Consider the following 57671-nt stretch of genomic DNA (forward strand, 5'->3'; position numbering starts at 1 on the left):
CAATCCCAAATCGAAAATAGAAAATTCTTCAATCCTTCAATTCCTCAATCTAAAATCTAAAATCTAAAATCTAAAATTCCTCAATGTTTCTAATTTTCAAGCGAAAAATTTTCTAATTTTCAATTCTTCAATCCCAAATCGAAAATAGAAAATTCTTCAATCCTTCAATTCCTCAATCTAAAATCTAAAATCTAAAATCTAAAATCGAATGACTGCACTGCCCATATGTTCGTTAATTATAGTCAACTATAACGGTCTGCGCCACACGAAAGATTGCTTAAAATCTCTACAAAAACTTGCGTATCCCGAATCGCAACTCGATTTAATTGTAATTGATAATTGTTCTCAAGACGATTCCGTTAATTCCCTGCGCGAACTATTTCCCAAAGTTCGGATTTTTGTCAACTCCGCCAACAACTTTGCTAAAGCCCTCAACCTCGGCATCAGCGAAGCAAAAGGGCAATATATCGGCTTTCTAAATAACGATGCTACCCTTGACAGTCGCTGGTTAGAGATTCTTGTAAAACGGCTAGAAACTAATAAAGAAGTAGGTGCGACTAGCGGCAAATTGCTGTTTAAAGACGGGCGAATTAACAGCGCTGGCATTCAGCAATTACCTAATTTTTATTGGCAAGATGTCGGCTTTGGCGAAAAAGATGCGGGACAGTACGATACAGAACGGGAAGTCGAAGGGCTTTGTTGGGCGGCGGTGCTTTTCCGCAGGGAATGTCTGGAAGATGTCGGGCCAATAGATGAAGATTTTGTGATGTATTTTGAGGATGTAGAGTTTGCCAAACGCTGCCACAAACGCGGTTGGAAAATGCTTTATACTCCCGCCGCCATCGCCCATCACGAGTATCGGGGTTCGAGTAAAGGCAGCAAACTTACCGAGTATTTCTGCAACCGCAATCGGTTTTTGTATTTGGCAAAACATGAACCGTTGCAATTAGTCAAAGGAATTCATACTTCGGATTTTTTTACTAACAAGCAGTACGATTTGCTGTTCGAGAGTTTATTTGTAGCGATTAAAAAACTGCTAGATTATCAGAAACCAGAAATCATCGAAACAGTATTGCCACAGTTGTCGGAAAAGTTGGCGGTGATTTACAGTCGCCTGAAGATCGATCGCATTTTGTCTCGATTGCAGGTGGTTCGGGGCGATCGCAAAATGTCGATCGCCATTTACGATCACGGACTGCATTTTATTGGTGGCGGTCAAAAATACGTGGCTACCCTCGCCTCGCTGCTACAAAATGAATTTGACATTACTTTTATCGCCAACAAACCAGTTGCTGTTTCCGACTTAGAATCGTGGTACGGACTCAACCTTTCAGGATGCAAAATTAAAATTATGCCCTTGGCGTTTTACGAGAAACGCGGAATGCAGTGTATCGATTCCAGCATCATCGTGGAAGATATGGAAAATCCCTTTGATGAAATTGCCAGAGAAAGCAAAAACTACGATATTTTCATCAACGCGAACCAACTGGAAAAAGTAAAACCACTGTCGCCGATCTCAGTATTTTTCTGCCACTTTCCCAATACCTTCCGCAACCGTCACTTTGCTGTTGATGATTACACTTTCATTATTGCCAACAGTCAGTTTACCGTCAAGTGGTTGGAGAAACGCTGGAACCTACAGCCCACTTTTCTGCTTTATCCGCCCGTGGAAATGGCAACAGTTAAAGTGCCGAAAGAAAACATCATTTTAGCTGTGGGACAGTTTGAAGCTGGGGGAACAAAAAAGCAAATTGAACTAATTAAAGCTTTCCGTAGTTTGCTAGCAGATTATCCCGAAGATTTTCAAGGATGGCGACTAATTTTGGTTGGCAGCAGCATTCCAAAAAATCCTTATTTAAAGACTGTTCAGAATTTATTGAAGCAAGATTCAAGGGCGATCGAGCTAAAAGTCAATGTTGACTTCGATGAGGTAAAATCGCTTTATGCTAGAGCAAGCATATTTTGGCACGGCTGCGGTTTGGGTGAAGTCAATCCTCAAAGATTTGAGCATTTCGGGATGGCGACTGTGGAAGCAATGCACAACAGTTGTGCTCCGATTGTTTTCAACGGCGGTGGCCAACCGGAAATTGTGGAACATGGGCGATCGGGCTTTGTGTTCAATACCATTGAGGAACTTTGTCAGCATTCACATCAACTAATTGTTAATCCTGATTTGCTAGCAGAACTTCAAGCTGGTGCACAGCAACGCAGTCAGAACTTTAGACTTTCACATTTTGAAAAAAAAGTCAATAGTTTTTTTGATATTATTCATCAAGAGTATGCTACAATTCGGCTGCCAAATCCTGCCGATATAGCTCAAATGCTCGATCGAACTTAAAGGCTAATTCAAGCGTGTCTAACCCACTTTTAATCAATTTATCCTTCTTAAGTCCTGAACCAACGGGAATCGGAACTTATGCAGCTAATCTTTTCCCGCAACTGCAAAAGCTAAAACCAACATTACTGACTTCCCAGCAAATTAACCATTATACTTGCCACCAAATTCCCGAAAGTCTGACACCGAATCGCGGCCCGAAAGGACAAATTAACAGGCTGCTGTGGACTCAATTTGACTTACCTAAAATTTACAAAAAATTGCAGTCAAGCCTGATATTTTCCCCTATTCCCGAAGCACCTTTGTATTCCGGCTGTCGCTACATTGTCACAGTTCACGATTTAATTCCTTTGCGATTTCCCCGACGGTTTTCTCGATTAACAGCTTATTTTCGCTACTACATACCGCAGGTTTTGCGGCAAGCAGAACACATTATTTGCGATTCTCAAGCAACAGCGGCAGATGTTACTAACTTTTTCCAAATTCTTCCTAAAAAGATGACCGCCATTCCCCTAGCTTGCGATAATATTAATTTTAGATATCTCGACTTGCCAACCAAAAATTATTTTCTTTATACGGGTAGACACGATCCTTACAAAAACTTGGAGAGATTAATTGCTGCATTTGCGAGTTTGCCCGATCGCACAAACTACGAATTGTGGCTAGCAGGGCCTCCCAATGCCTACACACCTCAGTTGACAGCACAAGTGGAACAATTAGGTTTACAATCTTTGGTAAAGTTTCTCGGTTACGTTCCCTATTCTCAATTGCCCGTATTGATGAATCAGGCGATCGCCCTAGTTTTTCCTACACTGTGGGAAGGATTCGGCTTACCAATTTTAGAAGCAATGGCTTGCGGCACACCCGTCATCACATCCAACCTGTCATCAATGCCAGAAGTAGCCGGAGATGCCGCATTATTAGTCAATCCTTACAGCGTCGGAGAAATAGCCGAAGCCATGCAAACACTAGCAACAGATTCAAAAGTGCGATCGAACTTAAAAACTGCTAGTTTAGCCAGAACATCTCAGTTTAGTTGGCACAAAACCGGAAAAGCAACCGCCAACATCTTACAACAATACCTTTAAATCTTCCCTCTCTTCCTCTCTGCGCCCTCTGCGCCCTCTGCGGTTAAATAAAAAAAATCCCACCCAAAAACCGCACTCTACATATTATCCCATGCCCAATCCCCAATCCAACCTGCTCATCAACCTCTCCTTCCTAATTTCCAAACCAACCGGCTTAGCCATCTACGCCAAAAACCTATTTCCCCACCTAAAATCCCTCAACCCAACCTTACTAACAGCCGAAAAATTTCCCAATAACAACTGCTACCAAATCCCCGCCAACCTAACACCAGAACAAGGAACCAAAGGACACATCAACCGATTGCTGTGGACACAAACCCAACTCCCCAAAATTTACAAACAGCTAAAATCTAACCTGTTATTTTCCCCAATTCCCGAAGCTCCTCTATTTGCAGGTTGCCGCTATATAATTACAGTACATGACTTGATAGCGCTGCGATTTCCCCGCCGCTTCGATCCTCTGACACCTTACCACCGCTATTACATTCCCCAAGTGCTGCGGCAGGCTGAACACATCATTTGCGACTCGGAAGCAACTGCTAAAGATATCAATAATTTTTGCAATATTCCTACTAATTTAATTACGCCAATTTTCCCCGGATATGATACCAGTTTTTTCCGTTTTTTAGACTTGCCAACAAGCAATTATTTTCTTTATATCGGTCGCCACAATCCTTATAAAAACGTGCAGCGAGTTGTAGCAGCCTTTGCTGCTTTGCATCATAATTCCGAATACGAATTGTGGATAGCAGGTTCGGAAGACAAACGCTATACGCCGCTGCTGAAGGCACAGGTTCAAGAATTGGGATTGGTCGATCGAGTAAAATTCCTAGATTACCTCCCCGCAACCGACTTGCCCAAAGTTATCAACCAAGCGATCGCCCTGGTTTTCCCCAGTCTTTGGGAAGGATTCGGTCTCCCCGTGCTTGAAGGAATGGCCTGTGGCACTCCTGTCATCACCTCTAACCTATCTTCAATGCCCGAAGTGGCGGGGGGTGCAGCAGCATTAATCAATCCCTACAGCGTCGAGGAAATTGCCTCTGCTATGCAAGAGCTGGCAGTCGATGCCAAAGTTCGATCGCACTTGCGGGAGCTCGGTTTGGCCAGAGCAAAACAATTTAGCTGGGAAAAAACCGGTTTGGAAACTGCTGCTATTCTCGATCGATATCTTTAACGAAGGAAGTTCGGCAACGGATTCGGTAACGGATGTAACGGATGTAACGGATGTCGAGAAGAAGGAAGAGGGAAGAGGGAAGAGGGAAAAGGGAAGAAGTCAGTAGGCCGATTTAATGACCAATGCCCCATGCGCCATGCCCAATTCCCAATTCCCAATTCCCAATTCCCCCTCCCCCTGACAGCCTGAGTTAGGGACTGTAGACCCCTTTTACTTATTGATACCCAACTGATCGCCGCGCTTGTACTGCTGATAAGCAGCAAAAAACAGCCCCGCCAGAGTAACAAAGATTAGACCCAGAACAATACCTGAAAGTAGCGGTTCTACCATGAGAGCTCCTCAACGTTAAGATTTAACAACCTATTTTTAATATTACCAGCACTTACACAGATGAATTTTCCGAAAAACCCCCTTCCGGGAGTATTAGATCTTGCTCTCCCCGCTGCGAACGATTAAGCTATGTTATGAGAAATAAATTTTCTTGTAGATACTATTTTTAATTGAACTCCTTTGAATAACCAACTTGCCAGGAATGAAATTAAAAACCCGATCGAGCGACTTGCCATATTTGTGCTAGCGGTGTTGCTTGCCATCATGTTGGCAATTATCACAATACGTCAATTTCAAGTCGCCGATCCTTACGTAAAAAGCGTATTATCCCTCACGGGCAACCCGTTTCAGGGTTCCGCCATCTTTCAAATGAACTGTGCGGGGTGTCACATATCCGTTTCAGACACTCAAGTCGGGCCCAACTTGCACGGAGTGTCCGAGCGCAAATCTGAATTCGATCTGATCCGGCAAGTCACCAGCGGGCAAACCCCACCAATGCCCCAGTTTCAACCGAGTCCGCAAGAAATGGCCGACTTGCTGAAGTATCTCGAACAAATTTGACAAAAGAAGGGGAACGGAATTCGTTCCCCTTCTTTGGCAGAGCCTCGAAACCCATGCTTCGAGGCTCTGCTTTCGGGTAGTCCCTCTGTTGGGACGAGAGGCAATTGTAGGATCGGTTGCAACTGCCGAGTTTTATGTGGGGACTAAACCAGCAAGTTAAAACTCTGAGCCGATAACTGGCTCGGCTGTACGCCCCTCAGTATAGCCAAAATCTGGTCGCTGTTGGCGATTCCGATCGCCGTCGAGCCATTAGTTTCGGTCAATGACAGTTGATTGAAGTCCAAGCCTCCCACCAACCCGATCAAATCAACTCCTGCGGTGAAGTTGAAAATCGTGTCAATTCCTCCGCCCGCTGACAAGACAAAGCCATTACTGCCACTGCCGCCGACGAGGGTATCGCTGCCAATGCCGCCAAAGAGCAAGTCATCGCCGGTGTCAGCAAAAAGCAAATCATCGCCGCTGCCGCCAATTAAGGTATTGTTACCCTCGCCGCCGCAGAGAGTGTCATTGCCTTGATCGCCAAATAGCACGTCGTCGCCCGCGCCTCCCAAAATTACGTCATCGGCTTTGCCCCCGTACAATATGTCATTGCCTTCGTCGCCAGAAAGAGAGTCGTTGCCACGATTGCCATAAATCGTATCGTTACCGCGATCGCCAAAAATCAGGTCAAACCCTTTGCCACCAAAGAGAGTATCGTTATCGATGCCTCCGTAGATAGTATCGTTGGCTATATTGCCATTGATATAGTCACCGCCCCCTCGACCAAAGATCAAATCGTTGCCACCCAACCCGAAGATAGAGTCACTGCCGACACTACCCACGATCGTATCGTCGCCGTTAGGGCCGTTGCTCACACCCGCTGAAGGAGTGCCGGGCTGATTGGGAGTAGCGATCCTGGGGAAGTTCTCAGGGCAAACCAAATCTGTCGTTACAGGTGCAGGTGTCGGCGTCGTTACAGGTGCAGGCGTCGGCGTCGTTACAGGTGCAGGTGTCGGCGTCGTTACAGGTGCAGGCGTCGGCGTCGTTACAGGTGCAGGCGTCGGCGTCGTTACAGGTGCAGGCGTCGGCGTCGGTGTAGGTGGCAGTGGCGGCGTCGGAGTCGGTTCAGGTGTCGGCGTCGGCGTCGGCGCTGGGAAGTTGCCGAAGTTGATGCCGCTGACAATAGCGCCTGAAGTTAGGGTGATGTCGGCGGGTTCGGGTGTGCTTTGGGTGAACCCAGGTTGGTTGACTTCCCTGACGCGGTAGGTTCCCGGCGTTAGGTTCGCGAACAGGTAGTTGCCGCTGTTGTCTGTGGTAGTGGTAACAGGAGCAGGAGCAGTTCCAGCTACAACATTGGTTAACTGAATTTGGAAATTGGGTAAACCCGGTTCTCCAGCATCCTGAGTGGCATTGTTGTTGGTATCTTGGAACTTCAGACCTCGGATCGCCCCGGGTTGTGGCAGGAAGTTGCCGAAGTCAATGCCTGTGAGGTTATCAGAGGGATTAACCGTAACGGGGGCGGGGTTGGGGGTCGTCTGCGTCCAGCCATTTTGCTGGACTTCCCTTACCTGGTAAGTACCTGCGGGTATATCTCGGAGAGTGTAGTTGCCCGCTGCATCAGTGATGGTAGTGGGTTCGCCCTGCTGAAAGATGCCATCGGGATTGATACTGTCGAGGAATATTTGCCAGTTACCTAGCCCCAATTCTCCGGCATCCTTAAGGCCGTTGTTGTTGAGGTCATTGAATTTTTGACCGCTAATAGTGCTCGACTGGAAGTTGCCGAAGTTGATATTAGCGATGTCTTGACCGCTGGTGACAGTGATGTCATCGGGGTTGGGGGTAGTTTGCGTCCAAGTAGGTTGCAAGACTTCCCGCACCTTGTAGGTGCCGGCTGACAAATCGAGGAATTTGTAGGTGCCTGCGGCATCGGTAAGGGTGTTCGGTTCCCCAGTGTCGAGAGTGCCGTTATCGTTGGTATCGAGGAAAAATTGCCAGTTGGCAAGCCCTAGTTCCCCGGTATCTTGTACCCGGTTGTTGTTGAGGTCATTGAACTTCAGACCGCTGATGCTATTGGGCTTGAAGTTGCCGAAGTTGTTATTTTGGGAGTCGGTACCGCTAGTGACGGCGATCGTAAACGCGCCGGAAAGAGTAGGCGTGGCTGCATTGACCGGGGGTACAGTTTGCGTCCAGCCTGTTTGTGGCACTTCCCGCACTGTATAAGTGCCGGCTGGCAAGTTGGTGAACTGGTAGTTACCGGCGACATCGGTGACGGCGGCGTTAGTGCCTGTTTCGGCGGCTACTGCGTCTTGGACGCCGTTGTTGTTGGCATCCAGGTAGATTGTCCAGCCTCCTAGGGGTTCTTCTGCTGGCGCTTCTTGGATGCCATTTTTGTTGAGATCGTTAAATTTAATCCCGCTGATTTTGCCCAACTGGAAGTTGCCGAAGTCTTGAGCCGTAATGTTTGTGCCGCTGACTGGGTTAATTGGATAAAAAGTCGGGCCGGCGGTTTGTGAGAAACCAGTCGGCACGTCTTCTCTCACAAAGTGCCGACCGGAGCCGACGTTGGGAAAGGTATAAGTGCCAGGAGCTGCTGGCGCTGTTCCGGTAACTTGAGAGGCAATTTCCGCATCACCGCTATCTAAAGTGCTGTTATCGTTAGTATCCTTGAACAAGCGAACGGTAGTGCCGTTGAGGGGGGTGTCGTCAGCAGAGAAGCCGTTGCCTGTGATGTCGGTGAATTTGGTGCCACTAACGGTGATGTTTTGGAAAACGCCGAAGTTTTGACCGGTGACGGGAGTACCGCTTTGGGCACTAACGAGAATTGCGGCAGCGGGGAAAGAGATGCTGGAGTTGGCTGGGGCAGTGGCTTGTATCAGGTAATTGCCGGGGCCTATCTCCGAGAATGTGTAATCTCCTGCTCCTGCAGTGGTTTGTGCAGTGCCGACAACAGTATCTGTGCCGACTTCTAGCGTGTTGTTGTTGTTGGTGTCTTTGTATAAGTTAACGGTGATGCCGTTTAATACGGTGTCATCGGGCGTGAAGCCGTTGCCCGCGAGATCGGTGTAGGTTTTGCCTGCGATCGATGTTTTCTGGAAGTTGCCGAAATTGGCACCGGTGACATTAACAATACCCGTATTTGCCGGAGTCGGGCCGAGAGTCTGCACCCAAGCAGTCGCAGGCGTTCCAGCGGGGGGCGCTTCTGTAATCGGAGTATCTGTTTTTACGTCGCGGATGATGTAAGTGCCGTCGGCTGCGGTAGTAGCGCTCTTCGTGCCTACAGAAATCACCCAGCCCGGAAGACCTGGTTCAGTCGCCGCGGCACCTTGCAGGCTATCCCCGTTAAAGTCGTTGAATTTAACCCCTGTGATGATCGGGCCGTACTCGTAGGCGCCGATATCAACAGCAGTGCCGATCGTCCGAGGAAAGCCAGCACCCCGCTGGTCCGTCGCGCCAGCAGCAGCCGCAGCCGTGGCATCCCCAGTATCGATCGCCGGATTAGGAGTCGCAGTGCTGTCAGCCAAAGCATAAGTCACGGGAACGCCTGTAGCCTGGTTCAATCCTGGGGTAAGGGCGATGACATTTGCTAGAGGAACTGTCAGTTGCTGGGCGACAGGTAAATTGCTGCCAGTAACATTCCCGATCAAATTGTTGATACTGGTGGCGGCGAAAGAGGTCCCGAACACGTCAGGATTCGCGCCGCCAACATTACCTGCGACGATCGAATTGAGGACATTCACAGTACCGCCGTTAGTAGCAATGCCCCCGCCCACAGCAAGAGCAGGGGCAGTAGCAGTAGCAGTGTTAGCAGTAATGGTGTTGTTAGTCAGAGTTGCAGTAGCGCCGCTGTTGACAAAAATCGCCGCACCCGCGCCCTGGCCAGGTGTAGCGCCCACACCGCCAGCCGCGCCTCCGGTTGCTGTGTTGTTGAACAAAGTGCTGTTGTTCAGGGTCAAACTGCCACTATTAACAAAAATTGCCCCTCCCAAACCAGCACCGCCGCCCCCACCGGCTGGGCTGCCGGTGCCGCCCGGGGTAAAACCTCCGATAGTCGTGCTGAGTCCGCCTACTGTACCGCTGCCACCACCTCCTCCGAAGCCGCCAGCGCCGCCGTTGCCACCGGTACCGCCGCCACCTCCTCCTCCTCCGAAGCCACCAGCGCCGCCAATCCCGCCAATGCCGGCTGCACCTGCTGTGCCAGTGCCGGCGACGCCACCAGCCCCGCCTGCGCCGCCGCCGCCGCCACCTCCTCCGAAGCCACCAGCCCCGCCTGCGCCACCAGCCCCGCCGGGGCCGCCGTTAGTCCCGCCGGTACCAGCGCCGCCCGTACCGCCAGCGCCGCCGGGGCCGCCGTTAAGACCGGTACCTGGCAATCCGCCGCTGCCAGCGCCACCGTTGCCGCCCGTACCGCCGGTGCCGCCGGGGCCGCCGATGCTTTGCAACCCGGTGAGGCCAGTTTGACCGGGGCCACCTGCGGAAACGAAGGGAAACAGACCTGCAAAATCGGTGTTGCCGCCCGGGCCTGCGACTGCGGGTGCGACGGGGGGCGCGCTGCCCGGGCCGCCCGTCGCGCTGTTGCCACTAAAGGTCACGCTGTTAACTGTGACAGTGCCACTGTTGATAAATAGTGCGCCGCCCATGCCGGCTGCACCACCACCGCCACCTGTGCCGGCAGCGCCTGTAGAGATGCCGCCACTAATTGTCAGGTTGGAAAATATGACTGGGCTACCGGCGCTGTCGATGAAGAAGCCCCGGTTATTGCCGAGATTGAGGGTGAAACCTCCACCCGTAAAGGTGATGGGGGTGGAAATCCTGGGGAGAACCTGTCCGGGCCCGAAGGTGATGTTGCCGGTGATGGGAATCGTGTCTGCATTGGGCAAAGCGTTAGCCAGAGTTATCGCATCTTGCAGTTCGGCAAATGTGGCGACTAAAACTGCACTGTAAGCTTCCCTCGCCTCCGCAGAAAATGCCACAGGTGTTTCTATTTTGCCCGTAGTTACTTCGAGTTCCCAGTCTCCACCCAGTGCCGCACTGCCGGTCAAGTTATCGGAAGCTGCAATATTTGCTCCCGTGAGCTGGCTGAGCCTTTCCACGAAAGCCACACCTGCTTCTGTGGCGGCGACGTTGCAACCGTAAAGCAGAATTTCGGGTTTAGCTGTAATTGGAGAGTTAGAGTTTGCCTCGGCTGCTGGCAAAGCAAACCATGTTTCTAAATAATTGCGGTAGCTTTCAATGTTGCACAGATTTAGCTCTGTGCCTCCCAGTTGCAAGCTGGCTGCTGCGCCGTGAGACAAAATGTGGACGGCTGCAATGTTGTGCCGCTGTTTAAGTGTTTCGGCGATTTGCTCGATGCCGTCGCGATCGGCATTCAGAATAACAATTTCTGTATCGGGATTGACCGTTTCTGTTAAACTTTCGCAATCTTTAACTTGTGAATCTGCAAAAACTATCTGGTGTTTCCGTTCTTTATAGAGTTCCACGTTTAAATTCTCCTGGTACACGCACACATCAAATTCATATCACAAACCAACCGCAGCAGCGATCGATCTTTTTCCAGCGCGGATGAGAGTCGTTGGCGAAGCCCTCGAAGAGGATCGCCCCTAACTTTCACCTAAATTGAATATTGACAAAAACCTTTTTCTATGCTCCCCTGCCCTAACTGAGTTAGTTTGATTGTTGAGAAGTCTTAAAGGGGGATATTGTTCCGGCTGTTACAACAATTTTGGAAAAGACTTGCGCTGTTTATTGATACACCTGAGATGGAGAAAACACCAGATTTTATAAAAATTGTCAATCCAATAGTTAGCTGATGAGGATCAATATTGGTTAATCAAGAGTCATCAGTCACGATTATTAGCTGTAAGCTAGTATTATTTGGTAGTTGTTTGCTGCTTAATTATCGGTATGTGCGATCCTCTTCGAGGGCTTCGCTAATGACCAACCGCCATCAAATTTGTTTGTAGTGAGGAATGCAAGTCCTGTGAGTTTTATGAAGACTGGCATTCCTCACTACAAAAGTTAGAACAGTTATTTTACAAAAATAGATAGGACTGATAAATCCTGACTCATGACTAATATTTATGGACACTATTATTATACTCAATAGGTCGGGAAGAGGAAAGAAAATTTGGCGTGACCGTCCAGAATATTAACTCCTCTTCCATTTGGGGCATCCAAGGCTCACTAATTACCAAGTTTCTTCATCGGGATGATTGGAATTGCTCCAGATTTCCACATCTAAATCATTGAGATAAATCAGAGCCGTTTCAATCTGTTTACTTGTACCGTTAAGTTCTAAGTCAAACCAACCATCATCTAAAGTTTTAACACCCAACAAAGCGGCATTAAAATTCACCGTCAAACCGTATTCAGAAATCAGGTTAGAGATCACAGGTTCCTGATGGTATTCTTTAGGAACACGAATGCGAATGCGGGTTTGAGTTGGTCTGCTGTCACCACTATCAGAGTGGGGAATATCTGATTCGTGGGTTCTGTGAAAATCGCCGATCGCCTCAAATTCCGATTCGCTAGTATTGTTAGCTAACATTTGGGACTCCTAATTTTTGTTTCAGTTTACACTTTGCACCAATATCTTGTAGAATGGGTCGCTGTGAGATTTTCGAGCTTCCAACCAGATTGTCGATAGCGCCGCATTTTACTAATGACTCGTTTGAGGGATGATGTTCCCAGCGCGCACCCTAATGACTAATGACTAATGACTAATGACTAATGACTATTCTGCAACTTCTTTGATCCTAGTTTTTCGTTCTAAAATCTCCTTAAGCACGAGGGTAACAACTGCTAAAAGACCGAGAACTACCGCCGCCGAAAATGCGGCTTGCGTCGCGTACTGTTTGTAAGCATCCTCTACAAACAAAGGCAAAGTTTGCGTTTTTTTAGCAATATTTCCCGACACCACAGAGACGGCTCCAAATTCTCCCATTGCTCTAGCATTGGTCAAAATTACTCCGTAAAGCAATCCCCAGCGAATACTCGGAAGCGTGACATTCCAGAAAATTTGCCAGTCATTTGCTCCCAAAGTTTTCGCCGCCTCTTCTTGATCAGTTCCCACTTCTTCCAAAACAGGAATTACTTCGCGCGCCACAAAAGGCAAGGTAACAAAGGCAGTAGCTAGCACCATTCCAGGGAAGGCAAAAATAACCCTGATATTGGCCGCCTCCAGCCATGGCCCGAACCATCCCACTCGACCGTAAAGCAGTACAATCATTAAACCTGCAACTACGGGAGAGATGGCAAAAGGCACGTCTAAAAGGCTGATTAATAGCGTGCGGCCCCGAAATTTATTGCGACCAATTACCCAGGCTGCACACAAACCGAATACTGTATTTATAGGCACAACTATCAGAGAAATTACCAGGGTAAGTTGCGCTGCGTGCAGAAAATCCGGCGAAGTTAAGTTAGACAAAAATGGCTCAAATCCCTTTCTGAAAGCTTGATAAAAAACGTTGAGAGTGGGGATAAATAAGACCAGAGCGAGATAGCCGATCGCAATTCCGATCAAAGTTGGTTTTACCCAAGCTTTTTCCTGACTCCGGCTAGAACCACTGGGCGGAAATTTGTAACCAGCGGGTGAATTGATATTAGCCGTCATAGCGTCTTCTCCATGCTTGTAATAGATTTATGGCGAACAGCATTGCCAGGGAAATAGCTAACATGAAAGTGCCAATAACTGTTGCTCCTGCATAGTCGTACTGTTCCAACCTTTGGAAAATTAAAACTGGCGCGATCAAATCTTTGAACGGTATGTTAGAAGCTACAATTACAGTAGATCCGTACTCGCCAACCGCTCGCGAAAAGCCAAGTGCTACTCCGGTCAAAATAGACGGAAATAGTGGCGGCAAAACTACTCGCCAGAAGGTTTCAAATTGAGAAGCCCCTAAGCACCAAGCTGCTTCTTCGATATCTTTTTCCATTTCGTTTAAAACTGGCTGTACGGTTCTAACGATAAATGGCAAAGAAATAAATATCATCGCTATACCTACGCCCAATCGAGTAAACGATATCTTGATTCCCAAAGGTGCAAAAAGCGAACCAATCCAGCCGTTATCGCTGTAAACAGTGGCGAGAGTTAAACCTGCGACCGAGGTGGGCAGTGCAAAAGGCAAATCGACGATTGCATCGACAATCCGTTTTAAGGGAAAGTCGTAGCGGACTAATACCCAGGCAATTAATGTGCCGAATACTCCGTTAATTAATGCCGCAATTAATGCCGTAAAGAAGGTGACATCGTAGGCGGAAAGGGCGATCGGACTGGTGGCAATTGCCCAAAATTCGGCGGGGTTGGCTGTGCTGGCTTTCAGCAGCATTGCTGCAACTGGGAGCAATAGCATTAAGCTGAGGTAGCCTAGGGTGATTCCCCAAGGTAATGTGATTTTGCCGATCGCCCTTTTGATATTTTCGATCGGAGATTGAGGGTTACTGATTGCAGATGATTCAGCCATAAGTCAATAGTTTTGAGTTGGAAAGAATAATTGCGCTCCGGGGCGGGTTTTACCAAAAATAATTGCCTAAAACCAATCATCTCGTAAACCCGCCCCGGCCACTACTATCTAATTGAACCTTGGATTTTGTCAAAAACAGCTCCGTCATCGAAGAATTTCTGCTGAATATCTCCCCAACCTCCTAAGTCTTGAGCTGTAAAGAGGGTTTTGATGGGGGGATATTTTTGGGCAAATTCCGGTTCCGCCGCTACTGTCGCATCTACTGGGCGGAAGCCTGCTTTAGCAAATTCTCGCTGAGCTTCCGGGGTGTACAGAAATTTGACAAATGCTTCGGCGACTTCGCGAGTCCCGTGTTTATCAACGTTTTTATCGACAATGGCAATCGGATTATCGATCGAAACATTGACTTCTGGAATAGTATAAGTTGGTTTTTCGCCTTTCTCACCAGCCAGAATAATCTCGTTTTCGTAGTTAATTAAGGCATCGCCTTGGCCTTGTTTGAAAAATACGTCGGTGGCTTCGCGGGCGTCTTTAGTCAGAATCGGGACGTTTTTGTAGACTTTGCTAGTAAAGTCTAATGCTTTCGTTTCGTCTCCTCCGGTTTTAACAACCGAGCCCCAAAGTGCGAGGAAATTCCAACGGGCAACGCCTGATGTTTTGGGATCGGCAGTAATCACTTTTACTCCGTCTTTGCTTAAATCTTCCCAGGTTTTGATGCCTTTGGGATTGCCTTCGCGGGTAACTATTGCTCCTACGGATTTGCTGACTATGCCTTCGTTGGGAACTTCTTTTTCCCACCCAGGTTGAATTAGTCCGGCTTTTTCGATTTTTGCAGTGTCGAGGGCTAGGGCTAGGTGTACGATGTCTGCTTCTAAACCGTCAATTACTGCGCGAGTTTGGGAACCGGAACCGCCGTAGCTTTGGTTGAAAGTGACGGTTTGGCCTTTTTCTTTTTGCCATTGTTCTACGAATTTGGGAATTATGGCTTCGTGCGCGGCTTTGGTGACGGCGAAGGATACTAGGGTTAATTCTACGTTGCCTTTGTTAGCTGCTGGGGTAGCACTGCCTGGAGTGGCTGCGGGGTTGTTGGTGCTTCCCTGGCTGCAGGATGCAACGGCCAGACTTAAAGTTATTCCCACTAAAAATAGCGATACAAATCTTCTCATGGCAGTAAATGATTGATTTGTGCTGGCTGATCGCTGTTGCGGCCAGTAAAGGTGTTGAGTTAGGCGTTGCCACGGGCTCATTATATTTGTTCCTCTAGATAAACTACGGTTATTGGGTAGGAATACCGTAATTATGGTTGTGAAGTACGATTATAGACAAGAGCGAGTCAAAAGGCAACAAAAAAAACAAATTGGGGAAACTCAGGGTCGATCGCATATCCTGAAGTCTTTTCCGTCGGTGCTTTGGATTCAGATTCGGGGTAAAATGTAAAGTGTATAAATACTCTTATTGAGTTAAGGTGCTAAGCTGGCGCGGCTGCACGATTCGCCTTATAGATAAGTAGTAGGACACAATTAATTACACAACACTCTTGGCTACAAGCCTTGTCTAGTAAAGAATCAGCAAAGAATCAGTGTGTAATTAATTCTGTTCAATTACTTACGTTGACCGATCGCCCAAATGTAGGGCTCATGCCAAGATCCCCCGCCCCATCGAGATATGCCTGAGCGAAAGCATCCAGGATACAAGCCCCCGGATTCATCCGTCCAGAAATAAAAAACCTGTATCCGATAAACTTGCCCCCGAATTTATCCGTGGGGTCAATGCTTCAATTCTTTAATCTAAAATCTAAAATCTAAAATCTAAAATCGATTGACTCGCGCGATCGCCCTTAAACTAAGAAAAAGTTTTAACTGGTATGTCCCTACCCCGCCCCGTCTCAGACACCCTAATTGAACTGTTGAAGCCTGTAGCCTCTGAATTGGGAGAAAGATTGGGGGCAAACGCTGTCAGCGAACGCTATGCAGAAATTGAGCCATCGGGTTCTTCAGCTTTGAACCAGCAAATCAAAAAAGACCCCCGCTGGATTAAAGCACAAATGAGATATTTGCAGCGGCAGCAGGCCAGAGAACAAGAATTAATCGCGATCGCCGACGCAGAAGAAAGGGTAAAGGAAGAACGGGCTAATCGAATTAAGGCACAAGAAGTAAGAGATAAGCGAGCCATTAGTCGGCTTTGCCGCGACTTAATGCGGGAGTTTCAATCAGAAGCAATTCGAGTTAAGCTGAGCGAAATTCAAACAATTTGGGACAGGGACAACTGGTTTTCTAATTTGAGCAGGCAGGAAACTGAACAGATTTTGCAGCAGCAGCAGCACCGATTGCTGCTGTTAGTTGCTCCCGCAAAAATTAGCCAAGATTGCCCCGATTCGTTTCGCCACAATCTGAATATCGAGCTGCCGGCTAAGTTAAGAGCTTTTTTGAACCAGCACTACCCCCCGCACGGAGATTTGTGCCCGGTTCAGTTTTACGGAGACTATTTCAAAAAATCCATTTCTGATATTGATGTGGAGCGGTTGCAGACTGTGTTGTCTCCCGTACCGACAGCTATACTGTACAGCGATATCAGCGATTATGAAGTTAATTTTCATGTTGGTTTTTGGGGAGTCATCAATCAGAGCGTTTCTCTAGTGGCGATGCAGCCTTGGAATTGGGAAGAGGTTTATCACCAGTTGGAGGCGGAGGGGAAAGACAAAAAGCTGAGCCTGCGGATTATTCGGCAAATAATTGTGACTATTCACAAGTTATTGGCTGCTTTTTTAGCGGATTTGTATTATTTAAATATCGATTTTACTCACGAACCTCAGTTATTTAAATTACAGGCTGAATTTGCTCAGGAATGGTTTTCTAAAGACTGGGCCCAACCCTATATTGAAACTCTTAAAGAAATTCAGGAGCAGCAGCGAATAGTCTATAAGGGAGAGATGCGGCGGCTGGCGCTGCGAGAGGCGAAAGCTAGGGCGGAACGCCAGCGTTTGGAGGAGGCTGAACTCAAACGCAGAGAGGAAGCTGAGGCAGCAGCTAAGCGGGTGAAGGAATTAGCTCATAAATTAAAACATCAGAAATGGCGGTGTGTATTTACGCTGCCGGGACATTCATCGTTTGTGAATTCTCTGGCGATTAGCCCTGACGGCAAAATTTTGGCTAGCGGTAGTTGGGATAAAACTATTAAGATTTGGAATTTAGAAACAACGGAATTAATTGGCACTCTGACGGGACATTCCGATCGCGTAAATTCGGTTGCTATTAGCTATGACGGAAAAATGTTGGTCAGTGGCAGTTCGGACGAAACAATTAAGTTTTGGAATTTGCACAACGGCGATTTGCTGTGTACTTTTCCGGGACATTCTATGGAGGTGAATTCGGTGGCGATTAACCCGAAGCGCCTGGTAATTGCTAGCTGCGGCGGGGCTGATAATACGATTAAGCTGTGGAATTTGCGGAGTGGTGAGTTGCTGCGGACTTTGAAGGGTCATTCTGACAATGTGAATGCGGTGGTTTTTAGCCCGGACGGTAAAATATTGGCGAGTGGCAGTTCGGATGCGACGAGTAAGGTTTGGGATGTGGAAAGCGGCAAGTTGCTGCGGACTCTTTCGGGGTTGAATGTTGGGGTGAATTCTGTGGCGATCGCGCCGGATGGTCAGATTCTTGCTAGCGTCAGCAATGATTATACGATTAAGCTGCGAAATTTGCATACGGGCAGTTTGTTGCGGATTTTAAATACTAATTCTGGGAGGGGAAAGGGTGTACCGAATTTAGGAACGAATGAGGCCCTGCATATTTTGAAGAATTATGTGAGTCGGGGCGAGTCGGTTGCTATCAGTGGGGACGGTTTGACTTTGGCTAGCGGGTGCGATGATAATACGATTAATATTTGGAATTTGCAGACCGGGGAATTGTTGACCAGTCTTAAGGGACATTCGGGTACGGTGTACTCGGTGGCGATCGCACCTTCGGGCAATTTGCTCGCCAGCGGCAGTGCGGATCAGACGATTAAGATTTGGCGCTGCGATTAGTTAATTGGCACTGGGCTGTGGGCAGCGGGCAGACAATTCCGGTTTGGCCTTACGGGGAGGGGTTTTGAGCGAATTTGAAAAAAAAGTTGGCTGGGGGGGTTGCGCTAATGACTATAAGTTTGCTATATTAATTTTCACTGCTGGTGTAACTCAGTTGGTAGAGTAGCTGATTTGTAATCAGCCTGTCGCAGGTTCAAATCCTGTCACCAGCTTTATTAGTATAATTTTGATAGATATAACATAACTATCTACAAATCATAAGCTCTATGTTGACGATCGAGCAAATTGAAGCCGCTATCCTGGATCTACCACCAGATAAGTTTCATCAACTTTTGGAATGGTTTCTTGAGTTGGATTATCGGCGTTGGGACGATCAGTTAGAACAAGATATTGCTGGCGGTAAGTTGGAAGATTTAGCCCAGGAGGCGATCGCAGATTTTGAGGCGGGGCGCTATCGGGAAATTTGATGCACTACACGACTCGTCGATTTTGGGAATGCTACAACGCTTTACCTGAAACAGTAAAGCTTTCAGCCGATCGATGTTACGAATTACTCAAAGCCGATCCAACTCATCCATCGCTGCATTTCAAAAAAGTCGGCAAGTATTGGTCAGTCAGAGCCGGACAAGACTACCGAGCTTTGGGTATAGGGATTGAGCAGGGTATTTTGTGGTTTTGGATCGGCGCGCACGCAGAGTACGATCGGCTTATAGGCTAACAGTAACATCAATTTTACCTAACGCAGCGCAGGCTTTTTTCAACCATTCAATTGCTGCTGCATCAAGTACGGGTTCCAGTTTCTCGACTACGGAAGCATGATAATTATTCAACCATGCGAGTTGAGTCTTTGACAGTCGATCGACATTTATTAATTTGCGCTCAAACGGAATATACGTCAGCGATTCAAATCCGTACCAAACGGTACCGTTTTTGGATGGCATTTCCCTGACAACATAGAGATTTTCGATGCGAATTCCGCCCCATCCTGGTTCGTAATATCCCGGTTCGATGCTCGTTACCATTCCCGCTTCCAGGGGATACTGCACAGATTTGCTGATGCCGTTTGGCCCTTCGTGACCGGCTAAAAACGCGCCGACTCCGTGCCCTGTACCGTGTCCGTAGTCTAGCTGTTCTTGCCATAATACCGCACGGGCGATCGCATCTAATTGCGCTCCCGTTGTTCCTTTGGGGAATTGCTGCATTGCACAGTTGATGTGCGCGATTAAGACTGTTGTGTAGTGTTCTATTTGTAGCGCCGTCGGTTCTCCAATACTTATTGTTCTCGTATCGTCGGTTGTACCTGCTAAATATTGCGCTCCTGAGTCCAATAACAGCAGTTCCCCCGGTTTTAACGTTATTTCTGGGCTGGGGGTTCCGTAATGTACGATCGAGCTATTGGCTCCCGCACCGGCGATCGTTCTAAAAGTTAAAGTCTGAAAATCTGTTTCTTCTTGGTAAAAATGTTCGATGCTTTCTTTGACATCAAACTCTGTCACTACCTTACCATTTTCTAGCTGTTCTGTCAACCACTTTAAAGCCAAAGTTTTCGCTCGACTTGCTTTAAAATTGGCTGATTTCATCTGCTCAATTTCTACGGGATTTTTGCGAGCTTTCATCCCTTCTACCGGATGTGCATTAAAAACTATTTCGATGTTGTAAAACTGTGCTTCTTGATGGTTTAATATTAACTGGTACGTGCCTGCTGTGCTGTGTTTCGGGTCTAAAAGTACCCGAACTTTATGTGGCAAATTTACGCAAGTTTCTAATGTATGCGGATAGTCTGCGTAGGGAAGCAAAGTTACATCCGCCCGCAATTCTTGCTTGATTTCGGGGGAAATTCGTTCAGGATTTGTAAACAAAAACGCTGAATCTGTTGTGACAATGGCATAGGAGATGAAAATGGGAATGTGGGGAATATCCGAGCCTCGGAGATTGAACAGCCACGCTATTTGATTCAGGTTGGTAATCGGAAGTACATCGATGTTGGCTTTTTGCATCGCTTCCCTGACTCTGGCTAATTTTTCGGCCGCGGTTTCTCCTGTCAGGGATACAGGTAAGCTAAATATGGGCTCTGCATCAATCGCGGGTAAAGTCTCTGCTGTTTGCCAAGGAGTTTGCGATCGCACTTTGTCTGTCAAATTCTCCCGGATTGGTATGAGTTCAATCTCCGCAGTGGCAAATTTTTTTACCCAATTTTGATATTGCTCTGTCGCTACAGTAAATGGGTCAAAACCCATGCGAATTTTCCTTGATTTTTCTGCCGATTCTACAGCCAGTTTTTCTAAAGTTTCAATCAAGGTTAAATTTCCTTCTAAGCCGAGTTTCGATATTTGAATAATTCCAGTATCGACTTGTAATTCGGCTTGTTCGTAGTAGCGGGAATCCACAAACAACCAAGCGGAATCTTTGTCAACCAACAAATCGCCAGCGGAACCCGTAAAACCGCACATCCAAGCTCGTCGCTGCTTGGCTGCTGGAACTGATAAATTTAAATGTTCGTCAACCGCTGGGATGTAATAGCAATCTAATTCGTAATCTGCCATCAAATCACGCAAGTCTGCCAGTTTGGCAGCGGAGGTATCTTGAATATTTGTATTTGCTTTCAAGTTCGTGGCAACCATTTTTAAATTTCCTATTTTACTTGTTTAAAATTGTCTTCAAACCTTTAACTAATCTCCTAATACCTGCGGTGGCGGTTGATTTCTCCAAAGCACCATAAGCAACGCGCAAATAGCAGCCGTTATCCATGCCGAAGGTTGTACCGGGAAGCACTGCTACGCGATATTCGCGAATTAATTTTTCTACTAATTCCATTGTATCGAGTTCAGTATCAACTTTCAAGAAAAAGTAAAATGCTCCGCAGGCTGGGGAAATGGTACACAAATTTTGGATGGTATTGAGTTCGTCTAATACGAGTTGGCGCACAGATGCGATCGCCGTTACATAATTATCGCAGTAACCTCTACCAACTTGCAAGGCTCCCAGGGCTGCATACTGAGAAATTACGGGCGGACAAATTAAGATGGTATCTTGAATCTTTCTCACAGAAACGAGCAAGTGTTCTGGTATTACCATATACCCGATGCGCCAACTCGCAAAACCGTAGGCTTTGGAGAGGCTAAATAGAGAAATTGTATGTTCGCTGCTATTGGGAAAAGCGGCGGGCGAACAGTGTTTTACGCCGTTATAAGTAAAATATTCGTAAGCTTCATCGCTGATGTGATAGATGTTGTGCTGGCGACAAATTTCGTTAACTTCCCGGAGTGCTTCGACCGAATAAACAACACCAGTGGGATTATTTGGTGAAATGGTAACTATGGCTCGCGTTTTGTCAGTAATTGCTTTTTTTATAGCATCGATATTAAGTTGATAGTTGGCGTCTGTTTCTACTATCACTGGTCGGCAATTTGCCATGATTGCAGCCATTTCGTGGTTGAAGTAATAAGGTGATTGGATAATAACTTCGTCTCCCGCCGAGGTGATAGCGAGAAGGGCGTTGGTAAATCCCATGTTACTGCCGGCGGTAACAACAATGCAGTTTTTGCTATTAATTTCTATGCCGTTATCGGTTTTTAGTTTGGCTGCGATTGCATCCTGTAATTGTGGAATTCCTTCCACGGCTTTGTATTTGTGATTGTCGGGATTTGCGAAAAATTCCGGGATTTTATCAAATGATTCTTGTGGCGGATTGTAGTAAACTACGCCTTGTCCTAATGATATCGTTCCCGGATTTTGGCGAATCAGTTCGCCAACTACTGGAATTATGGGCGACTGTACCGATTGCATTCGAGTCGCGTGATTTTTCATCATATATTATAGGGAATTGTAGGGCAGGTTTAGTTATAATGTACGTCCTTAAGCAAATTTACTATTTCACGCACGCGCCTCTCCACTTTAGGATCTATGTACTTCTATTTTAGAACCTTGCGGGGATTTAGAAACTTTAACCTGTGCGGGCAATCTTTCGCCCAATTCTCGAACGTGGGTAATCACTCCAATCAGCCTGTCTCGCTGCCGCAAAGATTCTAAAATTTGAGTAACGCTTTCGAGAGTTTCGGTATCTAAAGTGCCAAATCCTTCATCAAGAAATAAGCTGCCCAAGTGAGCTCCTTGAGACAGTTTTTCTGACAAAGCTAAAGCCATTGATAAGGAAGTTGCAAAGGTTTCGCCACCGGAAAGAGTGCGTACTCGTCTAGCTTCGCCACCGTTCCAATTATCTGCTACCCAGTATTCGCCGTCTTGGTTTTTTAGTTTGTAGCGATTTTCGGTTAATTCTTGCAAAATTAAGGTGGCGCTGCCGACTAATTCTGCTTCTAAATGTTCTAAAATGTAGGATTGAAATTCGTTGGATTTGAGATTCTGCGCTAAGGTGTGATAAGTTTGCTCTTGTTCTGTGAAATTTGTGATTTGCTGTGACAGTCTTTCGGCTTGTTCGAGATTTTGAGCTGCTACTTGAATCCAAGCTAACAGTTCGGCGCGGTTGTTGTTGGCTTGTTTGAGGTTTTCTTGGGCGGTATGTTTTGCCGATCGCACTTGTGCTAAAGTATTCTCATCCGTAGTTCTGCCTGCGATCGCCTCGCTCAAATCTTTCGCCCGCGTCTCTAACTGAATTTTTGATTCGCGGTGAGAGCGAATAGTATTTTCCCAGTCTGATTGTTCCTTAACTGTCGCAACCGCTGCTAAAAATGTCTCTTCTGTGAAATCAGCCGCCGTTAATTTTGCTGACCAATCCATGTTTAACTGCTGTTTATGAGCCTGGGCTTGTCCAAAAGCTTCTCCAGCTTGTTGCTCTCTCTCAGCAGCTTGAATAACCTTATTTTGAGCAGTTTGGTAGGATTTTTCGGCAACTTTTAGCAGATTTGCCAAGTCTTGCTTGTCTTGTTCTAAGGCTTTTGCTAAATTAGCATAAGGTTGATATTCGGTAATTTGATAAAGCGCATTTACACAACTTTGCAACTGCTGCTGGCGACGGTCTGATTCGGCGATCGCATCTTGATATTCCTGCTGTTTAGCTGCTTGAGTCGCCACAGCAAAATTAAATTTTTGTTGAAAATTATCATATTCCAATGATGCGAGTTGGAACTGCTGTTCGGTTTGGCGATATTGGCGATCACTCTCTTTAAGGAGTACCAACTCCTGCTGCAACCCCAAGCTTTCCCACTGAGGATTTTCCAGCACATGAGTGATTTCCTGCTGCAATTGAGCAACTTTATTCGCAGTTAATTCCAACATTTGAACAATTTCCGACTCTTTTTGCAGGCAGGCTGCCACTGCACTTTTTCCCTCAGCAGCAAACCTTTGAGCATCTTGAAAAACCTGATTTGCAGCAGCCAACCTTTGCCGCAAACCAGCCACATCGACAATGTTAGAATTGGGCAAAGGAGGGAGCCGATCGCTCTCAGGATGCACCCCCCCGCACACCGGGCAAGTATCGCCAGAATTCAGCGACATTCTGACAGCAGCCACACTCTCTAAACGTGCGGCTTCCGCATTAGCAGTTTGGGCCACTTCTAAGTCGCGATCGCACTCTTTTAGTCGGATTTCTGCTGCTTCTAAATTAGCGGCAATCTGCACATAATTCTGTTGAGCTTTTTCCTTATCTGCCAGAGATTTATCCAACTGTTCTTGCTGAGTCTTTTGCTGCTTGGTAATTAGCTGCAATTCCATCAATAAGGGTGAAATTTGCTGCAATTGCTCTAAACGCTTTCCTCCCGGCGCATACTGTTCGAGCTGTGCCGCTGCTTGAGTAACTCGAAAACCCGCGCCTTGAATTTTAGTGTTAGCAGCTTGCAGTTCTTTATCTGCTGCCATAAAAAAGCGGAGTTTTTCCTGTTGAATTTTTTGGGCAAGCGCAACTTCTTTTTCTAATTGAGCGCGTTGTTCTTCATATACTTTAGCAGCAGCTAGAGCATCTTCGCGAGCCTTAATTTGTGGCGCTAGCACCTCTTCTTTAGCTTTTGCCACGTCAAGTTGCTGCTGCTCTACTGCTAGCTCAGATCGAGCTTTAATTAACTGCTTTCGCGCTGCCACCGAGGCACTTTCGGCAGTTTCATACTGACTGCGAGCCGATCGCACTAAAGCCCAATCTCCCTGTAAATGATTGGCAGCTTGCGCTCTTTCTAAACGCTGTGCTAAAATGGTCACCTCTGCAGAATTAGCATTTAATTGGGTCAGTTGTTGTTGCAGCTCTTGCCAGCGAGCGATTTGCGAAAATAGCTGTTCCTCTTCATCTAGATCCTTCTGAGCTTTCATCACAGCGCGATCGAACTGGGGCAACTGCTGCTCTAAAATCAAAAGTTGCGATCGTCTTTGAGCCACCTCATCAGCCGTCGGCGCACTCAAATCCGCTAGCTGCCTTTCCACCATTTCCCGTTCCTGTTTCAGCAACTTTGCGAGTTCATTTGTTTCCTTCCGCATCTGCTCAAAAATCTCAAATCCCGCTAGCTGCCGCAAAATTTCCCGACGTTTGGATGTATCCCCTTTAATAAACTCATCAAACTTGCCTTGAGGCAGAACAATTGCTCGCGTAAAAGTATCAAAATCCATTCCTAAAATCTGTTCAATGGTATTTTGAACAGCAACGATACTCGTCCCCAAAGTTTCCCATTGACCATTTTGCCAGTTGTCCAAAATCACCTTATTTTCGGGAGATTTCGGACGAAAACGCCACCTTCGCGTCACCCGATACTGTGCCGAACCCACAGCAAAACGCAACTGCACTTTTAAATTCTCGCTACCTTGACTTGCCAAATCACTTACTTGTTTGCCACTGCGAGTAGTAGTGCCAAAAAGAGCGTAAGTCATGGCATCTAACAGTGAAGATTTGCCCGCACCTGTAGCACCAGTAATTGCAAACAAATCGAGTTGACCAAAATCTAAACGCTGTTCCTGGTGGAAGCTGGTAAATCCTTCGAGAATAAGTTCGAGTGGACGCATATTGATTTTAGTTTTAAGATTTGGGGTTTTAGATTGTTATATTCAGGTCTACAGTCTTCCCTATCCCCACTACCCCCCCTTAACAAGGGGGGGGACAAGAGTATTATCAAAGTCCCCCTTCTTAAGGGGGATTTAGGGGGATCTAGACTCGACTACAAGCGACATTGAGCGTGGGTTTCAGTCTTAACACTATTTGAAATTTGAGATTTTGGATTTTGGATTGTATCTTTTTACCCATTTAATTGTTAACTGTTTCCTTAAACTTCTTGTACAAATTTTTAAATTCCTCCAATACTGCCAGTTTCGGTGTCGTTCCCAATCGGTTTTGATAATAGTTGCAAAACTCGGTTGCCGGATCGAAATTATTGGGATCGATATTAGTTATTTCTGTTGCTTCTAGCGCTGCATCTGGATAGCGCGGTTCAATTAACAGCGCTTGAGAACAGATTTGGCGCACACGATCTGCAAGTCCGATTTGCGGACTGTCTAGTTCGACAATTACTTTCAAGAAACCCGGATGGTACTGATGAGCTTCTAAAGTTTCATCAAGATTGTCGTTATGACATTTAAGCACTTTTAACGGCTTGTGGCAAGCCACAGGCTTAAATTCCACCTTTGCCTGACTTCCCGGCTCAACTTCTATCAAGCAAAATCCTTTTTCCTGTTCCGCTTCTCCAAAATCTAACTGAATCAAAGAACCGGAATAATAAGCGGGAGAAGTCTCAGAAATCCGTTGGTGAATGTGGATGTGTCCGAGGGCAACATACTGAGCTTCCGGGGGCAGAGTTTGCGAGGACAGCAGGTATTTTTCTCGCGTGTAATAAGCGGCTTCAGATTTTGCCAATCGAGCGCCGTCAATGCTCATGTGTCCCATGAGAAAATTGACAGTATTGTCTCTAAAATCTCTGGTTAAATCTTCGAGTAAATATGCTACGATTTCGCGGTAATCTTTTCGGCGATCGGCATCGCCAGACTGCCAAAGAGAATTAGCATCTAACAGTCTTTGTTCGGAAGCAAAAGGCATCGCTCCCACACAAAGTTTACCGCTTTTTGTATTAAGAGTAATCGTGCCACCGTCGGCGGAAAGCCTGGGTTTGCCTAAAGCGCGAACACCTGCGAGGGAAAGCAATTGCGCGATGCTGTCGATGCGGGATGCGGAATCGTGATTACCGGCGATCGCAATTGCGGGAATTCCTGCTGCTTGGAGTTCGCAGAAAAAGTTATAAGCAATGCGTTCGGCGTAAGCGGGAGGGTTGGGTACGTCGAAAATGTCGCCGGCAACGAGCACAGCATCGACATCCAAGGCTTTTGCTTGCTTCAAAATCTGTTCGAGGGCGATCGCAATTTCAAAAGTGCGATCGATCCCTCGAAAACGTCGCCCTAAATGCCAGTCAGCAGTATGAATTATTCGCATAGTACAAGGAGTATTTTGTTTATTTTAATAGAAACGCGCCACTTTTCAATCTTCCTCATTTTCTTGAATTGCTGTTTCAATCTCATCAAAATATGCCTCAGCATAAGCCCAAGCATTCGCCAAGTCAGCGGCACGCAGAGTCGGATAGTCTTCTAGGAGTTCAGCTTCAGAAATACCTAAACGGCGAGCATTCACCAGCACCCAAACAGGAATTCGCGTTTGTCTGATGCAAGCATCGCCGCCGCACACGCCGGGAGTCTTTTGAATTCCCGACCAAAATTTTCTTAAACTTTGGGCTAGTAATTCTATAGCTTGAGCCTTCTCTTCTGGAGTTAAAGCCAAGAGTTGCGGTTGCAATTCTTTCAGTGTCATCTTTGCAATTATTGAGGTCATGAATATTAATTTTTTTTGCCATACAGGTATTCTAGCACTGGTGGCTAAATCAAAACTTTCATTCCACAGGCTTCACATCGTGAAACCGAGTATAATCAACCACCCGCCCTCCCGTCGCCGATTTCAAAAAAATATCTACAAACCGCATATTCCACATAATTTCAGATGCCACAAAAGAATGTCGCGCATGAATAGTTTGCGAAACACTTTCATCAATTCCTGTTAACGTAATTACAATTTCCGCTTGCTGTTCCATCAAGTCTTGAGCAGTAAGTTGGTACAAAGGACTGCTCTCCTCAATTGCGTGCATAACCGTCCAAGTTAATGCAAAAACCGGAGAGTGACTTCGCACCAATTGCAAATCGTAAAAACGCCGCATAAATTCTCCTTCCGATGTTACCTCGTCACGGATCAAAGTAGCTCGCTGCTGCGCTTCTAAAATTTGGTTAAAACGCTGATTTGCAGTGCGGTACATCAGAGTCGGAACGCCGTTAAAAGGAGCGATCACAGCTACGCGGCTGAAGATAACTCTAGCTGTTGGTCTGGAAAATCTCGAAAAAGCGAGTCCCGTCACCATCGCGACTCCCCACAAAGCAAAAAGCGCTTGGATCGCGACTATAGTATTAGCGTAATCCGTGCGCGGATACATAGAGCCGTAGCCGATCGTCGCCATTGTTTGGATGCTGAAAAAAAAGGCATCTGGGAAAGAACCCGGCCGCGCGTTAGCAATGCAATCTCCTCCCGCCAAGTAAGCTAAGGCAAATAAAGAATTCGTGACTGTATAGGAGAGACAAATCAGGATGAAAAATTGTGGCCAAGAAAGAGTTAGTAGCCTGTGGTAGAGGTCGGCAAAATGCAGGCGCGGTACTCCCAACTTGACAATATTTAAGGGCAATTGTCCTTGGCGGCTGACTAAACGAGCCTGTGGCTGGTGGTTGCGGGGAATTTTCATTGCGATTTGTAACTGCGGCTGTTTCAATTTGTAACTATTGCTTTGACCGGGAAAACTTATCCTTTAGACTGATGTCTGATTCCAAAAATTCGGATAAAAGCGGAGTTTAGAAATGGTTGAGCTTAACTGGCATGACTATCTCGTTATGGTTTCTTTTGTGGCTTCTATTGCGGGTCTAGTCCTGCTGGGTGATCATCGCAACTCGCAGCCAACGGACGAGCGCACTTTGAGCGAAGAAATCCTAATCAAGATGAGCTTTACTTACTGGATAGTGTACTGCATCTCTTTTTTCGGGCTAAAACTTCACCTACCAGAAGATAGCTGGTTATTGCTCAGTTTGAAGCTGACTACTGTTCTTTCTTACTTGTTGACTGCTTCTAGCATACTCAGTCTGCCGCTGCAACGCATGGCTGTTCGACAAGTTGAAGATTAAAAAAAGTGTTTGTAGTGAGGACTTCAGTTTTTTCGATCGCGGTGAAGAAAAACTCAAGTCCTGACTGCAAAGCTATTTGAGTGATATTACCGGGCAATAAGCTCACAGTTAGCTGTGAGTATGCCACAAACTCGGTTGCTTAGGATTTAAAGCCTTTAGAGCTTTTCTTTTTCTCCTGCGGTTTAGACTTTGACTTATTAACTTCGCCTAAAGCTTCCTGAAATAAGTTGTGCAGGTGCACGGGAACGCTTGCAATTTCGGGGAGTTCGGGTTCTAAGGGTTTTTTAAACTCTTGCAGCAAAGCATCTAAATCGCGTTCGATCTGAAAGTCTTTACGTTCCAATACAGTTTGCAAAATTTGTTCTAATTTCGTTGGATTAACTTTAGCTAACCGTTGCCAAATCCAGACATTAATTCCAGCATCTTCTAGATAGTTACGCACCAGCTTTTCGTAACCGGGAACGGTTGAAAAATCTTCGGCTGCTAGCAGTGCAGTAAATTGAGCGTAAGTAGACAAAAAGGTTTGTCCCCAGCGTGGATGAGAAAGTGCTGTCACCTGTTCGGCTTTCTTAAAGCGATCGGGCAATTCAACTTTCGGCATTACCATTTTTGAGTGAGGATCGCTATCGATCCCTACCTCCACTGAAGACGGATCTGCACCGGCTGCTGCTATAGCTGCTGCTTTAATTTCTTCTGCATCGACTCCAGCATCTTCAACGATCTCCGCCAGAGATTTATGTTCATCAATGCCGATATCCGCTAGGCGTTTTTTAGTGATGAATTCCTGAAATTCAGCCAACTGTTTATTCAGGTGATATCCCGATAGCGTAACTTCCTCGCTGCCAAAAAATTCGGTAAAATCTTCGTGGTACTGTTCTACCGAATGCCAAGCTTGCTCTAACAATTCCGGCGCATCGCTGTATAGGTTATTTTTGTGATTTTGCTTGAAATTGCCGATCGCCACCGCCAACTTCGGCTTGCCCAATTTCCCCATCGGTATCGGAGGGCCCGATAGTATCCACCAGTCATCGGTGAGAGGAGCAATCCGAGCCCGCAAGATTTCTCCTAACTTAAAGCGAGACATTTCTGCAAGAAAATTAGGACTGTTGGGCTTGACTACGTAGTGCTTAGCCGTCAGCCAGTTCATCAGTTCAAACCTGTCGGGGGAAAGTTGAGTGATTTCAAATAAGCCGGTGAAGCTTCTGTGTTCCCAACTTTCCAGCAAGCTACGATCGCTCTCTGTTAAATCTGGCTGACTTTCGACAAATAGCTCGATCGGGGTTTTCTCTCCGACTTTACCTTCGATAGTAAAACTGTCAATCACTTGATTTTGCTGAGCAATATCGTAGCGCTCGCCGGTGGATCGAGCTGCAGCATAAGCTTCCAAAGCTACCGCCAACTCTCCCTCAGCATCCAGCACAAAGTCAATTAAATTTTGCTTGAGTGTCCAAGCTCTTTCCAACATTTCATCCACAAGTAATACCAATTTTGAATGAGAGGATTTAGATTAACAATTATCGGACTTGAAGCCACCGACGCTTTACGATCCGGCTCCGATTGAAAAAAGCGCATCGCGCTCGATGTCTCAGTCCTGAATAAGTTTAATTTTAAGGCTAATAGTCAAAAAAAAATGTTAATCTCAAACGGAATCCTCCCGATTTGGTAAAAAGCATTTATTACGAGTGCGATCGTCCCGCACAGCAAAGCCTCTACGTCTCTAGCGAGTTCTCACAGCGAACAGTCCTGTGAAATAAGAATCGTGCTGAAAAATGCGATTTCAAGGGAGCATAAAAATACCCTCTCCGATGTAGAGAGGGGCTTAAAATCCCCAAAAACTTCGCTAAACTCGCATTAAAAACTGTGCTATCTATCAACAACAGTCCAAGACGCTGCAGCCGGGTTTTTTTTATCAAACACTTCACTCCATTCCGGTACCCGGCTAAAAATAACCGGAACGCTTGAGTTTGTGTGTCTCCAAGACAGAGAAATACTTGGCGTAAGCCCTTAGCGGCCGTCTTTGTCAATGTCGCCAGGAACAGCCCGTTCCACCCGATCCCAAGCGTCGCGCGTGGCGTGCTTAGCTTTTTCCCAACTCACTTTAGACTTACCGCGATTTGTTTCGTAGTCGCGCTGCAAATCCGGTTCGATCTCGTTGAATTTCTTACCAGTAGCGCCATAGCGACTGTATCCCTCATAACCAGTGCGGTATGCAGGCTGATAGTCTTCGTAAGTTGCGCTAGTTTCCACGTAAGGACGGGAACTGTAGTTGCTTTGCCAGTAAGCATCTTCTACCGTGGGGTCGATCGCCTCGCCCACACCTTTGCCCACCAAACCGCCGCCAAACGAACCCACCACAGCGCCGACAACTGCTCCTACAGGCCCGCCGATGGCACCGCCGATCGCAGCACCCGCAGCACCGGCACTCGCCGCACCGATACCCGTTGCCACTGGATGAGCCCCTGTTTCCCCCGAAAGCGGGTCGAGGTTAGCATCAGGTTCATGTACCGTTTTTTTGTCATCGCTCATGATATTTTTTCCTTTTATCTAAATGTAACTATTATTAAATTTACCTTTTAAATTTATATCTATTCATCTGCCTTAAGGATGAAGCTGCTAGCTGCAAAAGGAGGGAAATAAGAAAATACTTCTCGTATCAAAAAGTAGCTTTACACACTACTCTCAAGCGATAAGGTGCGCCGAGGCGCACCCTAAATCATTATGTTCAATTGAGTTCTGAGATCGGCTTTATTGTGTACTCACTGAAGCTGTGTATTTACCAGCAACTTGAGTTATATATAAATCTCTTGATTTATTAGTTGCCTGTGACCTTTTCGATCAAATCTTCAGCTTTTTGAACTATTCCTTCTTGCGGGTGTTCTCCCTTGTACTCTTTTAAGCTTTCGTCGTAAGCTTTCTCGACCTTTGCAGGATTTTGAGAGGTTTTGACTATTTCTTCGTAAGCTGCTTGGGGATTGAGATCCTCGAAACTTTCTGCGGGGTCAGTAATTTTAGCTTCTGGCTGCGCCTGAGTCCTGTCTTGACCTGCGTAAGCAGCCTGACTGGGTACTACCGCTAGACTTAACAGACCAATGAACGCCAGGGTACAGACCAGCAAAATGCTTTGGCTCAATGTTTTTCCGAGAGCTTTTAAAACCCGCTTCATATCAACTTCTCCTCGTATTTTTCCGCAAAAATTATGGTGTTTGTCGCCCCTTCACTGCGATCGCACATTTACAACCTTGGTTCAAGCGCAATCTTTGTCGCAGCTACCGCATCTAGACCGAGCCAAAAGGGATGTTTCCCGTGACATCCCATATCTTAAGCGCCTGCTTGTTACTATTACTTCTACCAAAAGATAGATTAGTTAGACAAGCGGAACTCATCTCCTATGAGGGGCGCTCGCAATTCCTGCGAGGAACCCTATCTAGGGGTTTTCTCATCAATTACGAAGCCCCTGACTCTTCTTTTTCGGCGCGTCTTTCGCATCTTCGCATTTCTGGAAAAAATTCCATTTTTGAACATTTTAAATTGCTATAAATAACCTAACTCACTACAAAACCACCTGCTCTATCTCTAGGTTTCTGTTCTGCATAGCTCGTTCAAATAGCTCAGTAGAAAGAGCTTGCTCTACCGACCAAACGCCCGGTTTTTCCAGTTTACCTTCTAACATTAATTGAGCTATGCTGCCAGTACCGATGCCCGTAGCGACGGCAGCACTGGGGTGTACCGCTGTCGAGCAAACTTTAGTCAGTTTGCCGTTTTTGAGACCAGTCACTTGCGATCGCACTGCCACACCAACCCCACTAAAACTATTAGTAACACTGGTCATCCCATAACTGACATAGGAGAGAAATTCAATCACGGAGTTATTTTTGAGCCAGCTAGCCGGCCAATACTTGGCAACAAACCACGTAAGGTGATTGTAAAGGTCGGGAGACGTACCGAATTTAGTCACAACTGATTTGACGGGGAAAGTTTCGGGCAAAGTGATTGCTTCCGGCATATCGAACCAGTAAACCCCTGTGTTGCCGTAGGGTGCGGGAAATTCAATTGTTTCGCGATCGCTGTAGGGTTGTACTTGCTGCCACTTGCGATCAGCCCAAACGTCAAAAGGGGTTTGCAAACCTAAAAAAGTGGTTCTCATGACGGTAACGCCAGCGCCGCCCGAACCTCCGACAACATAACTCAAATGGATGTGTTCTGCTTCATCTAATTGTTCCACATCTCGCCGCACCATGCTATTAGAAACACCGGGAAAAATTCCCGTATTAATAATAGCCGTTATCCCAGCCTTCTTAGCAGTTTCGCGCAATTCTAAAGCCCTGCGAGTAAAACTGCGGCTGTCGCTGACATCAGTATAATTAACGCCTGCTTCTATGCAAGTTTTCAATACACTGGCGTCTCGGTAGTGAAAAGGCCCGGCACAGTGAACGACGAGATTAGAGGATGAAACCGCTTGGTGCAGGGCTGCACTGTCTGCTAAATCTAAAGTTTGGAAATGCACCCGATCCGGCGGCAATCCCCGCCCAATAGAGGCTTCAGAATTGCGTCCGGTAATAGTAATTTCCGCGTCGGTATGGGTAACAAGGTCTTGGGCAACGCTGCTGCCAATTCGTCCCCGACCGCCGACAATCAAAACTCGGTTTGCCATCGCTAAAAAAAGGGTAACGCCACTTTTCAGTTTCTCAAATTGGGGCCAGCGTTTTCATCCGCATAAAGTATGAATTGAGGAGAATGCGAGATGCTGGGGGATCGGCGGCGATCGCCCTGATCCAGAGATGGGCAGGGGCGAGAGACAAAGAGAATGAGTTATTAATTTAGTTGCCCGTACTAGCTTTACAAGTCGGGAGGAAAAATAAACCCCCAAGAAGTAACTCTGACTCGCTCTAGCCCTAGAATTTTAGCAATCTGAACAACTCGATCGTATTTTTTCGCTTCCAGGATTGTTTTTAGGAATGAGAATTAAATAACTTCCACTCTTGAAAGTGGGACGGGCGTCCCGCCCATCCCACCATAACAATTAAAATTGTAAGTTATTTAATTCGCGATCCTTAGCTAGATATTTTAATGCCTCATATTTGATTAATTCATCAGTTATCAATAGAGCAAATTTTTAAATTTTATCCAAATAGGTTTGGGTGTTTTTTGAATATACTTCTTGCCAACTAATTTTAGTTAAACTATAAAAAAAATTGTTTAATTGGAGCAGAGTGGGGAGCATCTCACATGGGCAGCCCAGCTAAAAATTGGAGGTGGGAACCCGATCGAAATCGTCGCCGCTGTTATAGTCTCCGTTGTAATTTGTTGTCAGCACTTTACAATTATAAGATCGCGAAGGAAACTAACAGAAACAGAAAAACTTTACCTCCGAGGATTGCTTTCCGGTTGCAGTCCCACTGAAATCGCTCGCCAACTGTTTCAGAGTTCCAAAAGTGCAGAATTTTATTTATGTAAAACTTTATACCAATATGTTAAAAAACTCGCAGATGTACCTAACGAACCTGTAGGCAATTGGCGCAATATTTGCGATCGGCTACAGGAAGCCGGATCGAAAACTCTGTCTTCTCCTGAATTTAAAATAAATAATTCTCGGCGTTGTTTAACCAGGGTATGAAAAAAATCACTTAAAAATCCCGAAGTTTTGTGAATACTGGTTTCTATGACTTGCATATTTAGCCTGTCATACCCTAAATCAGCAACGCCTAATTCTCTACCCACAGAAGCATTAGTAAAAATAGTTGGTATAGGTGTGATTGAGAAAAATACAATATCAATTGATATTAACATTCGACTAGAATTCCCCTCTACTGAGGAAACTCCGAAAAAAGAAGATTTGGATAAAGAGGATTAGATGGGCGATCACACTTGGGGACAGAAACGGCGATCGCCCCTGCACAGAGAGGCAAAAATGTTAATAATCTTATAGCTGATAGTTTGAGAAGGAACTTTTTGATAAAATATCAAAATTAAAACTGGTCGCACCCGTTGCGATTTTAACTAAAATAATCAAATTAGTCAAATTTATGTCTCGATTAAGTATCAGATCGAACAACAAAGCTCTGGGCTTTGTGCTGGGTTTATTAATTTTTGTCATTTTTATTCCCGGATGTTGGGCTTTAACAACTAATATTGCTCCCACACCAGTACGGCAAGTAGATAACAAAGTAGCGGTGCGTGCAGATGTACAAAACACATCAAATTCTCGCTCTTCTTTAGGAGTTGGGCTTAATGGTATTGCTGACTACTCCACACAATTACCCTTTTTAGATGCTTTCAAATCTTCTAGACAATGGATAACTCAATGCGTTAGCGGACAACCAAACTGTAAAGGTGAATGGGATACAGAGGAGTATAATCTTTTAAATCTTGATGAAAATGGGTGGGTGAAGTCTCTCCCATCCCCCGAAGATGCTCCTAAATATACCAGGGTAAGTACGCTATTACTTAGGGAAATCCCCAATCGCTATCCTTCAGGACAATATATTGTTACTTATGAGGGTGAAGGTGCGATCGAATATGGCTTTGATGCCAAAAAAGATGAGGCTGCGTCGAAACCTGGGAGGGATATCCTTAATGTCGATGCCACACAAGGCGAAGGCATCATGATTATAATTACTGCTACCGATCCCAAGAAAACAGGGAACTATATCCGCAATATTAAAGTTGTTCACTCCCAAGATGAACAGCTTTTTCAACGTGGTGAAACATTTAATCCGCTGTTTATAGACAAGATTAAAAAATTTAGAGTCTTGCGTTTTATGGACTGGATGGGGACAAATGGTTCAGAACAAAAAGAATGGTCAAACAGACCTAAACCAGAGAGTGTATCCTATGCTGACAGAGGAAATGTTCCCATAGAAGTTATGGTGAATTTAGCTAACAAAGTCCAAGAAGAACCCTGGTTTAATATGCCACATCAGGCTACGGATGAATATATGACTAACTTTGCTAAAATGGTCAAAGATAGTTTAGATCCCAAGCTGAAAGTTTATGTAGAGTATTCTAATGAGGTTTGGAATTGGTCATTTCCACAATCGAATTATGCTTTGGAACAAGGTAAAGCGAGGTGGGGAGATAAAGGCGATGCTTTTATGCAATGGCACGGAATGCGTAGTGCTCAAATGTGCGATATATGGAAAGGCGTTTTTGGGGATCAAAAGAATCGAGTTGTCTGCGTGTTAGGAACTCAAAGAGCCTGGAGAGAGTTAGAAACTTATTCTTTAGAGTGTTCCTATTGGGTGGCTGAGGGCAATAAACCTTGTTATCAACACGGTATTGATGCCGTAGCCATAGCGGGATATTTTAGCGGAAACTTGGGCGGGAAAGAAAGTGTTAGTACAGTAGAGTCTTGGTTGAATGACGCAGATGGCGGATTTGGCAAAGCTTTTAAGCAATTAAGAGAGGGCGGGTTACTGCCGGGGTTCAAAGATAGTTTGCCCGATGTTGAGAATGACTTTAAGTATTTCTTAGATGTGGCTCAAAAAAAAGGCCTCAAGTTATTTGTTTACGAGGGCGGTCAACATATTGTAGGTATTGAAGGAGTTGAGAATAACGAAAAACTGACTCAGTTTTTTATGGAATTAAATAGGCGCCCAGAAATGTATGATATCTACACCCAATTACTGAATAGTTGGAAACAAGCTGGAGGGAGTCTTTTCATGCACTTTGTGGATGTGAGTTCATTTAGTAAGTGGGGAAGTTGGGGCGCTTTGGAGTATGTGGAACAAAAGGGTTCGCCTAAGTATGATGCTTTGATGGATTTTATTGATAAGAATCCTTGCTGGTGGGAGGGCTGTGCTGTCGAGGGATGATCGGGAATTGGGTGCAATCAAGAATCGTTCGATCGCACTTCCTCAAACTCTTCAGCATTCCCCGGCAAACCCGAACCCTCGCTACTCCTCAACCTGGGCGATTCCCCATTACTCGCACCGGCACCGTAACCCCCAGAATATCTGTCCTCCAAACCCGACTCCCTCAGCGCCAGCGCACTTCTTTGACTCGGCGACAATCTCTCTGTTGAACGGCGATTTGTCCCAGAAATCGGCGGCTTGCGAGTTAAAGTTTTCCAAGCAGCCTTAATCCCAGTCACCACGCTGCGAGTAGTTACCTGCACGTTTTGCGCCTGCTTTTTGGCGCTACCAATACTTCGATCGACCTGTTTGACAACCTCGCCCGCACTTTGCACTCCCTCGCTGACATCATCCGTTAACTCGCTAATTTCCAGCCCCGTCAACCGAATCGCCTCCAAAGTGGGCGGAAATTCGCGAGAAAGCGTGTCAGCGAGCTTTTCCACGCTGCGGGCTGCGCGTGCCAGCGCTTGCACCGCAGGTATTAAAGTCACTAAAACAGCAGTCAGGCTAACTGCCACTAGCAAAATCGAAAGTCCTAGCCAAAATATGGGATCACTCACTTGAATCTGGGATTGGGGGTTGAGAATTTCATGCCATTTAGCGGATGGGAGGGCGCGACGGGGGACTCACTTCAGGTTCAGCTTCCGACAGGGTTTGGCGTTCCCGCTGAGTCGCTTCTAAACCCGCTGCGATCGCCTCTTTGAGTCTAATCAAAGTTTCGTCCCAATTTCGGATTGCAGTTTCAGAAAGTCGATCGGCCTGCAACTGCACGCTAGTCGATAAATCTTCCGCCAACTCGGGCAAAGCATCGGCCGATTTTTTCAATATCTGCCGCGTCTCCTTGCCGGGTCGCGGTGCTATCAGCAAGCCAGTCACGGCCCCGATCGCAGAACCCACAAGCAAACCGCCAATAAAGAATCCTGAACGTTTAGTTGACATTTGTATAACTTCTCTCCATACACCAATTTTAGGGGCGTTTGCCCGATCGCAGCCCTTTACAAAGGTAGAAATATTGTTGAAAATCCTAGGGAGTCAGCACGGGCGGCAATTTTAGGATAGCTTACCTGAAAGGTCGATCGCGCCTGGACCAAAGCATCCGTCCCAAACCCAGCAATCCCAAAAGTTGCTGAACCTGTTGCAGTTGCAACTCTAGTTGTTGATAACGTAGTCGCAGTTGGTGGGTACCTTGCTGCCTTTTACCAAGGAAATCCGGCGACATAGTGAGGACATTGCTGCTACAGCGTTCGATTGCTGCGATCCGAAGTTCCAAACGTGCGATCGTCCGCCTGATTTTCCACACCTTCGCAGCTATATAAAAGCAAACCAGAGATATTAGTAAATTGATAATTACAACAGCAGTCAGCATTTATTACCTGTTTTAAAACTACTAACATATTCGGCTTTTTATGGCGGGCTAGAAGCCCGCCCCACCAGATATTTTGTAGGGACACAACAATGTTTTGTAATTATCTATGTGTCCCTATCCCTAAGCTGGGTCGATTTTCAAGCCTGAGACATAGCAGGCAAACAAACCTTAGTACCGCCCAAACCACAATAACCGTTCGGCTCTTTAGCAAGATACTGTTGATGATAGCTTTCTGCGTAATAAAACTCAGGAGCATCAATAATTTCAGTGGTAATCTTGCCGTAACCGGCCGCCGTCAAAGCCTGCTGGTAAGCATCTCGCGAAGCTTCAGCTAACTGCATTTGGCTGGCTGAATACGTGTAAATGCCCGATCGATACTGAGTACCCGAATCATTGCCCTGACGCATTCCTTGAGTAGGATTGTGACTTTCCCAAAAAACTTTGAGCAGCGTTTCGTAACTAATTACTTTGGGATCGAACACAACCAGAACTACTTCATTATGTCCCGTCATCCCGCTGCAAACTTCGTTGTAAGTAGGATTCGGAGTAATCCCGGCTGCGTAGCCAACAGCCGTCGAAAAAACTCCATTTTGCTGCCAAAATTTGCGTTCTGCTCCCCAAAAACAGCCCAGGCCAAACAACGCAGTCTCCATGCCGTTTGGAAAGGGAGGTTTGAGCGGATTGCCGTTAACAAAGTGAGTTGCCGGTACCGACATCGACTCTGCCCGTCCCGGTAATGCCTCTTGGGGAGAGGGCAGGCTCGACTTTTTGCCAAATCCAAATAGCACCATAAGTTTGTGAGGGGATCTCTGATAAACGTCTTTACCTTACTTAATAATATCAGATGTATACTGAAAATAGTGGCCCTCTTAAAGGTAGAAGGTAAAAACCAGAAGGCAGATTTTTTTTACGGAAGGTTTTTGGTGATACTGCTCACTGCCAACGCAGTTTTAAATCACATCATGCAGTGTTCTATGTCACCAAAATATACCTAAAATATCACCTATTGTTCAGGTATAAATCACGCGGATTTGAGGCAAAATAGCCGATTATTAAAGGTATGGTGTTGTAGTAGTTATTCAATACCATTTATTGGGAGTGTGTAGAAATGGCCGCTAAACCTTGCAGTCAACCTTTAAAATCTAATCCGTTTATTACTTATCGCGACCCACTTACAGGCAAGTGGATTGTGGTAAATCAGACTTTGCCCAAAGCAGTAGAACAAGTACAGCTAGCAGCAGCTTGAGTTCTCATATTAATTTTTGACCTAAAAATTAACCATTCTTTCAAACTTCAGGACTTACGCAAAAAGTTATTGGACGCGCTACTTATATTCGTAAGGTGCTTACCTAAGCACCTTACTTTGAAACATTTCTCATCTCTTTTTGCAGTTCCAAATACCGATAGAGATATTCCGAAATTATCCCGTGCAAAAACAAGTCGCGTGCCGCATTAAATGGACTGTTGGGCGCTAGCGGATGGCGGTTAACAATTACATGATTCCAGTCGCAATTTCCGGTAATCTCGCTGACGTACACTCCAAAGTTTTCATCTAACTGAAGCGACATCACTGCTCGAGCAAATTCGTCGCTAGTCAAACACAGAGAATAAAAGACTTTAAACAATTCGATCGCAGATTCTAAATCGAGAATGTTTAGCCATCTGCGTTTTTCAAAATCTATGGCAACTTCTACTGGTTGAATGCTATCATAATTTATTCCCCGTTTTTTGACGGCTTGCAACCAGTTAGGATTTGTCAGCATTGCCTGGTTGTAATCCCAGACAAAGTTATAGAGAATTAAGTCATGTTCGAGAAACGCATTGTCAGCTAAATCGCTAACTGTGCGAGGATAAAGCTTTGACTTTTCAATCTGGGTATCGGGGCCGTTGTCAATCAAGAAGTTGATAATGTTGGACCCGACGCAAATATGCCGGACAATTAAATAACAAGCTTCTGGCGAGACAAAGTTATTCAGGAAAAATGCAGCAGATTTGTGCATTAAAGTGTAAGCGCGAAATTGAAAGGGCAATAAGCGCTTTGTTATCATAATTACCGCCAGCAATACGTTAGCAATTACTTTGATTGGGATGAGCAAATAATTGCGAGTCCAGCTTTGCAAATCCCGTATCATGTAGGCTTTTGCTACTAAATCGACGGGAATCGACCGATCGCAAAATAGCACATCCCAAACATTCGGATCTCGGCGGTTGTAGGGTTTGGTAGCGTAAGGTATTTTTCGCTGATCTGGGAGATTTTCGGTATCTTGTTTTTGCAGCTTTTGCATTAGCGAATTTCCTCCAACTGCAGCAAATATAAACGAGCCGTGACGCGAGCAGTTTTGACAATGCGGCGGGCAATATCATCTGTCATCCATTCGGCATTAATCAAATTTTCCAGTTTAGCTAAATGCGACTCGTCATTAGCTCCGTGGTACGCTAAAAACGATACTTGTTCATCTTGTAAACCGAGAGTTTCTTGAATTTGTTTTGCCCACTTTCCCGCCAACTGATTTCCCAATCCTTCGATAATAAACATACTGCCAATTAAATCAACCGGATTTTCCCGCGATGCTTGGTGGAAGATAAAAGCTGATAGTGCTTCGCTGCCAATATTCTTATCATATTCCACAATTTTTGCCAATTCACCGCCCACAGAAACATAATTTTGTTCTAGCATTTGATAGTCGCGGTGTTCGTCTTGGGCATGGCCGATAAAAGTCGATCGCAGGCGAAAGTCACTCATGTTAGAAGCAGCGCGAGCAATCCAGCGAGCTCCCTCTACAACTTGTGGCCGGAGATTGCACAGCAAAGCTTGATAATCTTCTATTGTAAACTCTGCTCGGTACAATTTGCGGACAATAGGAACAGAACGAATTTCGCGATCGAACTTCAGCCAAATCCATGCTAACTCCCGCAACAAATAAGCTTGCGGAGAGTTGGGGTGTTCGGGTTTAACGCTTTCGAGAGGCGAAGCTTCGGGAACCTCGTGAAAGTTAGAAAATTGAGAACTCATAAGCTTATGGGTATTTTCCACAGCAGTTAACATCATATATGCCGTTGTAAAGCGCCCGCTTTCCGGGACAAAACAAAAGATTTTCTGTCCCGCCTGCAACTTGCCCGAATTGAACAATTCCTCTAACATCAAATAAATCGAGGCGCAACCTGTATTTCCCCGTGTGTATAAGTTGGTAAACCATTTTTCTTGAGGAATCATGCAGCCTGCTTGTTCCAGAAGTTCTACAATTTGCCCCCGGAAAAAGTGAGACGAATAGTGGCACAGCAGCCAGTCGATTTCCTGCGGACAAACTCTCCCGCCTTTAATCAACTGCAGCCAACCTTCAACGCCTAATTTCATTACATTGTCCAGCAAGCGAATATTTTGCCGCAAGTCAAAAGCTCCTGCTGTGGCTGCATCGAGGTAGGAGGAATAATCCAACCAGCTTTTAGTTGATGTTTCGTTGGCTAATCCTGAATACATACAAACAGGATAAGCATTGGCGTGAGAAACGAGTTCAATCCATTCTATTTTTAAACTAATTCCTGTTGCGCTAGGATGGTTTTGGAGCAAGAATGCTCCGGCACCGTCGGAGAGCATCCAGCGCAGAAATTCTGTATCGAAAGGCAGGGGTTTTCCCGTTTGCACTGAAGTCTCTGTTTCAAATTTGGTGTTTTTGAACAGGCGCGAGGGAAATTCGGAAGCGACGGCAATTGCTGTTTGTTTTTTGCCGAGTTCGATTTGAGAGGCGGCGTAATTTAAAGCACTAACTCCGGCACAGCAAACTCCTTGAGTTGACACTATTTCTAGGGGAGATAATTCGGAAAGTTCCCCATGTACTGTGCTGGCAAATCCCGGTACTAATAAATCTGGTAAAGTAGTAGCGCAGGCCAGTAAGTCGATAGCCCCTGGTGCCAAATTTGCCTGGGCGATCGCGTCACGGACGGCCAAAGCTGCCATTTGGCTGTTAGAATATAGTGTTTGCTGCTGTTTGTCGATCGCGTAGTAGCGCTGTTGAATGCCGTTACTGTTGAGAATTCGCTGCCTGACTCTCGAAGGGCGCGAGGCAACTTTACCGAGATATTCTTCCATCTCATCATTATTAATCGGTTCTCCCGGCAAAAATTTTCCCATCCGATTGATATAAGCACTGTACATGGGGTAAACCTCCAAAGTTGCTAATTTACTCAGGTTCGTTGCTTTGTTAAATCAAGCCATAAAATATCTAAAATTGATGGTGCTTTGTGAAGCAGTGAACTTGCAAGGAGGAAGCAGCTATCTTGTAGAGTCGCCAGAAATCAGGCAAGTTGAGCAACAGCGACAACAAGTTACCTGAAGCGGGGTGAAGTTTTATGTAATTGAGCCAATATGTAACTAGAGTTCCTTCGCAGCTTCCCGACTGAAATGGATATTGCAAAACTAGATACTTGGTATTCTTCTTCTCAACGCCGCACGGCTGTTTCGCTGTTGATGAAACGAGTAGGCGTAACTCGCACTAGGGCTGAATGCTTTATCAGGCTTTGGGTTTACTTATCGGTGAAACAGCTTCAGGAAAGCCAGCCCCGTCTCAAACCACCGCTGGCAAAACTGGAAGTGCCAGCAACAGAAGTGCAGTGCACTCACCGGGAAGCCGCCGAACTATTTTACTCCGATTCCGATCGCGGGAGCGATCGCGCCGCCGGAATGATGTTAGATAAATTAGCAGCACTCGGATTAATCGCAAAACACTTTGATGGTAACGCTACGGCAATTCAAATTCAACCAGTTTCAGAAATTTTAGAAACCGCCGAACCTCAAAAGCCAGTACAACTCCAATTAGATAACTTCAACCCTCGGTGCGACGCGATTCCCGTTGCCAATTTATTAGCCACCAATTACAACTGGATGAACCGCAACACTAACGCCGTTCCCCACAAAATTGCTAAAATTCTCCGCCTTTTTGCCAGTCAATACTCAAAGGGAATGCGAGTTTTACGCCGTTCAGATAATTTCAATCCAGTCGGATTTTACTTACTTTATCCCACAGCTAGCGAATCTGAAGTAAATTTTTTTAATGCTCCTAGTAAAGGGCTTCATTTAAGTTCTATTTCCGATATCGATCCTTTCAAGATGGCGCTACCAGGAGATATAAATTGCCAGTCAGTATTTGTCCGCAGTTGGATGATCGATCCGCAGTATTTGTCAGAATACCGCATTGCTTTTCTCGAAGACGCACAAAAAGTTTTAGGCGAAATGCAAACAGATTTTCCAAATCTTTGCGACTTGTACACGCTGATGATTCACCCCATGTACGAAAAACAGTCCCTGGCTTTGGGATTTCATAAGACTAGCAGTGATAGTCAGTTATCTGTTTACTGGATGTATCTAGCATTGGATAGATTTTTGGCATTAAATATCAAAGAAGCGTTGCTCAAACTGTAATAGACATCTGGTAAATAGCCAGTCAATGGCAGGCAGGATGCCTACACCACAAGAGTTATACTCGTTACCAGGCTCTGCCTCCAATTTTCGCAAGCAAGCGAGGCAGAGCCTCTCGACATCGGTTCCCAGGCATAGCCTGGGCAACCAGTTAATTGCCGAATCATCTTGTTGTCTATAAAACTTCCCGTGCCAAATAGGGTTGTAAGGCTTCCGGCACTTTTACAGTTCCGTCTGGCTGCTGGTAATTCTCCAAAATAGCCGCCATTGTCCGGCCCACAGCTAAACCGGAACCGTTAAGGGCGTGAACGAATTGAGTGCCTTTTTTACCAGCTTCTTTAAAGCGAATATTTGCCCGTCGCGCCTGAAAATCTGCGACGTTGGAACAACTGGAAATCTCGCGGTATTTGCCCGCAGATGGCAGCCACACCTCTAAATCGTAGGTTTTTGCCGCCGCGAAACCTAAGTCGCCCGTACACAGTGCGATCGCCCGATAAGGCAATTTCAACGCCTGCAAAACTCCCTCAGCATCCTGCACTAACTTTTCGTGTTCTGCCTCGGAGGTACTCGGATGCACGAGTTTTACCAATTCAACTTTATTAAATTGGTGCAATCGAATTAATCCCCTCGTATCTTTGCCGTAACTGCCAGCTTCGCGCCGAAAACAAGGAGTATAAGAACAGTGATAAATTGGCAACTGTTCGGCTGTCAAAATTTCACCTCTGTACAAATTGACAACCGGAACTTCCGAAGTAGGAATCAGCCACAAATCATCTTGGTCGCACTTGAAACTTTCTTCAGCAAATTTGGGTAATTGACCCGTAGCAGTCAGGGATTCAGTGTTAACTAAAAATGGGGGAATTACTTCTACATAACCTGCTTTTGTGTGGCGATCGAGCATGAATTGAATAATCGCTCTTTCCAGGGCTGCACCAGCTCCCATTAAGCTTACAAAGCGGGGCTGAGCAATTTTTACTGCCCGTTCAAAGTTGATAATTCCTAATTTTTCGCCGATTTCCCAGTGTGGCAAAATTCCCGTATTTTGGGGAATGTATTCGTCTCCCCAGCGCCGGATTTCGACGTTTTCTTCTTCATTTTTGCCGATCGGCGTTGAGGAACCCGGCAAGTTTGGCAGCGGTAGCAATAAAGCTTCTATTTGAGCTTTTAGCTCTTTTTCCTGTGCTTGCAATTCGTTCGACTCGGTGCCGACTGCGTTGCCTTCTGCCTGCAGTTCCTGAATTTCGGGAGATTCGAGGGGTAAACCCGATTTTCTTTTTTGACCGATGAGTTTGGCAATTTCGTTGCTGCGGGCTTGTAGTTGCGATCGCTTGCCTTCCAACTCCCGCTGCTGTTTGTCTAATTGCAAAATCGGCTCGATTTCATAGTTACCTCCGCGCAGGTTGAGGCTTTCTTGCACGGCTTGCGGGTTTTCTCGGATTAATTTGAGGTCTAGCACAGATTTATTCTAAATCTTAAATTTTAGAGCGGCTGGGACAGAACGAGATGATATAGCAGCTTTGTTAATCATTGGCATATTGAATCATAATTTATTCTGACTCAAAATCTTCGTTGGGTGTCACCCCTGGAGGGTGACACCCCACAAATGTATGTTATAGTTGCAAATATTAGTAGATGCACCCTGATAATTTTCTACCCCAGCCAGCGATGGTAGGGGTTTTTTGTTGTGTGGCATGGAATTGAAGCCTTGGATGCACTATCAGTCTAAAAAACCCGGTTTCTCGCGATTATCGTCTCAAATGAGGCAATTACGTCAAGAAACTGGGTTTTTGCGTCCTGGACTAGGTTACTAAAATATGTTTCGTGTTAAAAGTTAAAGCCAGTGCGAAGCAACCAAACCCATTGAGTGTCGTTGCGGCTGTCATTCTCAGGATTAACAACGGCCCAAACACCAGGGGTGATGGAAATGTTGTCGTTGACCTGAAAGCGATAGAAAGCTTCAATGTGATAGGAAGTATCTCGCTCGCGGCGCACATTACTGCTCGTCACGCGACCTGGCAAACCCACCAAAATCCCCGGTAGGTTGCCTTCACCTCCCACATCTGGGAAACTGATCCCGATCGCTGCATACACAACATCGGCGCGATCGTCCCCGTCAACATTTAGCAAAACCACGCCACCTCTACCATCAGAAACGCTGCTAACACCAGAATTTTCGGCATTGGCGCGAGTATAAACGCCCCAACCGTGAACTTGCAACCGAGGAGCAAGGCGGTAAAATCCTTGTACGCCTACAGAATCGCTGGAGGTAGCAATATTGTCCCCAAACGGTCGCGCAGCCAGAAAACTGCCCGTACCGCCGGTGAGGTCGGCTTTACCGCTTGGTGCAAAGGTTCGAGAATAGGCTACGCCAATTGCTCCGCGATCGCCCCGGTAGGCAAGCTGAACCAGAGCGTTGTACGAACCGTTGAATAAACCGTTACTTTGCTGCGAGAGGTTGGGATTGCCTGCGACATAGCCCACAGTCAGGGTGAGGTTTTTGACGATCGTCCAGTTGACAGCAGCACCGCCACCTCCCCGGCGGTAGAGGGGATTGTATTGTCCGAACTTCGAGGGAATTCCCTCACTATCGCTGGCGATCGTGGGAGGAGTCAGCAAATCCGTAATATCGGGATACCCGACACCTGTGGGGCCGACGGTCAGCGCCAGATTAGAGGTCAGCGGGGTGACATACAATACGTGAGGGACGGTGATTGTGTTATCGACATTGCCATCAAAGTTCAAGGCCGTCATATTTGTACCCGTCTCATCGGCAATCCTGCCCAAGTTGCCGAATTCCAAACGGGTTCTCAGCATATCGCGACCGGTGAAGCTGGTTTCAAAATTTAATCGCCCCCGGTTGGCAACAATAGTGTTGGTGCGATCGCGCGAATCCCCAACACTGTTGCCGGAGGTATCTGTTACCACCACGATAATTTCCGCATTCAGCTTCGTCGTAGTCGAGAACTGATTCGTTTCTAGTTCGGCTGTGCGTGCATTGAGAGCATCGACTCGACCCCGCAACACCGATAATTCAGTGGCAAATTCTGCTTGCAGCTTTTGGACGATCGCTAAATCTTCCGCAGTAATCGGGTTGGTTGTTCCTGCGGCAATTAGTTCGCTGACTCGATCGAGACAGCTATTCAATCCTGCGGCAAATTCGTACCGCGTCAGCGCCCGGTTTCCTCTGTAAGTTCCATCGGGATAACCGACAATGCAGCCGTAGCGTTCAACTAAAGATTGCAGCGCCTGAAACGCCCAGTCAGTGGGTTTTACATCCGAGAGTTGAGAGACAGAATTCACCTGCGCGAAGGGTTTTTCTGTCAAGGTATTTAACGGTTCAGGAGCAACTAATCTATCAATTGGGGCCGCCAAACTTGGGGATGATGTTAGTAGAAATACACCAGGTGTTCCGAGTATAAAAGCAGTAATCAGGTGAAAAAAATGCTGGATGTGCATAGGACAAAGCTCCGCATAAGGAACCGATCGCCAGAATGAGCAATACAGCCACCTTCTAGACTGTTAGGACGTTCTTAATAGCTGTAACCCTTGGTATTATTGCATTTGCCTTTTTCCTTCTTCCTTCCCCCCAAGGGGGGCAGGGGACTTCTTCCTTCTTCCTTCTTCCTTCTTCCTTCTTCCTTCTTCCTTCTTCCTTCTTCTATACCTTTACGCTGCGCTTGAACCGGTGCGAACTTTGTCAATCGTCACGGCGATAATTATCACCAGACCTTTGACAACTAACTGCCAGAAGAAAGACACATTCATGAGAGTTAGTCCATTGTTGAGCAGGGCAATAATTAAAGCCCCCAGCAAAGTACCCCAAATAGTGCCAATTCCACCTGTGAAACTGGTTCCTCCCAAAATTACAGCAGCGATCGCATCTAATTCGTAGCCTTGCCCCAACATTCCCGTCGCACTGTAGAGGCGCGACGCGCTCATAATTCCACCTAAACCAGAAAGCAACCCACTCACGCCATAGACAAATAACAGCACGCGACTCACCTTAATACCTGTCAATCGTGCTGCCCGAATGTTGCCTCCCACGGCGTAAATATGCCTCCCTAGAACAGTCCGTCTCAAGACAAACCAACTCGCTAAAACTGCTAGAAAAGCGATAATAACCAACCAGGGAATTGGCCCGACATAATTGTTACCTACCCAAGCGAAATTCAAATTTCTATTGATAACTGTAGTGCCGTTAGCTACTAAATAAGCAACTCCCCGCAAAGCTGTGTAAGAACCCAGGGTTACGATGAACGGAGGCAAACCTAAATAGGCAACTAGGGAGCCGTTAAGCAATCCCAAAAAGACTCCGGCTATTAACGCCGCCGGTACGGCAAACCAACCCAGACCTGGGACTAAGGAAACCAGTACCCCGACTACGGCAGTCACACCCAAAATTGAGCCGACAGAAAGATCAATCCCGCCCGTCAAAATCACAAAAGTCATGCCGGTAGCTAGGACAATATTGATCGATGCTTGCCGGATGACATTGATCAAATTTCCTACGGAAAGAAAGTTGGGCGTTACCAGGGAAAAAATTATACAGATGCCAACCAAAATCGGCAGGATACCGGCCACTTGGATAAAATTTCTCCAAGCTTGAGATTTACTGGCTTTTTGGCGATCGCTCCCTGAACTTCTGCTGGTTTTTGTTTGCGTTTGACTCATGATTTTACTACCTCTTTTGCACCAGTGGCATAAGCCATAATGTTTTCTTGCGTAATCTTTTCCCCAGTCGATCCGCCTACTTCACCGACAAGGCTTCCTGCGCGCATCACTAAGACGCGATCGCTCATTCCCACAATTTCAGGCAGTTCGCTGGAAATCATCAAAATAGCTACACCTTTGGCTGCCAAATCGCTAATAATTCGATAAATTTCGCTTTTTGCGCCAATGTCCACACCTCGCGTCGGTTCATCTAGCAAAAGTACCTTTGGGTTGATAGCCAACCAACGCGCTAGCAGCAACTTCTGCTGATTTCCCCCAGAAAGATCCATTGCCCTGATGCTCGGACTTGCAAGGCGAATCTGCAAATTATTAATAGCATCATTGACAACTTTTAACAGAAAATTTGAGTTAATAATGCCAGCTTTTGTTTCTCGATCGAGGACATTCATGGTAATATTCTCACCCGAACTAGCCTCTAAAAATAGTCCGAGAGCTTTGCGATCTTCTGGCACGTAAGCAATTCCTGCGGCCATTGCTTCATTGGGTGTCGAGACATTGAGAGGGCGACCTTCCAGTTTTATTTCACCACTTACCTTCCGATCTGCACCAAAAATTAGGCGAGCAAGTTCTGTTCTGCCAGCGCCAACTAAACCCGCCAAACCCAGAATTTCGCCCGCATGAAGTTGAAAACTGGCCGGCTTTACTTTGTGGCCGTCGCTTAAATTTGTTACCTCAAGAACTACTGCACCCGGTGTTATTTGATGCTTGTGTTCGTACAAATCCTGTAAAGAACGACCTACCATCATTTCCACCAGGCGTTCGGCAGAAATTTCGTGCTTTTCAAGAGAGCCAATATACCCGCCATCTCGGATGACGCTCACGCGATCGGCAAGGGCATAAATTTCTGCCATCCGGTGGCTGATATAAATAATAGCAATCCCCTCATTCCGCAAGCGGCGAACCACTTCAAAAAGCTTATCTGTTTCGCGGTCTGAAAGCGCGGCGGTCGGCTCGTCCATCACTAAAATTCGGCTTTTATCTTTGAGCGCCCTAGCTATTTCCACTTGCTGCTGTTCGGCAATTGAAAGTGTCGAAACCAGGTCTCCAGCCTCAAAATTTGCATCGAGGTTTTTTAATACCTCAGCGGCCCTACGCCGCATTTCATCTTGGTCTAAAAATGTACCTCCTTTCTTCAGCTCGCTGCCCATAAAAATGTTTTCAGCAACTGTCAGATTGGGGGCGAGATTGAGTTCTTGATAAATAATCGCTATCCCTAAATCTCTGGCTTGACCGGGGTCTGTCATCTTAACAGCTTGACCGTCTATTCTGATTTCACCTGCATCGGCTATGTAGGCTCCCGCCAGAATTTTCATCAGTGTACTTTTGCCCGCGCCGTTTTCCCCCATGAGGGCGTGGACTTCGCCTGGGTAAACGGTGATATTTACATCGTGCAAGGCTACAAAACCGTTAAAGGTTTTTTTAATACCTTGCATTTCCAGGACGGGCTTAGTTTTAATTGAAGGTTGAGTGCTATTTACCATCGTAAATACCGTAAGAAAATCTGCTGGACTATTAAACTTAGATCCCCCCTAGCCCCCCTTAACAAGGGGGGGAGAAGATTCTTCTCAAAGTCCCCCTTCTTAAGGGGGATTTAGGGGGATCTAGACTCGGGAAAAAACGGGATTCCTCAAGGGTTTTAGTCTTAACTTGACACGAAGAAGGTCACTCACTTGTCCAGCCTTTATGTTGATTGACGTTTTCGCGAGTAATCAGCGCGACTGGAATCAGAATGTTTGGATTGGCTGGCTTTTTTCCTTTCAGAATGTCGTTCCCGACTTCAACGGCTTTGGCTGCCATGCGAAATGGATCTTGAGCTGCTGTAGCCACAAAGAGACTGTTGTTCTGCTTGAGCGCATCTAAAGCTTCAGGTGCACCATCAACTCCCACAATGAAAAACTCGCTTCTTTGTGCTTGTTTGGCTGCTAATTCTGCACCGATGGCACAGGGGTCATTAATTGCAAAAACAGCATCAATTTTTGGGAAGGAAGTAAGCAAATCGCTCATGACTCTCAATCCGCCATCGCGGCTGCCTTCAGCGTTCTGATCTTTGGAAAGAACCTTGAGATCGGGATATTTGGAGAGCACACTCTGGCAACCCTGAACTCGCTCGACCACTGAAGCGACGGGAGGCCCGTTGATAATCACAACGCTGCCTTTTCCTTTCAAGCGATCGGCTATATATTGACAGCTTACTTCGCCAGCTTGCACGTTATTTGAAGTAACTGTGGCATCAACGCCTCCCTCGGCAGCGGTATCAACTGCAATTATCGGAATTCCGGCTTGCTTGGCTTTTTCGACAGCGGGTGCAATGCCTTTGGTGTCCGCAGCATTGAGTACAATCATGCTGACATTAGAGGCAATAAAGTTTTCGATTTGATTAAATTGCTGATTTAAATCGTCGCCGCTGGAAACGAGAGTTGTCCTCACGTTTGGACCGCCGATTTTCTTGGCTGCGGCCTCAGCACCTTTGCCAACTTGTACGAAGAATGGATTGCCGAGGTCACGGACTGCTACAGCAACTGATGAAAGTTCGGAGTTGCTTGGTTGTGTGCTGTTTTGAGCGTTCTGGGAAGCTGCGGTGCAACTTGCCAGAGTGCTGCTGAGTAGACTAAAAAGACTGAGTGCGATCGTTACTCGTTTCACCTCAAACTCCAATGAAGGCTCGTTTGGAGAGAGTCGCTCGTAAATATGACGTTGCCAACCTAACATTAGCTTTGTTAGGTTTAAGCTCAAATACCTAATGTTTTAGGTGACAGGCTTTTCTTCGTACATGATTGTACCAAACCTTGTTTCTTTTCTTCTCGTAAAACTTTCTGGCTCGGCTCGTTAGACTGCTTTTGCAAACAGACAAGATACAAATATCCAGTCTCTGTCCTCCCTGCAAAAAAAATCAACGATGCTTGATTTTTTTTAAATGCTTTATGAGCATTAAATTTTGCAGTGGTTGAGAAAATTTTAGGAGAATATTTTCGACAAAATTTTTCAGAAATTGTTTTTAAAACCTGGCAGAGTCATATTGAATTTAACTCTCTATGTTTGCTGATGATAACAGTTCAATACTGGCTCGATATCTATCTTTGGATAGACAAAACTTTTAGCAAAAACTAATGATGGGAGAGCCTCAATCGACACCGATATGCTGCTCCGCAGTCTGGTCGGATGCACCGCACCAACTCAATAAATCTTAAATTTTGGTTGGGGTAGGATATTGTAAAAAATCATTAAGTTTACAGTCAATTACGGTAGATTATAGTAAACTGCAAACAAAGTTTCGCACTCACCCATGCCACCCGTTAAAAAGCCATAGTAAAAAAGCAGATTGTCGCTCAAAACCAACGGTGAGAGTGGGCGAGTCTAATATTTGTCTGTAAAACCTGCAATTACAGTCATCATGACATGGTTTAAAAGCTCTGGACAATGGCGATCGCCCGGATTGGCAAAATCACTATACTGCAATAATTGTCTGCGCTGTCAATGGGTAAATCTGAGATGCGATCGACAAATTACGTGTTCTGTTTCCTAGAAATATTTGCCAGCGAAGGTGGCATTCAATCCTACGTTAAAGACATTTTTAAAGCTTACCTGTCCATAACCGCAGGGACAAACTCGCCGCAAGCTGAAGTTTTGCTGCTGCGAGATTCCCCACACTGCAACAATGCTTACGAGTCAAGAAATCTGAAATTTTATTACCTCAAAACCCAGAATCCCGGCTTAGGTCGTCTTAAGTTTGCTACACTATTACTAACTCGCTTGCTGCAAAAACGACCGCAGCGGGTTTTTTGCGGTCACATCAAACTCGCACCGCTAATTCAAATTCTGTGCCAACCCTTGGGAATTCCCTACACAATCTTAACTTACGGCAAGGAAGTGTGGGAACCGCTTGGGCCCAAATATCAAACAGCAATGAGTAAAGCTGACAGTATTTGGACTATTAGCAGGTACACGCGCGATTCCCTACGGGATAGCTTCGCCGCGCGTACTTGCGAAATTAACAACTTAAATCCCGAAAAATTCCAAATAGTGCCTTGTACTGTAGATGAAAATATATTTACCACTGGGCCCAAGCCACAGGATTTATTAGAGCAGTACAATCTGGTTGATGCTAAAATATTGATGACTGTAGCCAGATTGCGATCGACGGATATTTACAAAGGCGTCGATGTCACAATTCAAGCTTTACCACAAATAGCAAAAACGTTTCCCAATGTGAAATACTTAGTTATTGGACGCGGAGACGATCGCTCTAGATTAGCGAAACTCGCTGATGATTTGGGAGTTACCGAAAGAGTAATATTTGCCGGTTTTGTACCGACAGAAAATTTACCAGCACATTACCAGTTGGCCGATGCTTATGTAATGCCCTCCCAGGAAGGGTTCGGTATAGTTTATTTGGAAGCGCTGGCTTGCGGAGTACCCGTACTTGCGGGGGACGCGGACGGGTCTGCCGATCCGCTGCAAGATGGTAAACTGGGATGGCGAGTTCCTCACCGAGATTCAGCAGCAGTAGCGCTTGCTTGTGTGGAAATGCTGCGAGGAGAGGATAAAAGGTGCGATCGCCACTGGTTGAGGGAACAAACCCTCGCAAGATTTAGTTTTGAATCCCTTTGTCAATCCTTACTAGGAATTTTTAAACCCTCTGACTCAGATAAGCTTATGCCGTAGAGAGCGGTTTCTGGGTGTACAATGGGAAAATTAACTCGATCGACCGCCTGAATTTCTGAGTAGGATAGAGTTATGCCTACCTGCAAAGACACCCAAGGAGACCACCGTGAACCAAGGCAGCCCCAAAATATCTTTCAAGCTACCCCGTATTAGTAATTGGCTGATACTGCTGGGCATCGCGTGTTTGTTGGTGTCTATTGGTTTGGGTTGGATAGTTAAATCAGTGTTGATTGTAGTAGCTTTTTTGTTGCTGACACCTGTGGTCGCATTTTTCGCGCTTCAGTGGTGGCTGAAACGCAATTTAATTGAAGATAAGTGTCCAGTTTGTCAATACGAATTTACAGCTTTAAATCAAACTCAGTTTCAGTGTGCCAACTGCGGCGAACCTCTGCAAATAGAGGAAGGTCATTTTAGTCGCTTGACACCGCCCGGTACGATCGATGTTACCGCAGTAGAAGTATCATCGGTTCAACAGTTAGAAGATTAACCATTGGGAATTGGGAATCGGGAATTGGGAATTGGGAATTGGGAATCGGGCATGGGGCATCGGCCATCGGGCATAAGTTATTTGTTGGTTGTTATTTGCTATTTGCTATTTGTTACCTGTTGGTTGTTATTTGTTACTGGTTGGTTCTAATAACCAATGCCCGATGCCCAATGCGCGATGCCCGATGCCCGATTCCCAAAATTACTTTTCTAAGCGCACTGCATACCACTGCAAAAATTTTCCAGGCCCGACATCTAATTCACAATAAGTATCAATCAAATACTTCGCTTGAGCTTCCACGCCAGATATTTTATGCAAGTCCTGCGGCAAATCTTCGTGTTCCTCAGTTAACACGGCTTTCAGCTTTTCTAACAGTTCCGCCGCAGTCAAAAACTGCTCTGGCTGGTTTGTTTCTAACACCACAAAGGTGTCTTCGTCATACAGTGACATAGTTTCAAAGGTTGAGGTTAATTATTTCTAAAGTTTCGTACACTTAAGCAAACCAAAGTATAAACTCTTAATTACAATTTTTCAGGCCCGGCTCGATCGTGTTACAATTGAACAACATCAGAATTCCTACCGGATTACCGTTATTAACTTACTTGTTAACTGACTTGTTAACCGAGTTGTCAACATATCCGACACAGCATTTCTGAGGAGATTTGTCAAGTGCAAATTTGTCAAGTGTCAAATTGTCAAGAAATATTCGATCGGCTGTATCTAATTATAACTGGCACTATACATTCCCATGATCACATCTTCCACTTCAACCCCAGTTGCGCGCAAGCCCTCTAAATCAGAAGGTCTCAAAGAACGCAGCAATTATTTACGAGAACCCGTTGCGACTGAACTGTTACAAGAAACTACCCACTTCACCGAAGAGGGGCTTCAGATTCTCAAATTTCATGGCTCGTACCAGCAAGACAACCGCGACAATCGAGTTAAAGGACAAGAAAAAGACTATCAGTTCATGCTCCGCACCCGCAATCCCGGCGGGTTCACTCCGCCGCAATTATACCTAGCCTTAGACAAGCTATCTGAAGAATACGGCAACCACACACTCCGCGTCACAACGCGCCAAGGTTTCCAACTTCACGGCGTGTTGAAAAAAAATCTTAAAGCAGTGTTTTCCTCAATTATTAAAAATATGGGGTCAACCTTGGGAGCTTGCGGCGACTTGAACCGCAACATCATGGCACCTCCAGCACCGTACAAAAATCGCCCAGAATACAAGTATGCGCTGCAATACGCTAACAATGTCGCCGATTTGCTGACACCGCAAACCGGTGCTTATTATGAACTTTGGTTGGATGGCGAAAAAGCTGTTTCGGCTGAGGAAGACCCCGCAGTGAAGGCCGCGAGACAGAAAAACGCCAACGGCACAATCTTTAGCGACGACAAAGAAGAACCGATTTACGGCAGCCATTATATGCCGCGCAAGTTCAAGTGTTCCGTTACCGTGCCGGGAGACAATTCAATAGACTTGTACTCTCAGGATTTGAGCTTAGTGGTAATTACCAATAAAGCTGGCGAGTTGCAAGGTTTTGACGTGTTTGCTGGCGGCGGTTTGGGCCGTACTCACAACAAAGAAGAGACTTTTGCGCGGGTGGCGGACGAGATTTGCTATGTTGCCAAGGATGATGTTTACGATTTGGTCAAGGCAATTGTAGCAACCCAAAGAGATTTTGGCGATCGCACAGACAGACGGCACGCGCGACTAAAGTACCTGATTAACGACAAAGGCGTACAGTGGTTCCGCGAAAAAGTAGCCGAATATTTTGGCAAGCCGCTAGAAGCCTTTAAACCGCTGCCTGAGTGGAAGTATTTTGATTTCTTGGGCTGGCATGAACAAGGAGACGGTAAACTGTTTGTCGGCATTTCTGTGGATAATGGCCGGATTAAGGATGAAGGTTCATTTCAGCTAAAAACAGCTTTGCGGGAAATTGTGCAGAAGTACAACTTGCCGATACTGGCGACGCCACACCAAAACGTGCTGATTTACGATATTTCGCCGGATATTAAAGAAGAAATTCAGGGAATACTCGATCGATGCGGCATTCAGCGGGAAACTGCGATCGACCCCTTGGTGCGCTATGGGATGGCGTGTCCGGCAATGCCGACTTGCGGGCTGGCGATTACCGAGTCTGAGCGCGTGATGCCGAGTATTTTAGAGCGGATTCGGGCACTTTTGACCAAAGTGGGCTTGGAAGACGAGCATTTAGTGGTGCGGATGACTGGTTGCCCAAATGGATGCGCCCGCCCTTATATGGCAGAATTGGGGTTTGTCGGGAGTTCGCCGGAATCCTACCAGGTTTGGCTGGGCGGTTCTCCCGACCAAACGCGGCTGGCAAAACCAATTGAGGAAAAGCTGCACGTCAAGGATTTTGAAGCTTTTCTGGAGCCAATTTTTGTTTATTTCAAGCAAAAACGGCAACTGAGCGAGAGTTTTGGCAATTTTTGCGATCGCGTCGGGTTAGAATCTATCCGTCAATTTGTAACCAACTACCAATCTGCTGACTCGATGACAACTGAGATTAATGAATTAGAAGTTACGTCTAGTAACGGCGATGAAAACGAGACTGCCACTGCTGGCGGTGGCAAAGTCCGCCGTCGAATTAGCGTCCGCGATGAAATTTACAACGAGCTCAAGGAAGAAGCAGCCCGTCAGGGCAAGCCAATCACGCAGCTAGCTACAGAAGCCATTTCCACTTATTTAAAGAAGATTAAGGAGGAAGGATAAGCCGATTTTCGATTTTCAATTTGTGATTTTCGATTGTATTCAATAGACTTCTGGCAAAAGTAATATAAAGGCAGAGCATTTGCAAAAAAAAACTTGAATTTGTAAAATAATTCGGGTTGTAGATGCTTTGCCTTTATTGTTTTTTGAACAGTTGAAACCCCGCCTGCCTATCTCCTCTCATTCTCTCTTCCTCTGCGTTCTCTGCGTTCTCTGCGGTTAAATAAAAAAAATCTCTAATAGAAAACTAACAATCCCAAATTCAATGCCTCAATTACAAAGATTAGCAATTACTGCCGCTCAAATTTGCGATCGCCAAATCGACTTAACTAGAGAACAGCAGCATTATTTAAATCGAGTGCTACGTTTGCAAGCGGGCGATCGATTTATTGCGATGGACGGTCGAGGGCATTGGTGGTTAGCAGTCCTAGAAGTACGGGAAACCGGGCTATTTGCCTTGATAGTCGAGGAGATTGCTGTGAACAGGGAGCTACCCGTGGAAGTGACTTTGATGGCGGCATTGCCCAAAGGAAACGGCTTTGACGAGGTTGTGAGACAAGCCACGGAGTTGGGTGTGGTAAGTATTGTGCCGGTGACGAGCGATCGAACTTTGCTCAAACCAAGCGATCAAAAAGTTGAGCGGTGGAGAAGAATTGCTGCGGAGGCGGCGGAACAGTCGGAACGTCAAATTGTGCCGACGATTTTAGAGCCTGTTTCGTTTGATGTTGCTGTCAAAGATTGCGGTCAAAAATATCGATTTATTTGTGTTGCTCGCGGGGAAAATCGGCATTTGTGGGATTGTTTGATTGGTTTAGAACCCCCCCAGCCCCCCTTGGTAAGGGGGGAGCAAGAAATAGAACCCCCCCAGCCCTTGGTAAGGGGGGAGCAAGAATTAGAACCCGCCCAGCCCACCTTTGTAGGGGCGGTGCCCCCGTGCCCGCCCCCTAGGGGAGAATTATCGATTGTGATAGCTATTGGCCCGGAGGGTGGATGGACTGAGGGTGAGGTGGAAAGGGCGCTCGAATTTGATTTTGAGCCTGTTTCTTTGGGGAGTAGAATTTTAAGAGCGGTGACAGCTCCGATTGTGGCTTTATCTTTAGTTGGAGCGGCCTTTGAGAAGTGCTAATATCCACCAAGCTGATCGGAGACTTGATGGGTTTGGCGATCGCAGCTAAAATGTAAATAGATAATTATCAGAGGAGTAATATGTTACAGTCAGTAGAGGGGATATACCGAAATGGCAAAATTGAGTTATTGGAAATGCCCGCCGACATAGAAGAAGCGCAAGTTATTGTTACTTTCATGCCAAAAGTAGGGTTAGTAAACTTGCAATCTCGCGGTATCAACCAGGAACAAGCAGCAGATTTACGGGTTCGGTTGAGTAGATTTGCTCCTGATTGGGAACTACCGGAGATGGATGCTTACGATGCCTTATAGTCGCGGTGATGTGGTTTTGGTTTTGTTCCCCAGTTCGGATTTGCGTACTGCCAAACGCCGTCCAGCTTTGATAGTTCAAGCTAATAATCTGGGGACTGGTTTAGGGCAAACAATTACGGCAATGATTACTAGCAACTTAGCCCGTTCAGGACACCCAAGCCGGGTTTTTGTTTCCCTAGCAACACCGGAAGGGCAGCAAACGGGATTGCTAGCTGACTCGGTAATTATGACAGACAATCTTGTGACGCTTCTAGAAGTTGAAATCGATCGCAAAATTGGTATTTTGTCGGATATGGTGGCAGTAGATGCAGCACTCAAGCACACTTTGGGAATCTGATAAAAAAAGGCGTTTTTATTCAGTGAATATAAAAAAATACTTAAATTAATCAAATCCACTCTGTCTCGTGTTAAGAGGAATTATCAGATAAATGGGTTGACGAGTCATGAAAATAGAGTTGAGGAAAAGTCGCTGGCCCTTTTGGTCGATCGCACTTTTGGCAAATTTCGGTACAACATCAGTTTCTGCACAATCTCCGAGCTTTCCCATTGCTCAACAGATTAATTGCGATCGCCCCCAAGGAGATGCACAAGTCAGAACTTGTATTCGGTTGAAGTATGAGGCCTCGGATCAACGACTGAACGAGGTTTACAAACAACTGATGTCGCAATTGAGCGAAGAAGAGCGATCGCTACTTTCCGAAGCACAATTAGGGTGGATTCAGTTAAGAGATAAAACCTGTGAATTTGAAGTTTATAAAAGTCGTGGTGGTAGCGGTTATGGAGGTTTCCTCACTGAATGTTTGGATCGGATGACGAAACAGCGCACTGCGGAACTAGAACAGTATGTAAAACAGAGATAAAATAGGAAGTACAGCGTACAAAACCTGACAACCATAAAGAGAAACAAGTATTT

General features: G+C 46.0%; 48 protein-coding genes and 1 tRNA gene. 19 read left to right on the forward strand and 30 right to left on the reverse strand.

Features of this window, described 5'->3' with window-relative positions; genetic code table 11:
- Positions 1–208 precede the first annotated feature (208 nt).
- The 3 genes from QT979_RS14070 to QT979_RS14080 all read left to right on the forward strand — a co-directional run bounded on the left by QT979_RS14070 (position 209) and on the right by QT979_RS14080 (position 4597).
- On the forward strand, positions 209–2338 hold the full coding sequence (locus QT979_RS14070; RefSeq protein WP_333310634.1) for a glycosyltransferase: 2130 nt from the start codon (positions 209–211) through the stop codon (positions 2336–2338).
- A 14-nt stretch (positions 2339–2352) separates the two neighbouring features.
- Positions 2353–3423, forward strand: a complete 1071-nt coding sequence (locus tag QT979_RS14075) for a glycosyltransferase family 1 protein (RefSeq protein ID WP_333310636.1) — start codon at positions 2353–2355, stop codon at positions 3421–3423.
- Positions 3424–3514: 91 nt separating this feature from the next.
- Entirely contained in the window at positions 3515–4597 is a 1083-nt protein-coding gene (locus tag QT979_RS14080) for a glycosyltransferase family 1 protein (RefSeq protein WP_333310638.1), read from the forward strand.
- 210 nt (positions 4598–4807) lie between these two features.
- On the opposite strand, the gene petG is transcribed toward QT979_RS14080, so the two are convergent.
- Positions 4808–4927, reverse strand: a complete 120-nt coding sequence (gene petG, locus QT979_RS14085) for a cytochrome b6-f complex subunit V (RefSeq protein ID WP_006632329.1) — start codon at positions 4925–4927, stop codon at positions 4808–4810.
- A 180-nt stretch (positions 4928–5107) separates the two neighbouring features.
- Here petG and QT979_RS14090 point away from each other — a divergent pair, with 180 nt between their 5' ends.
- On the forward strand, positions 5108–5488 hold the full coding sequence (locus QT979_RS14090; RefSeq protein WP_333210554.1) for a cytochrome c: 381 nt from the start codon (positions 5108–5110) through the stop codon (positions 5486–5488).
- A gap of 143 nt (positions 5489–5631) precedes the next feature.
- Here QT979_RS14090 and QT979_RS14095 read toward each other — a convergent pair whose 3' ends face one another.
- The 5 genes from QT979_RS14095 to QT979_RS14115 all read right to left on the reverse strand — a co-directional run bounded on the left by QT979_RS14095 (position 5632) and on the right by QT979_RS14115 (position 15173).
- Positions 5632–10944, reverse strand: coding sequence for a DUF4347 domain-containing protein (locus tag QT979_RS14095; protein ID WP_333310640.1), 5313 nt, complete (start codon positions 10942–10944; stop codon positions 5632–5634).
- A 707-nt stretch (positions 10945–11651) separates the two neighbouring features.
- Complete coding sequence (locus QT979_RS14100) at positions 11652–12011, reverse strand: NIL domain-containing protein (RefSeq protein ID WP_333210550.1); 360 nt, start codon at positions 12009–12011, stop codon at positions 11652–11654.
- Positions 12012–12197: 186 nt separating this feature from the next.
- Entirely contained in the window at positions 12198–13076 is an 879-nt protein-coding gene (cysW, locus tag QT979_RS14105) for a sulfate ABC transporter permease subunit CysW (RefSeq protein ID WP_333210548.1), read from the reverse strand.
- The gene (gene cysT, locus QT979_RS14110) at positions 13066–13926 is read right to left on the reverse strand and encodes a sulfate ABC transporter permease subunit CysT (protein WP_333310642.1); all 861 of its coding nucleotides are present in this window, start codon (positions 13924–13926) and stop codon (positions 13066–13068) included. Before cysT ends, cysW begins: the two co-directional genes overlap by 11 nt.
- A gap of 104 nt (positions 13927–14030) precedes the next feature.
- Positions 14031–15173 (reverse strand): sulfate ABC transporter substrate-binding protein, encoded by a 1143-nt coding sequence (locus QT979_RS14115; protein WP_333310644.1) that lies wholly within the window; start codon positions 15171–15173, stop codon positions 14031–14033.
- Between the two features lie 617 nt (positions 15174–15790).
- On the opposite strand from QT979_RS14115, the gene QT979_RS14120 reads away from it, so the two are divergent.
- From QT979_RS14120 to QT979_RS14135, 4 genes are all read left to right on the forward strand, one after another.
- Positions 15791–17947 carry a WD40 domain-containing protein gene (locus tag QT979_RS14120; protein WP_333310645.1) on the forward strand — a complete coding sequence of 719 codons (2157 nt, stop codon included), beginning with the start codon at positions 15791–15793 and terminating at the stop codon, positions 17945–17947.
- Between the two features lie 139 nt (positions 17948–18086).
- Positions 18087–18159, forward strand: a tRNA-Thr gene (locus tag QT979_RS14125).
- A gap of 54 nt (positions 18160–18213) precedes the next feature.
- Positions 18214–18414 carry a hypothetical protein gene (locus QT979_RS14130; RefSeq protein ID WP_333161670.1) on the forward strand — a complete coding sequence of 67 codons (201 nt, stop codon included), beginning with the start codon at positions 18214–18216 and terminating at the stop codon, positions 18412–18414.
- Positions 18414–18665, forward strand: coding sequence for a hypothetical protein (locus tag QT979_RS14135; protein ID WP_333103119.1), 252 nt, complete (start codon positions 18414–18416; stop codon positions 18663–18665). The genes QT979_RS14130 and QT979_RS14135 overlap by 1 nt, the downstream gene beginning before the upstream one ends.
- On the opposite strand, the gene QT979_RS14140 is transcribed toward QT979_RS14135, so the two are convergent.
- The 6 genes from QT979_RS14140 to QT979_RS14165 form a co-directional block, all read right to left on the reverse strand.
- Positions 18655–20568: an aminopeptidase P family protein gene (locus QT979_RS14140; protein ID WP_333310647.1), complete on the reverse strand. Its 1914-nt coding sequence runs from the start codon at positions 20566–20568 to the stop codon at positions 18655–18657. The two genes, QT979_RS14135 and QT979_RS14140, sit on opposite strands and share 11 nt — an antisense overlap.
- 16 nt (positions 20569–20584) lie before the next feature.
- Positions 20585–21754: a pyridoxal phosphate-dependent aminotransferase gene (locus QT979_RS14145; protein ID WP_333310695.1), complete on the reverse strand. Its 1170-nt coding sequence runs from the start codon at positions 21752–21754 to the stop codon at positions 20585–20587.
- A gap of 87 nt (positions 21755–21841) precedes the next feature.
- Positions 21842–24883 carry an SMC family ATPase gene (locus tag QT979_RS14150; RefSeq protein ID WP_333310649.1) on the reverse strand — a complete coding sequence of 1014 codons (3042 nt, stop codon included), beginning with the start codon at positions 24881–24883 and terminating at the stop codon, positions 21842–21844.
- A 238-nt stretch (positions 24884–25121) separates the two neighbouring features.
- Complete coding sequence (locus tag QT979_RS14155) at positions 25122–26297, reverse strand: exonuclease SbcCD subunit D (protein WP_333210538.1); 1176 nt, start codon at positions 26295–26297, stop codon at positions 25122–25124.
- A 45-nt stretch (positions 26298–26342) separates the two neighbouring features.
- Complete coding sequence (locus QT979_RS14160; protein WP_333310651.1) at positions 26343–26669, reverse strand: DUF433 domain-containing protein; 327 nt, start codon at positions 26667–26669, stop codon at positions 26343–26345.
- A gap of 79 nt (positions 26670–26748) precedes the next feature.
- On the reverse strand, positions 26749–27642 hold the full coding sequence (locus QT979_RS14165) for an ion channel (RefSeq protein WP_333310653.1): 894 nt from the start codon (positions 27640–27642) through the stop codon (positions 26749–26751).
- Between the two features lie 112 nt (positions 27643–27754).
- Here QT979_RS14165 and QT979_RS14170 point away from each other — a divergent pair, with 112 nt between their 5' ends.
- Positions 27755–28075, forward strand: a complete 321-nt coding sequence (locus QT979_RS14170; RefSeq protein ID WP_333310654.1) for a hypothetical protein — start codon at positions 27755–27757, stop codon at positions 28073–28075.
- 139 nt (positions 28076–28214) lie between these two features.
- On the opposite strand, the gene QT979_RS14175 is transcribed toward QT979_RS14170, so the two are convergent.
- The 5 genes from QT979_RS14175 to QT979_RS14195 form a co-directional block, all read right to left on the reverse strand.
- Positions 28215–29561, reverse strand: coding sequence for a hypothetical protein (locus QT979_RS14175; RefSeq protein ID WP_445304784.1), 1347 nt, complete (start codon positions 29559–29561; stop codon positions 28215–28217).
- 518 nt (positions 29562–30079) lie between these two features.
- Entirely contained in the window at positions 30080–30601 is a 522-nt protein-coding gene (locus tag QT979_RS14180; protein WP_333310656.1) for a hypothetical protein, read from the reverse strand.
- Between the two features lie 286 nt (positions 30602–30887).
- Positions 30888–31238 carry a hypothetical protein gene (locus tag QT979_RS14185; protein WP_333082972.1) on the reverse strand — a complete coding sequence of 117 codons (351 nt, stop codon included), beginning with the start codon at positions 31236–31238 and terminating at the stop codon, positions 30888–30890.
- A 387-nt stretch (positions 31239–31625) separates the two neighbouring features.
- The gene (locus QT979_RS14190) at positions 31626–32726 is read right to left on the reverse strand and encodes a saccharopine dehydrogenase NADP-binding domain-containing protein (RefSeq protein ID WP_333310658.1); all 1101 of its coding nucleotides are present in this window, start codon (positions 32724–32726) and stop codon (positions 31626–31628) included.
- Between the two features lie 791 nt (positions 32727–33517).
- Positions 33518–33862, reverse strand: coding sequence for a hypothetical protein (locus QT979_RS14195; protein ID WP_333229362.1), 345 nt, complete (start codon positions 33860–33862; stop codon positions 33518–33520).
- A 236-nt stretch (positions 33863–34098) separates the two neighbouring features.
- Between QT979_RS14195 and QT979_RS14200 the strand changes: the two genes are divergently transcribed.
- Positions 34099–35886, forward strand: coding sequence for a cellulose-binding protein (locus QT979_RS14200; protein ID WP_333310659.1), 1788 nt, complete (start codon positions 34099–34101; stop codon positions 35884–35886).
- A 17-nt stretch (positions 35887–35903) separates the two neighbouring features.
- On the opposite strand, the gene QT979_RS14205 is transcribed toward QT979_RS14200, so the two are convergent.
- The 4 genes from QT979_RS14205 to msrA all read right to left on the reverse strand — a co-directional run bounded on the left by QT979_RS14205 (position 35904) and on the right by msrA (position 38082).
- The gene (locus QT979_RS14205; protein ID WP_333229358.1) at positions 35904–36485 is read right to left on the reverse strand and encodes a DUF948 domain-containing protein; all 582 of its coding nucleotides are present in this window, start codon (positions 36483–36485) and stop codon (positions 35904–35906) included.
- Positions 36486–36522: 37 nt separating this feature from the next.
- Complete coding sequence (locus tag QT979_RS14210) at positions 36523–36864, reverse strand: YtxH domain-containing protein (RefSeq protein ID WP_333229356.1); 342 nt, start codon at positions 36862–36864, stop codon at positions 36523–36525.
- A 121-nt stretch (positions 36865–36985) separates the two neighbouring features.
- Entirely contained in the window at positions 36986–37291 is a 306-nt protein-coding gene (locus QT979_RS14215) for a hypothetical protein (protein WP_333158109.1), read from the reverse strand.
- 137 nt (positions 37292–37428) lie between these two features.
- Positions 37429–38082, reverse strand: coding sequence for a peptide-methionine (S)-S-oxide reductase MsrA (gene msrA, locus QT979_RS14220; RefSeq protein WP_333229354.1), 654 nt, complete (start codon positions 38080–38082; stop codon positions 37429–37431).
- 317 nt (positions 38083–38399) lie between these two features.
- Here msrA and QT979_RS14225 point away from each other — a divergent pair, with 317 nt between their 5' ends.
- The gene (locus QT979_RS14225; RefSeq protein WP_333229352.1) at positions 38400–38537 is read left to right on the forward strand and encodes a hypothetical protein; all 138 of its coding nucleotides are present in this window, start codon (positions 38400–38402) and stop codon (positions 38535–38537) included.
- Positions 38538–38649: 112 nt separating this feature from the next.
- On the opposite strand, the gene QT979_RS14230 is transcribed toward QT979_RS14225, so the two are convergent.
- A complete protein-coding gene (locus QT979_RS14230; RefSeq protein WP_333229350.1) occupies positions 38650–39576 on the reverse strand; it encodes a DUF6999 family protein in 927 nt (308 codons plus the stop codon).
- Entirely contained in the window at positions 39576–41444 is a 1869-nt protein-coding gene (locus tag QT979_RS14235; protein ID WP_333310662.1) for a 3-oxoacyl-[acyl-carrier-protein] synthase III C-terminal domain-containing protein, read from the reverse strand. Before QT979_RS14235 ends, QT979_RS14230 begins: the two co-directional genes overlap by 1 nt.
- Before the next feature lie 246 nt (positions 41445–41690).
- Between QT979_RS14235 and QT979_RS14240 the strand changes: the two genes are divergently transcribed.
- Complete coding sequence (locus QT979_RS14240) at positions 41691–42707, forward strand: hypothetical protein (protein WP_333310664.1); 1017 nt, start codon at positions 41691–41693, stop codon at positions 42705–42707.
- A 172-nt stretch (positions 42708–42879) separates the two neighbouring features.
- On the opposite strand, the gene serS is transcribed toward QT979_RS14240, so the two are convergent.
- The 6 genes from serS to QT979_RS14270 form a co-directional block, all read right to left on the reverse strand.
- Positions 42880–44160 carry a serine--tRNA ligase gene (serS, locus tag QT979_RS14245; protein ID WP_333310666.1) on the reverse strand — a complete coding sequence of 427 codons (1281 nt, stop codon included), beginning with the start codon at positions 44158–44160 and terminating at the stop codon, positions 42880–42882.
- 368 nt (positions 44161–44528) lie between these two features.
- On the reverse strand, positions 44529–46160 hold the full coding sequence (locus QT979_RS14250; RefSeq protein WP_333310668.1) for an iron uptake porin: 1632 nt from the start codon (positions 46158–46160) through the stop codon (positions 44529–44531).
- 74 nt (positions 46161–46234) lie between these two features.
- Positions 46235–46405 carry a hypothetical protein gene (locus tag QT979_RS14255; RefSeq protein WP_333310669.1) on the reverse strand — a complete coding sequence of 57 codons (171 nt, stop codon included), beginning with the start codon at positions 46403–46405 and terminating at the stop codon, positions 46235–46237.
- A complete protein-coding gene (locus tag QT979_RS14260) occupies positions 46371–47375 on the reverse strand; it encodes an ABC transporter permease subunit (protein WP_333210503.1) in 1005 nt (334 codons plus the stop codon). Before QT979_RS14260 ends, QT979_RS14255 begins: the two co-directional genes overlap by 35 nt.
- The gene (locus tag QT979_RS14265; RefSeq protein ID WP_333310671.1) at positions 47372–48916 is read right to left on the reverse strand and encodes a sugar ABC transporter ATP-binding protein; all 1545 of its coding nucleotides are present in this window, start codon (positions 48914–48916) and stop codon (positions 47372–47374) included. The genes QT979_RS14260 and QT979_RS14265 overlap by 4 nt, the downstream gene beginning before the upstream one ends.
- Before the next feature lie 181 nt (positions 48917–49097).
- Entirely contained in the window at positions 49098–50144 is a 1047-nt protein-coding gene (locus QT979_RS14270; protein WP_333310672.1) for an ABC transporter substrate-binding protein, read from the reverse strand.
- 765 nt (positions 50145–50909) lie between these two features.
- Between QT979_RS14270 and QT979_RS14275 the strand changes: the two genes are divergently transcribed.
- Positions 50910–52097, forward strand: a complete 1188-nt coding sequence (locus QT979_RS14275; protein ID WP_333210497.1) for a glycosyltransferase family 4 protein — start codon at positions 50910–50912, stop codon at positions 52095–52097.
- 106 nt (positions 52098–52203) lie between these two features.
- A complete protein-coding gene (locus tag QT979_RS14280) occupies positions 52204–52584 on the forward strand; it encodes a hypothetical protein (protein WP_333210495.1) in 381 nt (126 codons plus the stop codon).
- A gap of 201 nt (positions 52585–52785) precedes the next feature.
- Here QT979_RS14280 and QT979_RS14285 read toward each other — a convergent pair whose 3' ends face one another.
- Positions 52786–53034, reverse strand: a complete 249-nt coding sequence (locus QT979_RS14285; protein WP_333210493.1) for a chlororespiratory reduction protein 7 — start codon at positions 53032–53034, stop codon at positions 52786–52788.
- A gap of 298 nt (positions 53035–53332) precedes the next feature.
- Between QT979_RS14285 and sir the strand changes: the two genes are divergently transcribed.
- The 5 genes from sir (at position 53333) to QT979_RS14310 (ending at position 57618) form a co-directional block, all read left to right on the forward strand.
- Entirely contained in the window at positions 53333–55324 is a 1992-nt protein-coding gene (gene sir, locus QT979_RS14290; protein ID WP_333310675.1) for a sulfite reductase, ferredoxin dependent, read from the forward strand.
- Between the two features lie 262 nt (positions 55325–55586).
- Positions 55587–56447: an RsmE family RNA methyltransferase gene (locus QT979_RS14295; protein ID WP_333310677.1), complete on the forward strand. Its 861-nt coding sequence runs from the start codon at positions 55587–55589 to the stop codon at positions 56445–56447.
- A gap of 80 nt (positions 56448–56527) precedes the next feature.
- Positions 56528–56758, forward strand: coding sequence for a hypothetical protein (locus QT979_RS14300; RefSeq protein ID WP_333147873.1), 231 nt, complete (start codon positions 56528–56530; stop codon positions 56756–56758).
- Positions 56748–57095 carry a type II toxin-antitoxin system PemK/MazF family toxin gene (locus tag QT979_RS14305; RefSeq protein WP_333210487.1) on the forward strand — a complete coding sequence of 116 codons (348 nt, stop codon included), beginning with the start codon at positions 56748–56750 and terminating at the stop codon, positions 57093–57095. The genes QT979_RS14300 and QT979_RS14305 overlap by 11 nt, the downstream gene beginning before the upstream one ends.
- Positions 57096–57201: 106 nt before the next feature.
- Positions 57202–57618, forward strand: coding sequence for a lysozyme inhibitor LprI family protein (locus tag QT979_RS14310; RefSeq protein WP_333310679.1), 417 nt, complete (start codon positions 57202–57204; stop codon positions 57616–57618).
- Positions 57619–57671: the final 53 nt, after the last annotated feature.

It is taken from the genome of Microcoleus sp. w2-18bC1, assembly GCF_036700365.1.
Taxonomy (GTDB): Bacteria; Cyanobacteriota; Cyanobacteriia; order Cyanobacteriales; family Microcoleaceae; genus Microcoleus.

Excerpts from the sequence above, each read along its gene's own strand:
- QT979_RS14120 (WP_333310645.1), top strand. The coding sequence starts at position 15,791 with ATGTCCCTACCCCGCCCCGTCTCAGACACCCTAATTGAACTGTTGAAG.
- QT979_RS14200 (WP_333310659.1), top strand. The coding sequence starts at position 34,099 with ATGTCTCGATTAAGTATCAGATCGAACAACAAAGCTCTGGGCTTTGTG.
- QT979_RS14270 (WP_333310672.1), bottom strand. The coding sequence starts at position 50,144 with ATGTTAGGTTGGCAACGTCATATTTACGAGCGACTCTCTCCAAACGAG.
- QT979_RS14210 (WP_333229356.1), bottom strand. The coding sequence starts at position 36,864 with ATGTCAACTAAACGTTCAGGATTCTTTATTGGCGGTTTGCTTGTGGGT.
- petG (WP_006632329.1), bottom strand. The coding sequence starts at position 4,927 with ATGGTAGAACCGCTACTTTCAGGTATTGTTCTGGGTCTAATCTTTGTT.
- QT979_RS14215 (WP_333158109.1), bottom strand. The coding sequence starts at position 37,291 with ATGCTGACTGCTGTTGTAATTATCAATTTACTAATATCTCTGGTTTGC.
- cysT (WP_333310642.1), bottom strand. The coding sequence starts at position 13,926 with ATGGCTGAATCATCTGCAATCAGTAACCCTCAATCTCCGATCGAAAAT.
- QT979_RS14305 (WP_333210487.1), top strand. The coding sequence starts at position 56,748 with ATGCCTTATAGTCGCGGTGATGTGGTTTTGGTTTTGTTCCCCAGTTCG.
- QT979_RS14230 (WP_333229350.1), bottom strand. The coding sequence starts at position 39,576 with ATGCAAAAGCTGCAAAAACAAGATACCGAAAATCTCCCAGATCAGCGA.
- QT979_RS14265 (WP_333310671.1), bottom strand. The coding sequence starts at position 48,916 with ATGGTAAATAGCACTCAACCTTCAATTAAAACTAAGCCCGTCCTGGAA.
- QT979_RS14160 (WP_333310651.1), bottom strand. The coding sequence starts at position 26,669 with ATGACACTGAAAGAATTGCAACCGCAACTCTTGGCTTTAACTCCAGAA.
- QT979_RS14235 (WP_333310662.1), bottom strand. The coding sequence starts at position 41,444 with ATGTACAGTGCTTATATCAATCGGATGGGAAAATTTTTGCCGGGAGAA.
- QT979_RS14150 (WP_333310649.1), bottom strand. The coding sequence starts at position 24,883 with ATGCGTCCACTCGAACTTATTCTCGAAGGATTTACCAGCTTCCACCAG.
- QT979_RS14135 (WP_333103119.1), top strand. The coding sequence starts at position 18,414 with ATGCACTACACGACTCGTCGATTTTGGGAATGCTACAACGCTTTACCT.
- QT979_RS14295 (WP_333310677.1), top strand. The coding sequence starts at position 55,587 with ATGCCTCAATTACAAAGATTAGCAATTACTGCCGCTCAAATTTGCGAT.
- QT979_RS14285 (WP_333210493.1), bottom strand. The coding sequence starts at position 53,034 with ATGTCACTGTATGACGAAGACACCTTTGTGGTGTTAGAAACAAACCAG.
- QT979_RS14275 (WP_333210497.1), top strand. The coding sequence starts at position 50,910 with ATGGGTAAATCTGAGATGCGATCGACAAATTACGTGTTCTGTTTCCTA.
- QT979_RS14240 (WP_333310664.1), top strand. The coding sequence starts at position 41,691 with ATGGATATTGCAAAACTAGATACTTGGTATTCTTCTTCTCAACGCCGC.
- QT979_RS14070 (WP_333310634.1), top strand. The coding sequence starts at position 209 with ATGACTGCACTGCCCATATGTTCGTTAATTATAGTCAACTATAACGGT.
- QT979_RS14190 (WP_333310658.1), bottom strand. The coding sequence starts at position 32,726 with ATGGCAAACCGAGTTTTGATTGTCGGCGGTCGGGGACGAATTGGCAGC.
- QT979_RS14115 (WP_333310644.1), bottom strand. The coding sequence starts at position 15,173 with ATGAGCCCGTGGCAACGCCTAACTCAACACCTTTACTGGCCGCAACAG.
- QT979_RS14250 (WP_333310668.1), bottom strand. The coding sequence starts at position 46,160 with ATGCACATCCAGCATTTTTTTCACCTGATTACTGCTTTTATACTCGGA.
- QT979_RS14100 (WP_333210550.1), bottom strand. The coding sequence starts at position 12,011 with ATGTTAGCTAACAATACTAGCGAATCGGAATTTGAGGCGATCGGCGAT.
- QT979_RS14225 (WP_333229352.1), top strand. The coding sequence starts at position 38,400 with ATGGCCGCTAAACCTTGCAGTCAACCTTTAAAATCTAATCCGTTTATT.
- QT979_RS14180 (WP_333310656.1), bottom strand. The coding sequence starts at position 30,601 with ATGAGCGATGACAAAAAAACGGTACATGAACCTGATGCTAACCTCGAC.
- QT979_RS14130 (WP_333161670.1), top strand. The coding sequence starts at position 18,214 with ATGTTGACGATCGAGCAAATTGAAGCCGCTATCCTGGATCTACCACCA.
- cysW (WP_333210548.1), bottom strand. The coding sequence starts at position 13,076 with ATGACGGCTAATATCAATTCACCCGCTGGTTACAAATTTCCGCCCAGT.
- QT979_RS14260 (WP_333210503.1), bottom strand. The coding sequence starts at position 47,375 with ATGAGTCAAACGCAAACAAAAACCAGCAGAAGTTCAGGGAGCGATCGC.
- sir (WP_333310675.1), top strand. The coding sequence starts at position 53,333 with ATGATCACATCTTCCACTTCAACCCCAGTTGCGCGCAAGCCCTCTAAA.
- QT979_RS14145 (WP_333310695.1), bottom strand. The coding sequence starts at position 21,754 with ATGAAAAATCACGCGACTCGAATGCAATCGGTACAGTCGCCCATAATT.
- QT979_RS14165 (WP_333310653.1), bottom strand. The coding sequence starts at position 27,642 with ATGAAAATTCCCCGCAACCACCAGCCACAGGCTCGTTTAGTCAGCCGC.
- QT979_RS14185 (WP_333082972.1), bottom strand. The coding sequence starts at position 31,238 with ATGAAGCGGGTTTTAAAAGCTCTCGGAAAAACATTGAGCCAAAGCATT.
- QT979_RS14080 (WP_333310638.1), top strand. The coding sequence starts at position 3,515 with ATGCCCAATCCCCAATCCAACCTGCTCATCAACCTCTCCTTCCTAATT.
- QT979_RS14195 (WP_333229362.1), bottom strand. The coding sequence starts at position 33,862 with ATGTTAATATCAATTGATATTGTATTTTTCTCAATCACACCTATACCA.
- QT979_RS14170 (WP_333310654.1), top strand. The coding sequence starts at position 27,755 with ATGGTTGAGCTTAACTGGCATGACTATCTCGTTATGGTTTCTTTTGTG.
- msrA (WP_333229354.1), bottom strand. The coding sequence starts at position 38,082 with ATGGTGCTATTTGGATTTGGCAAAAAGTCGAGCCTGCCCTCTCCCCAA.
- QT979_RS14155 (WP_333210538.1), bottom strand. The coding sequence starts at position 26,297 with ATGCGAATAATTCATACTGCTGACTGGCATTTAGGGCGACGTTTTCGA.
- QT979_RS14300 (WP_333147873.1), top strand. The coding sequence starts at position 56,528 with ATGTTACAGTCAGTAGAGGGGATATACCGAAATGGCAAAATTGAGTTA.
- QT979_RS14140 (WP_333310647.1), bottom strand. The coding sequence starts at position 20,568 with ATGGTTGCCACGAACTTGAAAGCAAATACAAATATTCAAGATACCTCC.
- QT979_RS14310 (WP_333310679.1), top strand. The coding sequence starts at position 57,202 with ATGAAAATAGAGTTGAGGAAAAGTCGCTGGCCCTTTTGGTCGATCGCA.